Source organism: Herbaspirillum sp. Sphag64, assembly GCF_014192645.1.
GTDB lineage: Bacteria > Pseudomonadota > Gammaproteobacteria > Burkholderiales > Burkholderiaceae_D > Herbaspirillum.
In genome coordinates this window covers 113,684-157,552 of sequence record NZ_JACHYE010000010.1, presented here as the reverse complement: position 1 = coordinate 157,552, position 43,869 = coordinate 113,684, and the positions used below count along the sequence as shown (strand labels likewise).

General features: G+C 53.5%; 40 protein-coding genes (1 of these 40 running past the window's edge). 10 read left to right on the top strand and 30 right to left on the bottom strand.

Annotation, left to right across the window (positions count from 1 at the left end):
- Positions 1-427: 427 nt before the first annotated feature.
- The 5 genes from mnmE to rpmH form a co-directional block, all read right to left on the bottom strand.
- Entirely contained in the window at positions 428-1,834 is a 1,407-nt protein-coding gene (gene mnmE, locus FHW66_RS15960) for a tRNA uridine-5-carboxymethylaminomethyl(34) synthesis GTPase MnmE (RefSeq protein WP_183380807.1), read from the bottom strand.
- Positions 1,835-1,987: 153 nt separating this feature from the next.
- Positions 1,988-3,646: a membrane protein insertase YidC gene (gene yidC / locus FHW66_RS15955; protein ID WP_183380806.1), complete on the bottom strand. Its 1,659-nt coding sequence runs from the start codon at positions 3,644-3,646 to the stop codon at positions 1,988-1,990.
- 19 nt (positions 3,647-3,665) lie between these two features.
- The gene (gene yidD / locus FHW66_RS15950; protein ID WP_183380805.1) at positions 3,666-3,977 is read right to left on the bottom strand and encodes a membrane protein insertion efficiency factor YidD; all 312 of its coding nucleotides are present in this window, start codon (positions 3,975-3,977) and stop codon (positions 3,666-3,668) included.
- A 3-nt stretch (positions 3,978-3,980) separates the two neighbouring features.
- The gene (gene rnpA / locus FHW66_RS15945; protein WP_370543481.1) at positions 3,981-4,331 is read right to left on the bottom strand and encodes a ribonuclease P protein component; all 351 of its coding nucleotides are present in this window, start codon (positions 4,329-4,331) and stop codon (positions 3,981-3,983) included.
- Positions 4,332-4,421: 90 nt separating this feature from the next.
- A complete protein-coding gene (rpmH, locus tag FHW66_RS15940; protein ID WP_006461360.1) occupies positions 4,422-4,559 on the bottom strand; it encodes a 50S ribosomal protein L34 in 138 nt (45 codons plus the stop codon).
- An 886-nt stretch (positions 4,560-5,445) separates the two neighbouring features.
- On the opposite strand from rpmH, the gene FHW66_RS15935 reads away from it, so the two are divergent.
- The 4 genes from FHW66_RS15935 (at position 5,446) to FHW66_RS15920 (ending at position 10,909) form a co-directional block, all read left to right on the top strand.
- Positions 5,446-7,368: a PrkA family serine protein kinase gene (locus FHW66_RS15935; RefSeq protein ID WP_183380803.1), complete on the top strand. Its 1,923-nt coding sequence runs from the start codon at positions 5,446-5,448 to the stop codon at positions 7,366-7,368.
- 101 nt (positions 7,369-7,469) lie between these two features.
- Entirely contained in the window at positions 7,470-8,735 is a 1,266-nt protein-coding gene (locus FHW66_RS15930; protein WP_183380802.1) for a YeaH/YhbH family protein, read from the top strand.
- Positions 8,736-8,743: 8 nt separating this feature from the next.
- Positions 8,744-10,273 (top strand): SpoVR family protein, encoded by a 1,530-nt coding sequence (locus FHW66_RS15925; protein WP_183380815.1) that lies wholly within the window; start codon positions 8,744-8,746, stop codon positions 10,271-10,273.
- Positions 10,274-10,297: 24 nt separating this feature from the next.
- Positions 10,298-10,909, top strand: a complete 612-nt coding sequence (locus FHW66_RS15920) for an LON peptidase substrate-binding domain-containing protein (protein ID WP_183380801.1) — start codon at positions 10,298-10,300, stop codon at positions 10,907-10,909.
- 19 nt (positions 10,910-10,928) lie between these two features.
- Here FHW66_RS15920 and FHW66_RS15915 read toward each other — a convergent pair whose 3' ends face one another.
- From FHW66_RS15915 to metH, 3 genes are read right to left on the bottom strand one after another with little or no spacing between them, the layout of a single operon-like run.
- Positions 10,929-11,609, bottom strand: coding sequence for a MarC family protein (locus FHW66_RS15915; protein WP_183380800.1), 681 nt, complete (start codon positions 11,607-11,609; stop codon positions 10,929-10,931).
- A gap of 42 nt (positions 11,610-11,651) precedes the next feature.
- The gene (locus FHW66_RS15910; protein ID WP_183380799.1) at positions 11,652-11,927 is read right to left on the bottom strand and encodes a hypothetical protein; all 276 of its coding nucleotides are present in this window, start codon (positions 11,925-11,927) and stop codon (positions 11,652-11,654) included.
- A gap of 36 nt (positions 11,928-11,963) precedes the next feature.
- A complete protein-coding gene (metH, locus tag FHW66_RS15905; RefSeq protein ID WP_183380798.1) occupies positions 11,964-15,710 on the bottom strand; it encodes a methionine synthase in 3,747 nt (1,248 codons plus the stop codon).
- Between the two features lie 200 nt (positions 15,711-15,910).
- Between metH and FHW66_RS15900 the strand changes: the two genes are divergently transcribed.
- A complete protein-coding gene (locus FHW66_RS15900; protein WP_183380797.1) occupies positions 15,911-16,474 on the top strand; it encodes a 5'-methylthioadenosine nucleosidase in 564 nt (187 codons plus the stop codon).
- A gap of 108 nt (positions 16,475-16,582) precedes the next feature.
- Here the strand turns inward: FHW66_RS15900 and FHW66_RS15895 are convergent, their stop codons facing one another.
- The 9 genes from FHW66_RS15895 to hemE all read right to left on the bottom strand — a co-directional run bounded on the left by FHW66_RS15895 (position 16,583) and on the right by hemE (position 27,038).
- Complete coding sequence (locus FHW66_RS15895; RefSeq protein ID WP_183380796.1) at positions 16,583-17,203, bottom strand: hypothetical protein; 621 nt, start codon at positions 17,201-17,203, stop codon at positions 16,583-16,585.
- 124 nt (positions 17,204-17,327) lie between these two features.
- Positions 17,328-18,281 (bottom strand): methionyl-tRNA formyltransferase, encoded by a 954-nt coding sequence (gene fmt, locus FHW66_RS15890; protein ID WP_183380795.1) that lies wholly within the window; start codon positions 18,279-18,281, stop codon positions 17,328-17,330.
- Positions 18,282-18,319: 38 nt separating this feature from the next.
- Complete coding sequence (locus FHW66_RS15885; protein WP_183380794.1) at positions 18,320-19,093, bottom strand: SDR family oxidoreductase; 774 nt, start codon at positions 19,091-19,093, stop codon at positions 18,320-18,322.
- A gap of 94 nt (positions 19,094-19,187) precedes the next feature.
- Positions 19,188-19,892 carry a thiol:disulfide interchange protein DsbA/DsbL gene (locus FHW66_RS15880; protein ID WP_183380793.1) on the bottom strand — a complete coding sequence of 235 codons (705 nt, stop codon included), beginning with the start codon at positions 19,890-19,892 and terminating at the stop codon, positions 19,188-19,190.
- A 130-nt stretch (positions 19,893-20,022) separates the two neighbouring features.
- Positions 20,023-20,715, bottom strand: a complete 693-nt coding sequence (locus tag FHW66_RS15875) for an SPOR domain-containing protein (RefSeq protein ID WP_183380792.1) — start codon at positions 20,713-20,715, stop codon at positions 20,023-20,025.
- Positions 20,715-22,448: an arginine--tRNA ligase gene (argS, locus tag FHW66_RS15870; RefSeq protein WP_183380791.1), complete on the bottom strand. Its 1,734-nt coding sequence runs from the start codon at positions 22,446-22,448 to the stop codon at positions 20,715-20,717. The genes FHW66_RS15875 and argS overlap by 1 nt, the downstream gene beginning before the upstream one ends.
- Positions 22,449-22,575: 127 nt before the next feature.
- Entirely contained in the window at positions 22,576-23,103 is a 528-nt protein-coding gene (locus tag FHW66_RS15865) for a DUF6622 family protein (protein ID WP_370543480.1), read from the bottom strand.
- 93 nt (positions 23,104-23,196) lie between these two features.
- On the bottom strand, positions 23,197-25,233 hold the full coding sequence (locus FHW66_RS15860; RefSeq protein ID WP_183380789.1) for a primosomal protein N': 2,037 nt from the start codon (positions 25,231-25,233) through the stop codon (positions 23,197-23,199).
- A gap of 725 nt (positions 25,234-25,958) precedes the next feature.
- Positions 25,959-27,038, bottom strand: a complete 1,080-nt coding sequence (gene hemE / locus FHW66_RS15855) for a uroporphyrinogen decarboxylase (RefSeq protein WP_183380788.1) — start codon at positions 27,036-27,038, stop codon at positions 25,959-25,961.
- 387 nt (positions 27,039-27,425) lie between these two features.
- Here hemE and gltS point away from each other — a divergent pair, with 387 nt between their 5' ends.
- Positions 27,426-28,625 carry a sodium/glutamate symporter gene (gene gltS, locus FHW66_RS15850; RefSeq protein WP_183380787.1) on the top strand — a complete coding sequence of 400 codons (1,200 nt, stop codon included), beginning with the start codon at positions 27,426-27,428 and terminating at the stop codon, positions 28,623-28,625.
- Between the two features lie 77 nt (positions 28,626-28,702).
- Positions 28,703-29,470 carry a transporter substrate-binding domain-containing protein gene (locus FHW66_RS15845; protein ID WP_183380786.1) on the top strand — a complete coding sequence of 256 codons (768 nt, stop codon included), beginning with the start codon at positions 28,703-28,705 and terminating at the stop codon, positions 29,468-29,470.
- A gap of 27 nt (positions 29,471-29,497) precedes the next feature.
- Here FHW66_RS15845 and FHW66_RS15840 read toward each other — a convergent pair whose 3' ends face one another.
- From FHW66_RS15840 to FHW66_RS15785, 12 genes are all read right to left on the bottom strand, one after another.
- Positions 29,498-30,277 (bottom strand): SGNH/GDSL hydrolase family protein, encoded by a 780-nt coding sequence (locus FHW66_RS15840; protein WP_183380785.1) that lies wholly within the window; start codon positions 30,275-30,277, stop codon positions 29,498-29,500.
- On the bottom strand, positions 30,274-31,080 hold the full coding sequence (locus tag FHW66_RS15835) for a PPK2 family polyphosphate kinase (RefSeq protein WP_183380784.1): 807 nt from the start codon (positions 31,078-31,080) through the stop codon (positions 30,274-30,276). The genes FHW66_RS15840 and FHW66_RS15835 overlap by 4 nt, the downstream gene beginning before the upstream one ends.
- Before the next feature lie 35 nt (positions 31,081-31,115).
- Complete coding sequence (locus tag FHW66_RS15830; RefSeq protein WP_183380783.1) at positions 31,116-31,556, bottom strand: CoA-binding protein; 441 nt, start codon at positions 31,554-31,556, stop codon at positions 31,116-31,118.
- Positions 31,557-31,740: 184 nt separating this feature from the next.
- Positions 31,741-32,163, bottom strand: coding sequence for a F0F1 ATP synthase subunit epsilon (locus FHW66_RS15825; RefSeq protein WP_183380782.1), 423 nt, complete (start codon positions 32,161-32,163; stop codon positions 31,741-31,743).
- Between the two features lie 72 nt (positions 32,164-32,235).
- Entirely contained in the window at positions 32,236-33,636 is a 1,401-nt protein-coding gene (gene atpD, locus FHW66_RS15820; protein WP_183380781.1) for a F0F1 ATP synthase subunit beta, read from the bottom strand.
- A 56-nt stretch (positions 33,637-33,692) separates the two neighbouring features.
- Positions 33,693-34,562 carry a F0F1 ATP synthase subunit gamma gene (gene atpG / locus FHW66_RS15815; RefSeq protein ID WP_183380780.1) on the bottom strand — a complete coding sequence of 290 codons (870 nt, stop codon included), beginning with the start codon at positions 34,560-34,562 and terminating at the stop codon, positions 33,693-33,695.
- A gap of 30 nt (positions 34,563-34,592) precedes the next feature.
- Positions 34,593-36,134: a F0F1 ATP synthase subunit alpha gene (atpA, locus tag FHW66_RS15810; protein WP_183380779.1), complete on the bottom strand. Its 1,542-nt coding sequence runs from the start codon at positions 36,132-36,134 to the stop codon at positions 34,593-34,595.
- Between the two features lie 54 nt (positions 36,135-36,188).
- Positions 36,189-36,722 carry a F0F1 ATP synthase subunit delta gene (locus FHW66_RS15805; protein WP_183380778.1) on the bottom strand — a complete coding sequence of 178 codons (534 nt, stop codon included), beginning with the start codon at positions 36,720-36,722 and terminating at the stop codon, positions 36,189-36,191.
- Between the two features lies 1 nt (position 36,723).
- Complete coding sequence (locus FHW66_RS15800) at positions 36,724-37,194, bottom strand: F0F1 ATP synthase subunit B (protein WP_183380777.1); 471 nt, start codon at positions 37,192-37,194, stop codon at positions 36,724-36,726.
- A 75-nt stretch (positions 37,195-37,269) separates the two neighbouring features.
- Positions 37,270-37,515, bottom strand: a complete 246-nt coding sequence (gene atpE / locus FHW66_RS15795; RefSeq protein WP_006461334.1) for a F0F1 ATP synthase subunit C — start codon at positions 37,513-37,515, stop codon at positions 37,270-37,272.
- A gap of 71 nt (positions 37,516-37,586) precedes the next feature.
- A complete protein-coding gene (gene atpB / locus FHW66_RS15790) occupies positions 37,587-38,402 on the bottom strand; it encodes a F0F1 ATP synthase subunit A (protein ID WP_183380776.1) in 816 nt (271 codons plus the stop codon).
- The gene (locus FHW66_RS15785) at positions 38,399-38,743 is read right to left on the bottom strand and encodes an ATP synthase subunit I (protein WP_183380775.1); all 345 of its coding nucleotides are present in this window, start codon (positions 38,741-38,743) and stop codon (positions 38,399-38,401) included. The genes atpB and FHW66_RS15785 overlap by 4 nt, the downstream gene beginning before the upstream one ends.
- A 688-nt stretch (positions 38,744-39,431) precedes the next feature.
- Between FHW66_RS15785 and FHW66_RS21130 the strand changes: the two genes are divergently transcribed.
- Together FHW66_RS21130 and FHW66_RS15775 are read left to right on the top strand one after the other, a co-directional pair.
- Positions 39,432-40,985 carry a methyl-accepting chemotaxis protein gene (locus tag FHW66_RS21130; protein ID WP_183380774.1) on the top strand — a complete coding sequence of 518 codons (1,554 nt, stop codon included), beginning with the start codon at positions 39,432-39,434 and terminating at the stop codon, positions 40,983-40,985.
- A gap of 443 nt (positions 40,986-41,428) precedes the next feature.
- On the top strand, positions 41,429-42,394 hold the full coding sequence (locus FHW66_RS15775; protein ID WP_183380773.1) for a site-specific integrase: 966 nt from the start codon (positions 41,429-41,431) through the stop codon (positions 42,392-42,394).
- Positions 42,395-42,403: 9 nt separating this feature from the next.
- Here the strand turns inward: FHW66_RS15775 and FHW66_RS15770 are convergent, their stop codons facing one another.
- Positions 42,404-43,045, bottom strand: a complete 642-nt coding sequence (locus tag FHW66_RS15770) for a hypothetical protein (RefSeq protein ID WP_183380772.1) — start codon at positions 43,043-43,045, stop codon at positions 42,404-42,406.
- Between the two features lie 206 nt (positions 43,046-43,251).
- Here FHW66_RS15770 and FHW66_RS15765 point away from each other — a divergent pair, with 206 nt between their 5' ends.
- Positions 43,252-43,869: the 5' portion of an integrase gene (locus FHW66_RS15765; RefSeq protein WP_183380771.1), read on the top strand. The gene runs 201 nt beyond the window's last position; 618 of the gene's 819 nt are visible here — the first part of the coding sequence; its start codon is at positions 43,252-43,254; the stop codon falls past the right edge of the window.

Here is a 43,869-nt window from a genome sequence, read left to right as displayed (position 1 = left end):
CTGTTCTTCTGAAAAACGCTTCTTCATGTCTAATCTCCTTACAGGATGGGATTAGACTCTAATTTCGAATGCTACTCAAATGTGGGGAGACGTCGCATCCACCCAATGACAGTAGCAGAAGTGCCATCGCAGCTGCATAAGAGAAACGTCGCATGGTAGTCCTTCGGGTCAGTATTGAAAATGACGGGATCAATATTGGTTTTACCATGCCAGGTACTTCGCTATCAATATCCGGTGTAAGAGCCATAAAAAAACCCGCAAACCTTGCGGCTTGCGGGTTAATCCAATTATCAGGGGGGTGATGAATTGGAGGGGAGGGAGTAGTCAAGATAACGCTCACTACCTTGTCCGCCTATGGCTTTTACACCCTGTAACATCGGTTACAGAGTCAGCACCACGATTCATTCAAGTCCCATTTACTTCAATACTATTTTCCAATGCAAAAGCGCGAAAAAATCACACCCAATAAATCGTCTGGCGTAAATTTTCCCGTAATGCTGCTAAGCCGTTCCTGCGCCAGGCGTAACTCTTCAGCAAAGAGATCCAGTGACTGATCACTCACCTGATTGTCTACGGCAGCATGTGTTGCCGCGCTCTCCAGATAAGCACGTGCCGCCTTGAGTGCGATCAGATGACGTTCGCGTGCTAGGTAACGCGATTCCCCGGTTTGCTGCCAACCAGCAAGTCGCAACAGCTCGTCACGCAGCAGGTCAATACCGAGACGCTCACTGGCAGAGACATAAATGTGTGTGGCATCTTCCTGTTTGTCGACTGCCGGCTTGTGCCCGGAGCGATCAATCTTGTTCCAGAGTCGTATTACGGGAATGCCATCGGGAAAGCGGGTGGTGATTTGCTCATCTTCGATCGTCGGACCGTGATCAGCATCGAGCATATGAAGGATCACATCCGCCTTGGCAACTTCAGCCCAGGTACGCTGGATGCCGATGCGCTCAACTTCATCCGGGCCACTGCCATCATCACCCGATTCACGAATACCTGCGGTATCGATGATGTTCAGAGGGATCCCTTCAATCTGAATGGTTTCGGTGACCTTATCGCGCGTAGTGCCAGCAATCGGCGTCACAATCGCAACATCTGCACCAGCCAATACATTGAGCAGAGACGACTTGCCAACATTGGGCTTACCTGCCAGTACCACATTCAGCCCGTCGCGCAGCAGCGCGCCCTGCGATGCCTGGGTGAAGACCTCATCGAGGGTGGCACGAATGGAGGCCAACTGTCCACGTGCATCCGACTGTTCAAGAAAGTCGATTTCTTCTTCTGGGAAATCAAGTGTGGCTTCAACCAGCATGCGCAGATTGGTGACCTTATCGACCAGCTCATGCACGACTTTAGAAAACGCCCCAGACAAGGATTCCGAGGCCGACCTTGCGGCCGCCTCGGTGGAAGCTTCGATCAGATCTGCCACTGCTTCGGCCTGTGCCAAATCGAGCTTGTCATTGAGGAATGCACGCTGCGTAAATTCACCAGGCTCGGCCAGACGCAAGCCGATCTCTGCGCCAGCTTCGAGACATCGTGCCAGCAGCATCTGCATCACGACCGGCCCACCATGGCCTTGCAGCTCGACAACATCTTCGCCGGTATAGGAATGCGGCGCCTTAAAGTAAATTGCCAATCCCTGATCGATCACACTGGCATCAGCACGGCGAAACGGCAGGTAGCTTGCGTGACGTGGTGTGGTCGATGGCTCATCCTTGCCGCACACGGCTTGCATCACTGGCCACAGATTTTTGCCCGACAGACGAACCACGCCAATACCGCCGCGTCCGGGTGCGGTGGCAATGGCAACGATGGGAGCAGAATCAGCAATCATGAGACGAAGACATTTTCAAAGAAAAGACATGTAAAAGCGTGCCACGTCAATTGAGAGCGACACGGCCAGCCTGTCAGTACGACCAATCAACCGGACAAAAAAAAGCCCGTGAAAATCATGCCACGGGCTTTTGTCACAAACAAGCAAAGCGAATTATTTTGCCTTGCCCGTTTGCAGTTTGCGGGTGATGACCCATTGCTGTGTGATCGACAAGACGTTGTTGACCACCCAGTACAGCACCAGACCCGACGGAAAGAAAAAGAACATGAACGAGAATACGATTGGCATGAACATCATTACCTTGGCCTGAACCGGATCCGGTGGCGTTGGATTCAGCTTGGTCTGGATGAACATGGATACCGCCATCAGTACCGGCAGGATGTAGAACGGATCCGGTGCGGTCAGATCGTGAATCCAGCCCAGCCACGGTGCGCCGCGCATTTCAACGCTGGCCAGCAATACCCAGTACAGGGAAATGAACACCGGAATCTGGATCACGATCGGCAAACAGCCACCAAGCGGATTAATTTTTTCGGTCTTGTACAAGGCCATCATTTCACGGTTCATGGCTTGTGGGTCACCTTTGTGACGCTCACGAATCGCGGTCATCTTCGGTGTTACCGCCTTCATCTTGGCCATGCTGCGATAGCTGGCTGCAGACAACGGGAAGAAAATCGCCTTGATCAGCATCGTCAACAGGATGATGGTCCAACCCCAGTTACCGACGACGGCGTGGATATGGATCATCAGCCAGAAAATCGGCTTGGCGATGATGGTCAGCCAGCCATAATCCTTGACCAGTTCCAGACCTGGCGCAGTCTTTTCCAGAACGGAAGCCACTTGTGGGCCAGAGTACAGACGCGCGTCCATGGTGACGCTGGCACCCGGAGCAATACTGCCCATTGGCAAGATGTTGCCAACTGCGTACAGATTGTCTGCGACCTTCTTGGTGAAAATGTCGCGCTGCGCATTTTCAGGCGGGATGATAGCCGATACAAAATAATGCTGCACCAGTGCAATCCAGCCATTGTCCGACTTGCTAGCATGCTGCTCTTTGCCGGCTTCGATCTTGTCAAAGGTCAGCTTCTGGAATTTTTCGGCATCGGTATAGACTGCAGGACCGGTAAAGGTGCTGTAGAAATGCGACTCACCGCCTGGCTTGTTGCCATCACGCAGCAGTTGCAGATACAACGAAGGACTGATTGCAGCCGTGCTGTTGTTAGTCACAGTGTGCTTCAGATCGATCAGATAATCACCGCGCTTGAAGGTGTAGGTCTTGGTCAGCTTGACGCCATTTTCTTCTGCCACCAGAACCAGTTGCACTTCATTGCCATTCTCCAGCGTGCGAGGGCCGGGCTGTGCAGTAAAGATCGTTTTATGGTTGGGGAATGCACCACCAATCAGACCGGATTCCGCCAGATAAGTGTGGCCAGCGGTCGAATCAAAGAGCACCAGATTCTTGCTTGGATCCACTGTGTCAGCATGCTTGAGCAGTTCCAGGCGCTTGAGCTCACCACCGACGGTATCGATTTCTGCCTTCACCAGATCGGTTGTGATGGTGATGGTCTCGCCCTTGGTCGCAGGTACGCCAGCAACATCATTGGCACCAGCCGAAGGCGTTGATTGCGACGATTGCGGCAGTTGCGGCGCTGGCAATTTGGAAGGATCAGTGCCTGCAGCAGCAGACTCGACCTGCTGGGTTGCGCTAGGGAAAAACATCGACGGCTTGCCGTTATGGCGCATCCAGCTATCCCACAGCAACAGCAGGGAGAATGAGAACACAACCCACAGGACGGTACGTTTGATATCCATAAGAGTATTGACCAATAAATCAGGAATGGCTGCAACCGCCAGCGGCTGCAGTGGGGGAGGAAGAATCAGAAGATCGGGAAGACGATGCTGAGCCAGCATCCTCTGTCGCCTGCGTTGACAGCGGCGGTACCGGATCGATCCCGCCAGGATGCCAGGGATGACATTTACAAAGACGCCGGCCAGCCATCAGACTACCCTTCCATGCACCGTGAAGATGAATGGCTTGTGCCGCGTAATCAGAACAGCTGGGATAGAAACGACAGTTTTGCCCGAGAAACGGGCTCACTCCCAGCTTGTAGGCGCGTAACAGCAGGAGTAAAGGCGTTTTCATCACTTATTTCCTGGCAAACGCTGTAGCGTTGAGCAAAAAAGCGAACAGCTGAGACAGCTCTTCGCGTAACTGTACTTTTAATCGCGCGTTCGTTGCCGGCCCACTCTTGCTGTTGACCGACTTGGACAAGCGCACAATACAATCGACCTGAGGCAATGCCGCCTGCCGGAATAATTCACGCGTGACACGCTTGATCGTGTTGCGCGTGACAGCACGCGGTGCCATCTTCTTGGCAGCGACTACACCTAATCGGGCTTGCGGCAAGTTATTGTGTCGCGCGTACAGGACAAAATGCGCTGTACGATAGACCGGACGCAAACGAAAAACGGATGAAAACTCATCCGTTTTAACGATACGCTGATCGCGTGAGTAGGGGGCGGAAAGATTGCCTGTCACACGAGCAGCAGCATCAGCGCACTAGTCTGGTTCAACCCGGAAACCAGATCAAACTGCTGCCAGACGCTTGCGGCCCTTGGCGCGACGTGCGTTGATCACAGCGCGGCCACCACGGGTTGCCATGCGTGCGCGGAAACCGTGAGTACGCTTACGACGCACGACGGAAGGTTGGTAAGTACGTTTCATGTTGGGCTCGCTTACTTAATGTGAATCTAAATGTGAATCGGCAAAATAAATCTGAATCTCCGCGGAATCTCTGCTTCCTGCGCTGCCCGGTATCTTTGTTCTGTCGCTACACGACAGACTGCTTGACACACAGGCTTTGAGAGCCGAAACCACTAGGCCACTGCACGAACGCAATTCAACGGATGGTGAACCCTGAATTAGACTGCATTTTTCACTTGTTTGTCAATGACTTATCGTGGATTTGACGCGATAGTTGTGGCAGATAGCGTACTGCAGGGAATCATTTGCCCAGTAATAAGCAAACTGCCAGGCTCAAATGAGGATTTCGAACATTTAACGATGGCATTGCGACATGCATCATGAGCAACATGCAATGACAGCAATGTTGCAATGTGACCACATGCAAAAAAGCAACATCAGATCCGCGCCTGATTTCAGAGAGCTTCGCCGTCAAGCGTAGCAATCCCCGGCATCAAACTTGCTGGCATCTCCATCACGCGCAACACCTGATGTCATGCCGCGTCAACCGGAACCCGGATTCAGACATTGAAGGGATAGCGCATCACATCGCACATTATGCAATCGTCCGTTAGGGGTTTTTCTGTGTCGAAAATCGTGTGCTTCGTCAATCAATGATTTTGATCATCGAACAGCGAAAACAAACAAACATTGCGGCGTATTCACTTTACGAAAAAGGAATAGAATAAAAACAAGCACTCAATTTTCCGGGTCCACCAACATCACGAACGGGCGCTGAGCAAATCGCACCGTCATGACCGTCGGCAGGACGTTGAAAAGACACAGTACTCAGGCATCAGCGGTCGATAATTCTAAGAACATAACGCACGTATTCAATTTGTTGTCTCATTGAAGTTACGGAGGTGGTATGGATATCTACAGCAGCTTTGCGAGTCGCTTTGACAAAACCAGAGAAGAAGAATTTTCGCTTGAAGAGTACCTGAGTCTTTGCAAGAACGATCCGGCTGTGTACGCGTCAGCAGCAGAACGCATGCTGATGGCAATTGGTGAGCCTGAGAAAGTCGACACCCGTGAGGATCCGCGATTATCACGGCTGTTCGCTAACAAGGTCATCAAGATTTACCCCGCTTTTAAAGAGTTCTACGGTGCCGAGGAAGTCATCGAGCAAGTCGTTGCCTACTTCCGTCATGCGGCGCAAGGCCTGGAAGAAAAGAAACAGATCCTTTATCTGCTGGGACCTGTCGGTGGTGGCAAGTCTTCCATCGCCGAGCGTCTCAAGCAACTCATGGAACGCGTGCCTTTCTATTCGATCAAGGGTTCGCCGGTCAACGAGTCGCCACTAGGTCTGTTTGATGTCGAAGAAGACGGTCAGATTCTGGAAGAGCAATACGGCATCCCTCGACGCTACCTGAAATCCATCCTCAGCCCTTGGGCCGTCAAGCGCCTGCACGAATTCAACGGTGATATCCGCCAGTTCCGTGTCGTTAAGCGATATCCCTCGATCCTGCGTCAGATCGCCATCTCCAAGACGGAACCAGGCGATGAAAACAATCAGGATATTTCGACGCTGGTCGGCAAGGTCGACATCCGTAAGCTGGAGCAATACTCGCAAGATGATGCAGATGCCTACAGCTACTCGGGCGGCTTGTGCCTGTCCAACCAGGGGCTGCTGGAATTTGTGGAAATGTTTAAGGCCCCGATCAAGGTACTGCATCCGCTGCTGACTGCAACGCAGGAAGGGAATTTCAAGGGCACGGAGGGTTTTGGTGCGATTCCGTTTGACGGCGTCATTCTGGCGCACTCAAATGAGTCAGAATGGAAAGCCTTCCGCAACAACAAGAACAATGAAGCACTGCTTGATCGGATCTATATCGTCAAGGTGCCTTATTGCCTGCGCGTCTCGGAAGAAATTCATATCTACGAGAAGCTGATCCGGACGTCTTCGCTAGCCAATGCCATCTGCGCACCGGGAACACTGAAAATGATGGCACAGTTCGCCATACTGACGCGCCTTGGTGAACCAGAAAATTCAAGCCTGCTTTCCAAAATGCAGGTCTACGATGGCGAAAACCTGAAAGATACCGATCCCAAGGCCAAGTCGTATCAGGAATATCGCGACTATGCCGGTGTTGATGAAGGAATGACAGGGATTTCAACCCGCTTTGCGTTCAAGATCCTGTCACGCGTTTTCAACTTCGACACAACAGAAGTCGCAGCCAATCCGGTGCATCTGATGTATGTGCTTGAACAGCAGATCGAGCGTGAGCAGTTCCCGCCTGAGCAGGAGCAAAAGTATCTATCCTTCGTCAAGGATACGCTGGCATCGCGCTATGCTGAATTCATTGGCAAGGAAATTCAGACTGCCTATCTCGAATCTTACTCAGAGTACGGACAAAACGTTTTTGACCGCTATGTAACCTACGCAGACTTCTGGATTCAGGACCAGGAGTTCCGCGATCACGATACCGGCGAAAGTTTTGATCGGGCAGCACTGAATGCTGAGTTGGAAAAAATTGAGAAGCCGGCAGGTATCAGCAATCCGAAGGACTTCCGTAACGAGATCGTCAACTTTGTTCTGCGCGCGCGGGTCAATAACGGTGGCAAGAATCCGCTGTGGACTAGCTACGAAAAACTGCGTGTGGTGATCGAAAAGAAGATGTTCTCCAATACCGAGGACCTGCTGCCGGTGATTTCTTTCAATGCCAAGGGCTCGACAGAAGAAATGCAAAAGCACGAAGACTTCGTCAATCGTATGGTCAGCAAGGGCTACACACCGAAACAGGTGCGCTTGCTGTGTGAATGGTATTTGCGCGTGCGCAAATCCTCGTAAGTCCTGTTGATACCTGGGATGCGGGTTGCCGATGACATTACACCTGAACTGATGTCATCCCGAGGCAACCCGTCCGCTGTACCACTGGCAGGAGAATGGACTTGTTGCATCAGATCATCGACCGTAGGCTAGCTGGCAAAAATAAAAGCATCGCCAATCGGGAACGCTTCTTGCGCCGTTTCCGCAGCGATATCCGTCGTTCCGTTACCGAGGCAGTGCGCGATCGCAGTATCAAGGATATCGAAAGCGCCAAGAGCATCACTATCCCGCGCAAGGATATTTCCGAACCGATTTTCCATCATGGTCGCGGTGGCAAGCGGGAAATTGTGCATCCTGGGAATCAGGATTATCTGCAGGGCGACCGTATTCCCCGTCGTAGCGGCGGCTCAGGTGATGGTGGCAGTAATGCCAGCAATGAGGGCGAAGGACAGGATGACTTCGTGTTTGAACTGTCGCGCGAAGAATTCATGCAATATTTCTTCGAAGACCTGGAGTTGCCGCGCCTGATTCAGACCAACCTGATGACGATTCCGAACTGGAAGAACATGCGCGCCGGCTATTCGGTCGACGGCTCTCCCAACAATATCGACATCGTACGCTCCTTGCGCAGCTCACTCGGGCGGCGAATTGCACTGGGTGCACCATTGCAGGCAAAGCTGCGTGAACTGGAAGAAGCGCTGGCCTTGCTCAAAGAAGAGCCGACCGACAAGCAGTCCGAAATTCGTGTCCTGGAAGAAGAAATTCATCACCTCAAGGCGCGCATCTGGCGCATCCCCTTCATTGATCCCTTTGATCTGCGTTACGTCAATCGAGTCCGCCAGCCACAACCATCGAGCCGCGCCGTGATGTTTTGCGTCATGGATGTATCGGGGTCCATGGATGAACAGCGCAAGGACTTGTCCAAGCGCTTCTTCATCCTGCTGTATCTGTTCCTGACCCGCAACTACGAACATATCGAGGTCGTCTTCATCCGCCACCACACGCGTGCGGACGAGGTCGATGAGGATACCTTCTTCCATTCGCAGGAAAGTGGCGGCACGGTGGTTTCCAGTGCACTGGAGTTGATGCAGAAAATCATCGTAGAGCGCTATCCGGCGGGTGAATGGAATATCTATGGTGCGCAGGCCTCCGATGGTGACAACTGGAACGATGATTCGCCTAAGTGCCGTGCCATTCTGGAGCAAAGCATTCTGCCATTGTGCCGCTACTTCGCCTACATTCAGGTGGCTGAACCGGAACAGAACCTGTGGACCGAATACACCCAGCTGCTCCTGGAGCATCCGCATTTTGCAATGAAGAAGGTGGCGACGGCGACCGAGATCTACCCGGTTTTCCGTGAACTATTTGAAAAGCAGGTGACGGCATGAACAAGCGCATGAATGCCCCCTTGAAGCACGATCCACTACCCTGCCCCTCTGACTGGAGCTTTGAACTGATCGAGCGCTACAACGAAGAAATTGCCAAGGTAGCGCAAAGTTACAAGCTCGATATTTATCCGATCCAGCTGGAAATCATTTCTGCCGAACAGATGATGGATGCTTATGCCTCTTCCGGCATGCCGGTCAACTATAGGCACTGGTCATTCGGCAAACATTTTTTGGCCACGGAACGTGATTACAAACGTGGGCAGATGGGGCTGGCATATGAGATCGTGATCAACTCCAACCCTTGCATTGCCTACCTGATGGAAGAGAACACCATGACCATGCAGGCGCTGGTCGTCGCGCATGCTGCCTATGGTCACAACTCCTTCTTCAAGGGCAATTACCTGTTCCAGCTCTGGACCGATGCCAGCGCCATCATTGATTATCTGGTCTACGCCAAGGCCTATATTGCCGAATGCGAGGAACGCTACGGCTTCGATCGCGTGGAAGAGCTGCTCGACTCCTGCCATGCTTTGATGAATTATGGGGTTGACCGCTACAAGCGACCGCAGCGCATGTCGCTGGCGCAGGAGCAGACGCAACGACGTGAGCGAGAAGCTTACATGCAGTCACAGGTCAACGAATTGTGGCGCACTCTGCCGGCAAAAAAGGAAACGACAACCTCAGAGAAGGAGGAGCGCTTCCCTCCTGAACCACAAGAGAATCTGCTGTATTTCGCCGAAAAAAATGCCCCCTTGCTGGAGCCTTGGGAACGCGAAGTCATCCGCATCGTGCGCAAGGTCGGGCAATATTTCTATCCGCAACGACAAACCCAGGTGATGAATGAAGGCTGGGCGACGTTCTGGCATTACACGCTGCTCAACACCATGTACGATCAGGGCAAGCTGACGGACGGCTTCATGATGGAGTTTCTGCACTCGCACAGCAACGTTGTGTTTCAGCCGCCCATCACCAAGCCCTACTACAACGGTATCAATCCTTACGCGCTGGGTTTCTCAATGATGAGCGATATTCGCCGCATCTGCGAAAATCCCACCGATGAAGATCGCGAGTGGTTTCCCGGCATGGCCGGTAGTGACTGGTTGGAAACATTGCATTACGTGATGCGCAATTTCAAGGATGAGAGTTTTGTGGCGCAGTATCTCTCTCCCAAACTGATGCGCGACATGCGTATGTTCGCCGTGCTCGACGACGACAACCGCAGTGAACTGGAAGTCTCTGCGATTCATAACCAGAGTGGCTACCAGTATGTGCGGCAAGCCTTGTCCAGACAATACGACATCAACCACCGGGAGCCCAATATCCAGGTCTGGTCGGTCAATACGCGGGGCAACCGCAGCCTGACATTGCGCCACTTCCGCAGCGATGGACGTTCGCTGAGCGAGAGCACCAATGAAGTGCTGCGCCATATGGCCCGGCTGTGGCAATTCGATGTCTATCTGGAAAGCGTGGATGATAGTGGCTACGTTGTTCAGCGTTACGAATGTGTCAGCGAAAATCGCTATACATTGCGTACCTGAGAGGGCTAGCCGAGGTCGGCACAGATGAATTCGATTCCCTTGTTCCCACTCAGTGCCGCACTGTTTCCGGATGGCCGCCTGCCCTTGCAGATTTTTGAAGTGCGCTATCTGGACATGGTTAGAAAATGCATTGCCCAAGGGAGTGCGTTCGGCGTGGTGGCACTGACCAACGGTCATGAAGTACGCAAACCCGGACATCAGGAGCACTTCGTTGCCGTCGGTACGCTGGCACAAATTCAGACCTGGTCAGCGCCTGCGCCCGGTTTGTTGCAGATTTCCTGTATGGGCACGACACGTTTTCGAGTGCTTAGCAAAGAACAGCTCAAGCATGGCTTGTGGGTCGCACAGGTGGAACCGCTGGAAAACGATCAGCGCATCCCGGTGCCGGAAGAATTGAGAAATACCGTTGCCATGCTGATGAATCTACTGAGCTCTCTGAAAAACGAAGCAGTAGCAGAAGCCGATATTCCGGTTGCTTCGCCGTATCGACTCGATGACTGTGGCTGGGTTGCCAATCGCTGGAGTGAAATACTGCCGATGAACGTTGAGCAGAAACAACGCTTGCTGGCGCTCGATAACCCGGTTCTACGGCTGGAACTGGTGCAGGATTTACTCAGTGAGCGCGGCTTGGTATGAGCCACAAAAGCCGCTTGCTCTACTGAGCAATCAATCCGGTTTCTACCAACAGCCCGGTCAATCCTGACCAGAAAATCTGAATCCCGATACACAGCAGAATAAATGCCGACAACCGCAGCACCACCATGGTGCCAAGCCGCCCAAGCAAACTCACGATCTTGTGTGCCGAGCGGTAGCAAAGATAAATCACCAGCGCGGTTACCCCTGCTCCCAGGGCTGCGCTGCCAATCGACATGACCCAGTCGACCAATCTAGCCGGTGTATTGGCACCGAGGGTAATCGATGCCGCAATCGTGCCGGGGCCTACCGTCAACGGGAAACTGATCGGATAAAAGCTACGTGCCTTCAATTCTTCGTCGGCAGATTCGTCCACCACCTGTACGACTTGCCGTGGAATCGCCGCATCCTGATCATTGTCACCCAGCAAGCGCCAGCCCGAAACAGCAACCAGAATTCCGCCGCCAATCCGTACGATCGGCAGCGAAATACCAAAGAAGGCAAGCACATGTGAACCGATGAAAATCGCTCCCAACAACATGAACCAGCAATTGATCGCGACCTGTCGCGCGACGCGCTTCTCGATGCTACGTGGCACATCGCCAAGCAAATTGGCAAACACCGGAGCAATACCGAACGGGTTGAGAATCGGCAGCAACGTTACCGGTATCAAGAACGCGGCTTTGAGAAAAATGATCAGCATGGTCTCCGGCTCCTGTAATAACAAGCTTTCAGGGAAATGGTATCAACGCAAACGATATCCATTTTTTTCCTTCTTTTGAGTAATTTGCTGCAGCAATCTGAAACCAGCGTCCTGATCACTCACGACCGTCACACGACCACCTCCGTTTGCCTGCGGCTTGCCAGTCCAGGATTGGCGCACGATCCAGTCTCCCAACAAGTCCTGCACCAGCTCCGCGACGAAGTCTGAGACGATATCCTCCCGCTCACTGGTAAAGCACAGGCGCATCGGCCCATTGACGGGCAACATGTGAGTGACGTTGTCAGCAGAATCGATCATGGCAGCAGCAATAGAATGTGGAATATAAATCGACGGTCAAGACAGATTCGGCGCCAGCCAGCGCTCTACATCTTCTTTGGAAACGCCACGTCGCTGTGCCATGTCGACGACCTGATCATCACCGATCTTGCCAACCACAAAGTACTTTGATTCAGGGTGCGCAAAATAGAAACCCGATACCGACGCACCTGGGAACATCGCATACGATTCCGTAACCACCATGCCAATCTCATCACATTGCATTACCTTGAAGGCCTCACCCTTGACGGTATGCTCCGGGCAAGCCGGATAACCCGCCGCAGGACGGATGCCGACGTATTTTTCCTTGATCAGCTCCTCTGCCGTGAATGCTTCCTGCGGCGCATAGCCCCACAAATCAGTACGTACACGTTCATGCAGATATTCGGCAAAGGCTTCCGCCAATCGATCCGCCAGCGCCTTGAGCATGATCGAGGAATAATCGTCATGCGCGTCTTCAAAGCGCTTCTCATATTTTTCGATGCCGAGACCGGTCGTCACCGCGAACATACCAATGTAATCAGCAATGCCTGAATGCTTGGGCGCAATGAAATCGGCCAGGCACTGATTCGGACGTGCGACACCGTCAATGATCGGCTTCTCGGTCTGCTGACGCACACCGTAGTAGGTCAATGCCACGGTGCTGCGCGTGTCATCAGTATAGATCTCGATATCATCATCATTGACGGTATTGGCCGGCAACAGGGATACCACACCGTTGGCGGTGAGCCAGCGACCGTCGATAATCTTCTTGAGCATCGCCTGCGCTTCGGCAAAGACCTTTGTCGCTGCTTCACCCACCACTTCGTCGGTCAGGATCGCTGGATACGGTCCGGCCAGATCCCAGGTCTGGAAGAATGGTCCCCAGTCGATATACTTTGCAAGGGTCCCGAGATCGACATTTTTGAATACACGACGACCGATGAACTTGGGCTTGAGCGGCGCAAATTCCAGCTGCATCTTGTTATCCCGCGCCGCCGCCAGGCTCACCAATGGTGCCGCCTTCTTGTTGGCATGCTGCTCACGGATACGTTCATAGTCAGTCGCCATGTCGGCAATGTACTGGTCCTTGCTTTCTGGCGTGAGTAGCGACTGCGCGACCGACACGGCACGTGAGGCATCCGGCACATAAACCACCGGACCTTCATAGTTAGGCGCAATTTTCACTGCAGTATGCGCGCGTGAGGTGGTTGCTCCGCCGATCAGCAAAGGCATCTTGAGTCCGCTGAAGTAGCTGTCGCGCTGCATTTCCTTGGCGACATAAGCCATTTCTTCCAGGGATGGGGTAATCAGACCTGACAGGCCGATGATGTCGGCTTTTTCTTCCTTGGCTTTGGCCAGGATCTGCGAGCAAGGTACCATCACGCCCATATTCACGACTTCGAAGTTATTGCACTGGAGGACCACGGACACAATGTTCTTGCCGATGTCATGCACGTCACCCTTGACGGTGGCAATCACGATCTTGCCCTTGGGCTTGGCCACCTCACCGGTTTCCAGTTCCAACAAGCGCTTTTCTTCTTCAATAAACGGTACCAGATGGGCCACCGCCTGCTTCATCACACGGGCCGATTTCACCACCTGTGGCAAGAACATCTTGCCCTGACCAAACAGGTCACCAACGATATTCATTCCATCCATGAGCGGACCTTCGATCACATGGATCGGCCGGCCACCACTGTTGAGCAGATTCTGACGGGCTTCTTCGGTGTCTTCGACAATCCACTGCGTAATGCCATGCACCAGTGCATGCGCCAGACGTTTTTCGACTGGATCATTACGCCACTCCAGTGTGGCTTCTTCCTTTTTGTCACCCGCCTTCAGGGTGGCGGCAATTTCAATCATGCGCTCGGTCGCATCTGGACGGCGGTTCAGAACAACATCTTCGACCCGCTCGCGCAACTCTGCCGGCAGGTCATCATAGACCCCGATCATGCCTGCATTGACGATCCCCATGGTCATACCGGCCTTGATGGCGTGATACAGGAATACGGTGTGAATCGCTTCACGTGCCGGATCATTGCCACGGAAGCTGAAGCTCACATTGGACACACCGCCGCTGATCTTGGCATAGGGCAGATGTTGATGAATCCAGCGCGTCGCCTCGATGAAGTCGACCGCATAATTGTTGTGCTCTTCGATCCCGGTGGCGACCGCAAAAATGTTCGGATCAAAAATGATGTCTTCTGGTGGAAAGCCGATCTGATCCACCAGCAGACGATAGGCCCGTTCGCAGATTTCAATCTTGCGCTCAAAGGTATCAGCCTGCCCCACTTCGTCAAACGCCATGACGATCACAGCAGCACCATAACGACGGCACAGACGCGCCTCATGCAGGAATTTTTCCTCACCTTCCTTCATCGAGATGGAATTGACGATGGACTTGCCCTGCACGCACTTCAAACCGGCCTCGATCACAGACCACTTGGAGGAGTCGATCATGATCGGCACCCGCGCAATGTCTGGCTCGGAAGCGATCAGATTGAGGAAGCGCGTCATCGCTGCGACCGAGTCGAGCATCGCTTCATCCATGTTGATGTCGATGACCTGCGCTCCATTTTCGACCTGCTGACGCGCCACCGCCAGGGCTTCGTCATACTGCTCGTTGAGGATCATGCGCGCAAACGCTTTTGAGCCTGTCACGTTAGTGCGCTCGCCAACGTTGACGTAGAGCGAATCCTGATTGATGACGAACGGCTCCAGCCCGGACAGCAGCATCTCATGCTTGCCCTCAGGCACCTGGCGTGGCGCGATCGTGGCGACGGTATCGGCAATCGCCTTGATATGCGCGGGCGTAGTACCGCAGCAACCACCAGCGACATTGACGAAGCCACTCTCGGCAAAATCCTTGAGCAGCGAGGAAGTGACGTCCGGTGTTTCATCAAAACCGGTATCGCTCATGGGATTGGGCAAGCCAGCATTCGGGTAGATGCACACGAAGGTGTCGGCAATCTTGGACAGCTCTTCAGCATACGGGCGCATCAGAGCAGCGCCCAGTGCGCAGTTCAGACCCACCGTTAGCGGCCGCACATGACGAATCGAATTCCAGAAAGCGGAGACAGTCTGCCCCGACAGAATACGACCGGAGGCATCAGTGACGGTACCAGAAATCATGATCGGTAGCCTGGTGCCCGATTCTTCAAAAAATACATCAATCGCAAACAAGGCCGCCTTGCAATTGAGGGTGTCGAAAATGGTTTCCACCAGCAGCACGTCAGCACCGCCTTCGACCAGCGCCCGGGTCTGCTCCAGGTAAGCGCTCACTAATTGATCAAAGGTAACATTGCGCGCAGCCGGGTCATTGACGTCTGGCGAGATGGAGGCGGTCTTGGGTGTCGGTCCGAGCGCTCCAGCCACAAAACGCGGCTTGTCCGGCGTTGAATATTTATCGCAGGCAGCACGCGCCAGACGCGCAGACTGGACGTTCATCTCATAGACCAGATGCGCCATATGGTAGTCATCCTGCGCGACACTGGTAGCACCGAAGGTATTGGTCTCGATCAGATCCGCGCCGGCAGCCAGGTACTGCTCATGAATCTCTTGAATGATGTGCGGCTGCGTCAGGCTTAACAACTCGTTATTGCCTTTGACGAACAATTCCTTGCCAGGCACGTTGAACTCAGCGAAGCGCTCGCCACGATAATCATCCTCGGTCAGCTTGTATTGCTGAATCATGGTTCCCATCGCGCCATCGAGAATCAGGATGCGTTGCGACATCAGGTCGCGTAACTGCAATTCGGTAGAGGACAGCTCGTTTGGCTTCATGGCACGGTCTGGATGAATATTGGAGATGATTTGCGGGTGTGAAATAATGCAAAAACCCGGACGAAAGACGGTCCGGGCTCACATAGGCAAAATGTGTCGAAATTATACGTGAAAGTACCGAAATATCCTTGATCCAAGGGCGACCAAGCGTTGTTTAAGCGGCGTTCCGCTGAACTCTTCCGACTTCTCCGTAATTCTCCATGACCACAAAAATTCTGATTCTCACCGCACTCGCCTCCGAACTCAACGCCAACCAGGCGCCACATGGCGTACAGGTCATCTATACCGGCGTGGGCAAGATCAATGCGGCCAGCACCACAACTGCGGCTATCTTGCAGCATCAACCTCAATTGATCATCAATTTCGGCACTGCGGGCAAAACCAACCCGGCACGCCATGGCCTGCTGGAGATTGCCGAAGTGATCCAGCGTGACATGCTGGCGATGCCGCTGGCGGCGCGCGGCGTCACTCCATTATCGGAGGAGCCGGCCAGTTATCACTCTGGCCATGGCGACGCGCGCTGCGGGACCGGTGACAGTTTTGTCACTGCGGTTGACGATTGGCTGGTGCAACAAGGTGTTGATGTTGTTGATATGGAACTGTTTGCCATCGCCCATGCCTGCCATCGCTATCACGTCCCATGGCGCGCCTTCAAATACATCACGGATGCGGCCGACGAAGAGGCCGCCGAGCATTGGAACGACAATGTGCACCGTGGTGCAGAATTGTTTTGGTCACAGTTGGCACAATTAGGCACGGACTGAGTAAGGATTCGAAGGCAATAGGGCTTTGCCTTTCGTACATGTCTTTCTCACTGCCTGGCTCACGTTGCATGAATCGGGCAGGATTGATCTGAAACGGTGAGCGGCAGATTAATGTTTGATCCAAACTCGTCGCTTGACTTGGCTAAGGTAAAAGTCCCAATCGGCATTGAGTAAGTTCACGAGGTCTCGATTAACCTTTGTCACTTTGCTGGCGTGATAACCAACGCCAAGCGCCCGAGCCAAAAACTCAAAGGCAAAGGGTGTTTCGGGAACTGACATGACCATTTCCAGCAAGGCGATGCCACGCTTGGGAATCGCCGGATCTTCGTAAATATCCTGTTGCCCTCTGCCGTAAAGTTTCAAGATATCTTCTGCCTGACTTTTTGCAGGCTGGTCTCTATCTTCTTTCCACGTGATCACGTTAGCGACTGAGGAAACAGCGAATCCAAGACTGCTCCACCTCATTGCACGCGTAGTATTTTCATTCATGCTTGCCAAGCTGCTTAATTTCACATTGTTTCTGATTTTCTCGGTGAATAGGTCATCCGCCGCACATGCAAGTAAATATCCCTGCTCGTTGAACAAACGAAAATCACTCTCTGCACGCCTTGATACTTTCTCGACATCAACCCTGTTCGCGCCAAGTGAGCTCTCAAGCTCCGTCTCCCAAGACTCTGGACTTGGCGGTGAATCAGATGATGGAGAACAATTGTTAGAATCAGGAATCATTCGGGTCTTTAATAAGGTGGTTGTAAACAAAACCGACTTTAGAATCCCGTCGCTATTGCCGCTTCCAAAAAACGCCTCTGGCGCAGACTCACCGGAATAGCCCCAAAGTGGTGAATTTCCCGAATTAGCGGAAAACGTGGTCAGCCAGCGTAAAGCCCTTGAGAAACTCGGCAACAGGTAAGCGCTTGCCACCCGGCTTTTGCAACTCGGTAATCTGTAGCACGCCACTGCCGCAGGCAACCTGAACACCATCCGCTGCATTGGCCACCAGTACCTTTCCAGGCAAGGCCGTAACGGTCTTGTTGAGCGCATGTGCTTGCCACAATTTGACCGTGACACCGTCAACTTGTGCGCTCGCACCAGGAAACGGATTGAATGCGCGAATCTTGCGTGACAGCACCTCAGCAGGCAGATTGAAATCCAGCGCGGCCTCCTCTTTCGCCACCTTGGCAGCGTAGTTGGCCCCTTCCTCTGGCTGTGGAGTGGCAGACAACTGGCCTCGCTCCAGTGTGAGCAACGCTTCCACAATCATCTTGCCGCCCAAGACTGCGAGTTTGTCGTGCAGGCTGGCGGTGGTGTCGCTTGGGGCAATTGGCAAGGCGTCCATGAGCAGCATGGGACCGGTATCCAGGCCCTCCTCCATCTGCATGATAGTGACACCGGTTTCACTATCACCGGCCTCGATAGATCGATGGATCGGTGCCGCACCGCGCCAGCGTGGCAGCAGGGATGCGTGGATGTTGATACATCCCAGACGGGGAATATCGAGCACGCTGCGCGGCAGAATCAGACCGTAGGCGGCTACAATCATGACATCGTGCGGCGTGCTGTGCAGCAGCGCATGTGCCTCGCTGGCGACTTCTGGATATTTGCCATCCAGACGCAGTGACACCGGCTGCGCGACAGGGGTCCCGTGCGCCAGCGCGCATTGCTTGACCGGTGAAGCTTGCAGCTGCATGCCGCGCCCCGCCGGGCGGTCTGGCTGCGTCAGAACCAAGGTGATTTCATGCCCGGCGTCATACAGTGCATTGAGTGCGACGGCCGCAAATTCAGGTGTTCCGGCATAGATGATTTTCATGGCTGCAAAGAAAAGAGAGTCAATAAATGGCGCCGCAATCAGTGCGCTCGTTTTTTGTGTGGCGCCTTGGAAAACGCAAAGTCATAGACGCAATTGGGCAGGCAGCGAAGCAACTTGGCAACGACACCCATTTGCCAGGGAATCACGCGATAGCTGCTCCCGCGGGCAATCGTAGCCAGCGCACGCACAGCAAATTTCTCGACCGGCATCAGGAAAGGCATGCGGTAGTGATTAATCTGCGTCATTGGCGTATCAATATAGCCAGGAGCAATTGTGACGACCTTGATACCGCTGCTACGCAGCTCCACCCGCAAGGATTCACAGTAGCTGATCACAGCCGCCTTGGAAGCACTGTAAGCACCAGCACCTGGCAAACCGCGTATGCCAGCGACGCTGCCGATACCGACCAGACGACATTGATCTGCATGAGGCTGTGATTTCATGGTCGCAAGAAAGGGAGCGAAGGTGGCAACGGTAGCACTCACATTGGTGGCAATAATCCGTTCAAAGATGGGTAAATCCTCGACATACTCGGTCAGTGTCCCCTGCGAAATACCAGCGTTGGCAATCACCACATCAGCGCCACCAGTCTCCGCAATGAACGCTTCTGCCGCCTTCCACAAGGCCGCATGATCAGTCACGTCAAGCGCAAATACATGATGCCGTTCAGGGTTGTGCAACGTGCTGCGCAATTGTTCTAGAACCTCGCGACGCCGCGCTACCAACCCAAGTACCGCCCCCTGGCGCGCATAGGCCCGTGCCAGTGCGGCACCGATTCCGCTGGATGCTCCGGTGATAAAGACACGTTGCATGCGCTCTCCCTCGCTGCTGAAAATGAAACGGTCCGTTCTCTGGCGAGCGACGGACCGTGTCGGATGCAATCAACCGATGATTGCTGGCTGCTGCTTATTTCTTTTTGGTGACTTTGTCTGCACCAGCTGCCTTCTCTGCAGCAACCTTGGCAACCAGATGATCCAGCACCTGCAACGTAGCAGCCTGCTGCATCGACTCCGGCTGACCGGCCATTGCGGCACCAGCGATCGCCGGAGAGGTGATGAAGCGACCATCTACAGCCAGAGTTGGCACGCCATCAATTTTGTAGGCTTCCTGCAGCTGCGCAGCACGACGCACCTTGGTCTGGATACTGAACGAATTGTAGATATCAAGGAATTTCTGCTTGTCGATCCCCTGCTTGTCGATATACGCAAGAATGGTCTTGTCGGTATCGATGCGTTGGCCGTCCACATGAATTGCCTGGAAAATCTTGGCATTCAATTCTGCTGTCTTGCCGAGGGCATCCAACGTATAGAAGAGTTTTTGCTGTGGGATGAACGAGTCACGGAAGGCCACGGGCACCTGCTTGAACACAATCTTGTCGCCCTGCTTCTTGACCCATGCTTCCAGTGCTGGATTAAAAGCAGCGCAATGCGGGCAGTTGTACCAGAAGAACTCGGTGATCTCGACCTTCTTGCCCGAGTCGGTCGGTTGAGCTTGCTCCAAGACACGGTAATCAGTACCGTTTTGTGGATTCGATGGCGAGGCAGAGGAGCTGACCGAAACAGCCAGCAGGCTCAGGCTGACAGCAGCCAGAGCAATACGAAACAAACGCATAGACTTTGATCCCTTCCGGATGAGGAAAATGGTGAACATCCCAGCCCGGACAGCGATCTGACTCAGCTTCAGGACGTCCACCGGACGACAGTAACGATTAATAACAATAATGCTTGATCACGATGAATAACTATTTCGGTATGCGGATGACTGCTGCATCGACGCCGTTATCTGACAGCTTGCTACGCATCCGGTTCACTGTTTCCGTTTGCCCGATCGGACCAATTCTCACCCGATACAGGTTGCCATTGTCGGAAGGGCGCTCGCTGACCTGCGCCTCAAAACCAAGCAAGGCCAGCTTGGCGCGTGCGCTCTCGGCATCAGCCTGCTCACGGAAGGCGCCGGTCTGCAGGAAATAGCTCCATTTGTCGTCTGACGACGAACTGCTGACACTATCCTTCGCGCCCTGATCCTTGCTGGCACTAGCTTGTTTGTCCTTGGCAGCACTGCCGGCATTGCTGGCATTATTGCTGTCGACAGCCTTGACTGGCGGAGTGACATCCGGCTTTTTCTGCTCAGCCACAGGCATGTCCTGCTGATTGCTAGCGCCATTGTCAGTACTTTTCGCCGGACTGCTGTCCTTGTTACCGTACAGTGGCTTATTGGGATCCGTCGTTTGGCCCGGCGACAATTCCGGACGATCCTGACGCGTGACCTTATTGACAAACGGAATCGGCGACTTGGTAATCATCAGCGCCACGACCACGGCAATGGTCAGACCGATGATCAGGCCCAGGACCAGACCAAGGAAGGTGCCACCGGCCTGCTTATGGATCTTGTTCAAGAGGGGATTGTGTCGTTTCAAGGCAATTTTCCTGTGCATTACATTCGGGACGGTGCGGAGACGCCAATCAGCGCCAGACCATTGCGCAATACCTGACGCGTTGCACTCATGAGTGCCAGACGCGACATTTTGGTGGCAACATCATCAACCAGCACGCGCTCGGCATTGTAGTAGCTGTGCAGTTCACCCGCCAGATCGCGCAGGTAGAAAGCGATCTGATGCGGCGCCAACTCTTGCATGGCATACGCCAGCGCTTCCGGATATTCTGCCAGCTTGGCCAGTAAACTGACTTCGCGTGGTGCTGTCAGCGGGCTCAGATCCTGCACCTGGTTGAGCGTAGCTTCGTTCCCACCCCACTGCGCCAGCACCGAGCAAATACGCGCATGGGCATACTGGACGTAGTAGACAGGGTTTTCGTCACTACGGGTCAGCGCCACATCGACGTCAAACACAAATTCGCTGTCCGCCTTGCGCGAAATCAGGAAGAACCGCACCGCATCACGGCCGCGCGTCAGGTCAACCGCGTCACCCTCGGCGGCATCGCCGTTGGACCACTCGATCAGATCACGCAACGTCACGTAAGAACCGGCGCGCTTGGAAATCTTGACCTCCTCGCCGTTCTTCATCACTGTGACCATCTTGTGCAGCACATAGTCTGGGTAACCCTGTGGAATCCCCACACCAGCGGCCTGCAAGCCGGCGCGTACACGTGCAATCGTGCCGTGGTGATCACTGCCCTGCACATTGATGACCTTGCCGAAGCCTCGTTGCCATTTGGTGATGTGATACGCGACATCCGGCACGAAGTAGGTATAGGTACCATCGGTTTTCTTCATGACGCGATCTTTGTCGTCGCCATAGTCCGTGGTCCGTAGCCAGAGTGCGCCATCTTGCTCATACGTTTTGCCGGCGGCGATCAATGCAGCAACGGCAGCGGCAACCTTGCCCTCGGTGTAGAGCGAGGATTCCAGATAGTAATTGTCGAACTTGACGCCAAAAGCCTGTAAATCGAGATCCTGCTCACGGCGCAGGTAAGCTACCGCAAAGCGCCGGATCGATTCGATATCCTCAACGTCACCGCTGGCTGTGGCGGGTTCACCATCGCTGGCGGCAACCGTCTTGCGATCAAGGAAGTCACGGGCAATATCGCCGATATAGTCGCCGTTATAGGCTGATTCAGGCCAGCCGGCATCACCGGGCTTGAAGCCTTTGGCGCGGGCTTGCACCGACGTTGCCAAAGTCGCGATCTGGACACCGGCATCGTTGTAGTAAAACTCACGGGTGACGTCAAAACCTTGCGATTGCAGCAATGCCGACATGGCGTCGCCAAGCGCGCCCTGACGACCGTGACCGACGTGCAATGGACCGGTTGGATTGGCCGAGACAAATTCCACCAAAACTTTCTTGCCGGCACCTGCCTGACTCTTGCCAAAATCGCCCCCCTCGGCCAGCACGGCCTTGACGACCGCCTGTTTCGCAGCCGCAGCCACGCGCAGATTGATGAATCCTGGACCGGCAATCTCGGCCGAGGAGATCAAGTCTTCCCGGCCGGGTTGCGCCAGTATGCCTTCTACCAGCGTCTGGGCTAGCTCACGAGGATTTTTCTTCAAGGGCTTGGCCAATTGCATGGCCAGGTTACAGGCAATGTCACCGTGCGATGGATCGCGCGGACGCTCCAGCGTAATCGTGGGCGTCAAATCAGTGCCAGTCAGCAGCGGCGCAATAGCGGCCTGCAGTAATTCGGAAATACGTTGTTTTTGTTGGGCAAGCATGGGGAGCAGTGTCTGAGATAAAGCAAACCAGATTATACCGGCTTGCTGGGCACAAACACTGCAACACCTGCTGCAGCGCGATGCAGTTTGCGAGCTTACGCTGGTTTAGTACTGCAAAAACGGGGGACTAGCCGATCAGCGAGGTCATCGGACGCTGTGCCAATCGATAAAGATGCAATATTTGCAATACACGACCGATCGATGTTCCTGCGAACAATCCGTAGACCATTGCCAGCAATAATGGCAGCGCCCCTGCCTGAAACAGCATCGGATGCATGACAGCAAGCACCCCGGCACTGTATTTAATGACAAAAATCGCCATCATCAACAGCAGTGGCAAGATACTGCCACGCAAGCGAACCCGACCAGCCTGGCTGACCTCCACCGTACGGGCAGTGCGCTGCCAGGCCAGTAACGCCGACAGCAAGGCGGCGCCGGCAGCCACACTCATGGCATCAATATTGTTCTCAAACAGGCTCAGCAAGCCGTGCAATGACAGCATCAGCATGATGACTGGAATGACAATCACCTTGCGCAGCGAGACATCACGATGAGCCAGCGCACTGATACCGCGCGAAAAAAGAAATACCAGCAAGACCCAAACCCATAACGGCGTATGCGAAATGATCGAAAGCAACATCATTGGCTCCTCCATGAAGATGGTCGCATGATGCGCCGGCGCCAATAACTTGCCCACTGCTTTGCGACGAAATGCAGGATAGAGGGTGCCAAATGCAGTTGCAACGCCTCAGATATCGACCGGATCCACTTCCAGCGACCACTTGACGCGTGTCCTGAGCGCACGCAGATGCGCCATCCACTCACGCAGGAAGGCCTGCAAGGCTGGCCGCGAAGCGCACTCCACCAGCAACTGTGCCCGCTCGACATTGGCCACCCGGGTCATCGTCATAGGAATGGGATCATTGATGGTAATGCCCGGATGCGCAAGACAAGTCGCCGCCTCCTGCAAAAATGCCAAGGCTGTCTCCAGCACGCTGGCCTCGGCCCGCAGCAAGGCCTGATAAAGGAAAGGTGGCAAGCCTGCCTGCTGACGCTCCTCCAGCAATTGCGCGGCAAATCCGTCGTAGTCGTGGCGCGCTACCGCTGCATACAGCGGATGATGCGGATAACGGCTCTGAATCAAGACTTCACTGGGGCTTCCACCTTCCTTTTGCCCTGCACGACCGGCGCGACCCGCGACCTGCATGAGTTGTGCAAACAAGCGTTCACTGGCGCGGTAGTCCTGTGAAAACAGGGCGGTATCCGGATTCATCACACCGACCAGCGTCAACCGTTTGAAATCGTGGCCTTTGGCGACCATCTGGGTGCCGATCAGAATATCCACTTCGCCCCGGTGTACGCTATCGAATGCATGCTGGGCACTACCCTTGAGCCGGGTCGAATCAGCATCAATACGCAGCACGCGGGCCTCCGGGAAGATCGCCTGCAACCCTTCTTCGACCCGCTGTGTACCGCGCCCCAGCGGTTGTAAATCAATGTTGCCGCAAGTCGGGCATGCTTTGGGAATATAGAGTTCCAGACTGCAATGGTGGCAACGCAGACGCCTCTCCGGTTTGTGCAACACCATGAACGAAGTGCAGCGCATGCAGTTGCTGATCCAGCCGCAGGCATCGCAATGTAGTACCGGCGCATAGCCTCGCCGGTTCAAAAACAGAAGCGACTGTTCACCGCGCTCCAGCCGTAACTTGAGTGCAGCGACCAGAGTGGAAGTCAGTCCATCGTTGGGGCGATCACGCTCCATGTCGATCATGCGCACGGCTGGCAGCACGGCATCACGCACTGCGCGCTCACGCAACTGCAGCTTGCGATAACGGCCACTTTGGGCATGCTGCCAGCTTTCCAGTGAAGGCGTAGCCGAACCCAGCACCACGGGAATACTCAGCTGATGCGCCCGCCACACAGCCAGATCGCGGGCCGAATAGCGCAACCCCTCCTGTTGCTTATAGGAAGGATCATGCTCTTCGTCAATCACAATCAGTTTCAGGTGCGGCATGGAGGACAAAATTGCCAGCCGGGTCCCCAACACGATGCGTGCACTACCCTGATGCGCCGCAATCCAGTTCAGGGTGCGCTCACCTTCTGCCAGACCGCTATGCAAACTGACCACCTGCACGCCGGGAAAACGCGTACGGATGTTCGACTCCAATTGCGGCGTCAGATTAATTTCCGGCACCAGCACCAGAATCTGCGCCACTTCGCCGAGCGCCTCATGGCGCGCCAGTATCCGCGCTGCCGCCTGTAGATAAACTTCGGTCTTACCACTACCGGTCACACCGTAGAGCAACATCGGTGCAAAACCCTGCGCCTCAGCAATGGCATTGGCTGCCTGCTCCTGTTCCGGCTTGAGCTGTGGCGTGTTGACCGGATTGCCATTGTGTTGAAGTGTCAACTTGGACAACTTCTTGAGGGCCCGGTCCAGCGCCGTCGTAGTCAGCGCGCGCAGGTTTCGCGGCAACCCGGGTAGCGCCACCTCCCCCATCGGTCGCTGGTAATAGTCCGCCGCGAAAGCGCACAAAGCCAGCCATTGGGAAGACAGCGGCCCCAGTTGGGAACGCACTGCAAGCACGTTCTTAAGTTTGTCCTGCGGCACTTCGCTGGTATCGCTCAGACCAACGATCACGCCAGCGACATCACGACGACCAAAAGGCACGATCACCAATTGACCTCTCTGTGGGAGCGCCTGCCCCGGCTCGCCCAGCCAACGATAATCGAAGGTCCTGTCAAGCGGGGTATCGAGAGCGATCTGAAGTATGCGTTGTTCCACGAACTTAATGTGATTCCTGAAAAGATGACCTAACTACCGGTTTCGTAACTACTTTTTGACCTATCCACAAAACCTGTGGATAACTTTGTGGGCAACTCTGACTTGACAGCGGGGAGAGCAGACTGGAAGCGGCTTCCAATAAATTGCTCAAATCAAAAGCAGAAATTTAACCCTTTAAAATCAATGACTTGAAAAAGCATCAGAAAGCACTGAAAAAAAAGTTTATTTTTTATTTTCGGTCTTTACAAAAATAAATATGTGCATAACTCGCTCTTGTCCGCACCGAAAATGCGCTGACTGAAAACAGAAGCACCACTTTCTGTCAATCAACATACCGAGAAAAATGACAATAAAACTTTTCTCTAAAGTTTCGACGTAATTCAAGTAAAGCTTGAAAAAATCACCTAAGTCGCGGTTTCGTAAGTGCTTTTTCAGCTATCCACAAAAGCTGTGGATAACTTTGTGGGCAAGTCCCTCTTGACAGGCTGGAAGCCGCCACTCCGTGCGGCTTTCGACAAATTGCACAAAACCCATGCACAAAAAATCACATTTAAAATCAATGACTTGCAAATCAGCGAGAGAAGATACATTCCGAATATGGATATAAATTATTCTGTTTTCAGACAGCCCTCGCTTTGTGCATAAGTAATGCCACTAACCATTAAGGAAGAGCGCGGTGACATTGATTTCTGCTGATTTTGGGGCATGACGTTCAGACGTGCCCCTTAAACGCGCATTTGTCGGCTGTACTGATGCACCACTTCCACCAGGGTACTGACTGCCTCTGGCGGCGTGAACTGGGAAATGCCGTGTCCGAGATTGAATACGTGACCTGCACCCGCCTCCGGTTTGCCAAATGAGGTCAGCAATTTGCGCACTTCCGCCTCAATTTGTTGCTTTCCAGCAAAAAGAACATTGGGATCGAGATTCCCCTGCAATGCCACCTTATTGCCAACACGAGCACGCGCTTGCCCCAGATTGACCGTCCAATCCAGACCAACAGCATCGGCACCAATATCTGCAATCTGCTCCAGCCAGAGTCCACCGCCTTTGGTGAAAACGATTGCAGGAATACGCTGACCGTCCTTTTCCCGCTGAAGCTGACTGACTACCTCGGCCATGTAACGCAGCGAGAACTCCTGATAAATTCCGTCAGCCAGTGCTCCGCCCCAGGTATCGAAAATCATGACCGCCTGTGCACCGGCATCGATCTGCGCATTCAGATAAGCAGCAACAGCTGCTGCGTTGGTTCGCAAAATATGATGCATCAGGTCCGGCCGGTCATACAGCATCGCCTTGACCGTACGAAAATCATCCGAACCACCGCCCTCAACCATGTAACAGGCCAAGGTCCAGGGACTGCCAGAAAAACCGATCAGTGGTACGCGTCCAGCCAGTTCGGTACGGATCTGCGTAACCGCATCGAAGACGTATTGCAAGCTACCTTCTGGTGGCACCTGCAGGGCCAGTACAGCCTGCTCATCCCGCAGCGGGCGCTCAAACTTCGGACCTTCTCCCTCGGCGAAGTACAACCCAAGCCCCATCGCATCGGGTACGGTCAGAATGTCTGAAAAAAGAATGGCTGCATCGAGCTCATACCTGTCCAGGGGTTGCAGCGTCACCTCGGTCGCAAAGTCGGGGTTCTTGGCCAAACCGAGGAACGAACCAGCACGGGCGCGGGTCGCACGATATTCAGGCAGATAGCGCCCCGCCTGGCGCATGAGCCACATTGGCGTGTAGTCGGTAGGCTGGCGTAACAAAGCACGCAGGAAAGTATCGTTCTGGAGCGGAGCAAATTGAGGCATGAGCAAATCGTGCAGTCAGGGAACAGTCGGGTTAGCCGCTTCGGCAAATGAGTATTATCGCATTCAAACATCCGCTTCCGGCATGCACTGACATCAGCGCCAACCAGATTAGATGCATCTGAATCCATCGAAGTAGAGCATTATCTGCTGCCCTCCCTTCAAACCCTATTGCGCCATATCAATAGTCAGTCATGGGCAGGCACATAACGACGTGATTGACGCTCACTCAAGCGCACCACACGACAAATAGCAAATTAGAGTTTGGCGCACTTCCAGGTTGGAATCCCTGTAGTTTGGCACAACCGGCAATCCAGGAATTTGCGCCGCGCACGAGGCCGAAACTAGGCTACTCGCCGATTGAGCAACATTTCTTCCCGAATAAACCAAATGCTCACATTGAATACGCTCGAAACGCTGGTTGCAGCATCACTGGTCTTGCTCACAGGACGCAAGCTGGTTACAACTTTATCTTTTCTCAAAACCTACAGTATTCCAGAGCCGGTCGCGGGCGGCCTAGTGGTCGCCATATTGTTGTTTGCCCTGAGTCATTTTTCATCGATGCAGATACGATTTGATAACACGCTACAGGCACCGTTGATGTTAAGTTTCTTTGCCACCATCGGTTTAAAGGCCAACCTTGCGAGCCTCCGGAAAGGCGGTCGGACACTGGCAATATTTTTGGGCGTCGTATTAGGCTTGCTGATGTTGCAAAACACGATCGGTATCAGTATGGCAAAGCTGATGGGTCTCGATCCACTGGTCGGATTGCTGGGCGGCTCGATCTCTCTATCTGGCGGACACGGCACAGGCGCAGCATGGGGTCGTGTATTTGCAGAACGTCATGGCCTGCCGGCAGCGACTGAAATAGCAATCGCCTGCGCTACATTCGGTTTGATTGCGGGCGGCTTGATTGGCGGACCGGTCGCAGGATTTCTGGTCAAACGCCTTGCAACGTCCCCTCCCACCACTTCACATAGCGATGGCGATGGCTTTGCACAACCCAAAGCAGTACAACTGATTACCGCATCGGCGATGATCGAGGCACTTGCCCTGATCGCCATCAGCTTATCGGTCGGACAAGTGATTGCTGATCAATTGACTGGAACGCCGGTGGAACTGCCTACCTTTGTCTGCGTCCTGTTTGTCGGTGTGATCATCAGCAACGCGCTATCGCTCATGGTCGGCTACAAGATTTTTGCACGTGCAATTGACGTGCTGGGCAACGTCAGCTTGTCCCTGTTTCTTGCCATGGCACTGATGAGTCTGCGCCTGGGTGAGCTGGCATCGATTGCCTTGCCTGTCTTGTTGATCCTGGCGGTGCAAACAATCGTCATGGCCTTATATGCCATTCTGGTGACTTTTCGTGTCATGGGATCAAATTACGATGCGGCGGTACTTGCTGCTGGTCATTGTGGCTTTGCGCTGGGGGCGACCCCTACCGCCATTGCGAACATGCAGGCGGTCTCCGAACGCTTCGGCGTATCCGCGACTGCATTTCTGGTCGTGCCGATGGTAAGTGCCTTCTTCATCGACATCGCTAACGCGCTTGTGATTAAATTATTCCTCGCTTTACCCCTGTATGGCTGAGAATGCCTCCGTCACTGTCTTTGTGTTACCGACGTACATTCCAGTTACCCGCTCCCCCTAGGTACAAGAGAGGAATAATGAAGAAAATCTTATTGGCAATGACCTTGCTGTGCGCCATATTGCTGGGCCAGTCAGCGCATGCTCAAAGCAGACTGGATAATATTTTCAAAAATGGAAATCTGCGGGTCTGTATGACCGGAGACTACAAACCATTCACTTACTTGAAGACAGATGGCAGCTTTGAGGGAATGGACGTCGATCTGGCGCAGGCACTGGCGACGGCCATGGGTGTGCAACTGCAATTGGTCAAGACGACCTGGAGCGCGCTGATGAGTGATTTCCAGGCGAAATGCGACATCGCCATGGGTGGTGTCTCAGTCAGTCTGGAACGGCTGAAACAGGCATCCTTTGCAGCCCCGCACATGGTTGACGGCAAGGCTGCCATCGCCCGCTGTAGCGATGTCGAGCGCTTTCAATCACTCACCATGATTGATCAGCCAACGACCCGCGCCATCGTCAACCCCGGGGGGACCAATGAGCGTTTTGCCCGGGCCAATTTCAAGTTGGCGAATCTGACTGTCTATCCGGACAATGTAACGATCTTCCAACAGATCATCGACGGCAAAGCCGACATCATGGTCACGGATGCCAGTGAAACCTTGTGGCAGTCCAAACAGCATCCACAATTATGCTCAATCCACCCTGATCATCCATTGCAGTTTTCGGAAAAGGCAATCATGCTGCCGCGCGGCGATGTGATCTTCAAGGAATATATCGATACCTGGATGCATACGTTCAAATCAACCGGCGACTACGACAAGCTGTTCAATAAATGGCTGCACTAAGGACTGCACGGCCAAGACAACTCTGCATCAACCGCGTAAAACAGAGCTGTCCATGATCGCATCAGCAAGTTGCTTGGCCCATTGATAGACGCCCTCAGCCGACGGATGATAGCCGTCGGCTGCCATCCATTCCGGACTGGCAATCGGCATCATGGGCACGTAGATGGTCTCCTTGCGGCAGCTTGCAATTTGCTTTGTCACCATGTTCAGAGCTGCTGCCTTCAAACCAAGCACATGGCGCAATGGCTGCGGCAATGCTGGAAACGCCTGTAGAGGCGGAACTCCGCAGACAATCGTCAGAACGGGATGCCAGCGCTGAATACACAAGTTCAGCAAGTCTTCCAGATCCTTGCGATAGCGCTGCACACGATGGAACGCCGTGCTGTCATTCACACCGAAAGCGATCAATAACACATGCACCGGCCGGCTGATATCGTCCGCTGAGTGTTTGATCTCTAGTGATAACAGTGCATCGATCGTCTCACGGACTGTCGCACCATTTTGACCAAACGCACGCCACGCTACCGGGCGCTGCGTGGACACCGCAAGTGCATCAGCTAGTTGGCCAGTGATGGATTCCTCCTGATGCTGCACACCGACACCGGCCACCGGAGACTCTCCGATGGCCAGTACTTCCAGCGGTGTAGATACGACAGATAAACTGACATGCGGATAAATCACGCCATAGGGATTCCCGCTTGCCGGCGGCATCCTTGGTGTTCGCTGGCGGGTACGCTTTCCCTGCACCCTCAACCAAGGCCACAACAGCAGAGCCAACAGTTCAGGCAGCCAGGCAAGGAAGCTCATTTGATCCGAATACCTGTCAACTCAGGCTTGGCAGGAGGATAACTGAGCTGCATGGCTTGCAGTGTTTCCAGCACGATCGTGGCAACGGTCAGATTACGATGCGTTTTCGAATTGGCCGGGATGATGTACCACGGTGCATGCGCCGTATTGGTGGCCTCAATCGCAGCATGATAGGCTTGCCGGTAGCTGTCCCAGCGCTCCCGCTCCTTGATATCCTGGTCATCGAACTTCCAGTGCTTCACAGGATCATCCACGCGCTCCTGCAAACGCTCGCGTTGAGTCTCCTTCGAGATATGCAGAAAGAATTTGATCACGACCGTGCCCGTCTCAGTAAGCAGCCGTTCAAAGTCATTGATCTGTGCGTAGCGACGCTGACATTCCACACCATCGATCCAGTCATGGACACGTGAAATCAGGACATCTTCATAGTGACTGCGATTGAAGACGACCAGTTCGCCCTGTCGCGGCACCTGCTGATGAATCCGCCACAGATAGTCGTGCTGCAGTTCCTGCTGGCTGGGTGACTTGAAGCTGATCACGCGCATGCCCTGCGGATTGACCTTGCCGAAAACACTGCTGACGGTACCATCCTTGCCACTGGTATCCATCCCCTGCAACACCACCAGCAGCTTGCGACGATTCGCGGCAAACAAGATGGCCTGCTGCTCGCCAATTTTCTCGGCAAGTCTGAGTATCTCTACTTTGTCGACCAGCTTGTCTCCACTTGAGAGCGGTTTGACAGCGGCGCTCTCATCGTTGAGCTCCAGCTTTTTAGGCGCGAGAAACTGTTCGCTGGTGTGCATGGGCAGGATCCTGTTCTTTGAAAGTTCTGGCGACGTCACCACAAAACAGCGTGGCTATTCCCGAGTGCATGTTCGACCTTGATGCAACGATCCATGATGACAATCAGACCAGCTTCACGCGCCACCGCTGCGGCCTCTTCATTGATAATGCCCTGCTGCATCCAGACTGCAGTCGCAGCGATCGAAATGGCCTCGTCGACTACGGGTGGAATATCTTGCGCGCGACGGAAGCAATTAACGATATCGATTTTGTCACCGCTGGCAGCAAGCATCTGTGCGGCCTCTGTCAGGCTAGCAAAGCAGATTTCATTGAGTATCTTCTGCCCAGCATATTGCGGATTAACCGCGACTATTCGATAGCCTTGTCGCTGCATGTAAGCGCTGACATCGTGACTAGGGCGATCAGGCCGCTTGGAAATACCAACTACAGCGATCACAGGTTTGCGTATGCCTTTGCGATCCGAACTATGTGCCATGTTGGCGTTCCTTTTTCAACACTCAATCAACTTCATGCCCAAGACAAAATACAGAGCGATCAAAGCAAACAAGATAATTCAACAAGAACGATGCAGCAAATAAAAAAGGCAGCCTACGCTGCCTTTTTCATCTCAACATCTGCACGTTGGGTACTGCAAATCCATCTGCAGTTCCAACAAGCGATCAACGCTTTTGACGCAGTTTCTGGATCGCCGCCAATTGCGCAACAGCAGTTGCCAGTTCTGCTTGTGCTGCAGCGTAATCGATGGCGGAATCACGATTGTTCAGTGCTTCTTCGGCCAGTTTCTTGGCTTCAGTTGCCTTGGCTTCATCGAGATCAGCACCACGGATAGCTGTGTCAGCCAACACGGTCACTGCATCCGGTTGCACTTCCAGCAAACCACCAGCGACGAAAACAAACTCGTCCTGCGCCTGGCCTGGCACCTTGATACGCACGGCGCCCGGCTTGATACGCGTGATCAAGGGAGTGTGACGAGGATAGATCCCCAACTCACCCGCTTCACCAGGCAACGCGACGAATTCTGCTTCACCGGAGAAGATTGCTTCTTCGGCGGAGACCACGTCAACGTGAATTGTATTTGCCATATCGTTTCCTATCCGCTCGGCAATCCCGAGACTTGTTCAGACCGGGACTGCTTTGCGAGAATCAAGAGGATCTTAGTTGATCTTCTTGGCTTTTTCGATTGCTTCTTCGATCGTGCCAACCATGTAGAACGCTTGTTCTGGCAGGTGATCGAGTTCGCCGCTAGCGATCATCTTGAAGCCCTTGATCGTGTCTTTCAGCGAGACGTACTTACCTGGCGAGCCGGTAAACACTTCAGCAACGTGGAATGGTTGCGACAGGAAACGTTGCATCTTACGTGCACGTGCAACGATCAACTTGTCTTCTGGAGCCAGTTCGTCCATGCCCAGAATCGCGATGATGTCGCGCAATTCCTTGTAGCGTTGCAGGGTACCTTGAACTGCGCGCGCTGTTTCGTAGTGTTCCTGCCCCACAACTTGTGGATCCAGCTGACGCGATGTCGAGTCCAGTGGATCAACTGCAGGATAGATACCCAGCGAAGCGATATCACGCGACAGAACGACGGTCGAATCCAAGTGAGCAAACGTAGTTGCTGGCGATGGATCGGTCAAGTCATCGGCTGGAACGTAGACGGCCTGGATCGAGGTAATCGAACCAGTCTTGGTCGAAGTAATACGCTCTTGCAGACGGCCCATTTCTTCAGCCAGTGTCGGTTGGTAACCCACAGCCGAAGGCATACGACCCAGCAGCGCGGATACTTCGGTACCGGCCAGTGTGTAACGGTAGATGTTGTCGACGAAGAACAGGACGTCCTTGCCTTCATCACGGAAACCTTCAGCGATGGTCAGACCGGTCAACGCGACACGCAGACGGTTGCCTGGTGGCTCATTCATCTGACCGTAGACCATGGCGACCTTGGAGTTTTCCGGGTTTTCCAGATCCACAACTTTGGCATCAGCCATTTCGTGATAAAAGTCGTTACCTTCACGGGTACGCTCACCAACACCGGCAAACACGGACAAACCGCTGTGTGCCTTGGCGATGTTGTTGATCAGTTCCATCATGTTCACGGTCTTGCCCACACCTGCACCGCCGAACAAACCGACTTTACCACCCTTGGCGAACGGGCAAACCAGGTCAATCACTTTGATACCGGTTTCCAGCAGTTCTTGCGATGGCGACAGCTCGTCGTAGGCTGGAGCCTTACGGTGAATCGTTGCAGTTTGCTCGTGGCTCACCGGACCGCATTCATCGATCGGGTTACCCAGCACGTCCATGATACGGCCCAGTGTTGCCTTGCCGACTGGCACGGAAATACCCTTGCCAGTATTCTTGATTGTCATACCACGACGCAGACCATCCGAAGTACCCAGTGCAATGGTACGAACAACGCCATCACCCAGCTGTTGTTGCACTTCCAGCGTCAGTTCCGAGCCTTCCATCTTCAAGGCGTCGTAAATCTTAGGCATCGCGTCACGGGGAAACTCCACGTCCACCACAGCGCCGATACACTGAACGATTTTGCCATCAGCCATTTTCGTTCCTTCAATATATAAAATTAAAACTTGTTACGCATCTCTGCATGAAGTCTTTAGACCGCTGCCGCACCGGCGACGATTTCGGACAGTTCCTTGGTAATCGCGGCCTGACGAGTCTTGTTGTAGACCAACTTCAACTCGCCGATCACGTTACCGGCGTTATCGCTTGCTGCCTTCATCGCCACCATACGGGCCGACTGCTCGGACGCCATATTTTCGGCCACGGCCTGATAGATCAGGGCTTCCACGTAACGCACGAGCAACTCATCGACGACGCTCTGAACATCAGGTTCGTAGATATAGTCCCACGAGTGCGCACCTTCATCTGCCACCAGCTTGTCGCTCGACAACGGCAACAATTGTTGCAGCGTCGGCTCTTGCTTCATCGTGTTGATGAACTTGGTGTAGACCAGATAAACCGCATCCAGCTTACCTTCTTGGTAGGCATCGAGCAGCACCTTGACAGGGCCGATCAGCTTATCCAGATGTGGTGTATCACCGAGTTGGGTGACGTGCGCCACAACCTTGGCACCGACACGGTTCAGGAAACCAAAACCCTTGTTGCCGATCGCGACAGCTTCCACTGCATTGCCTTGCGCTTCCAGTTCACGAATCTTGGCAGTGGCCAGGCGCAAGGAGTTGGTATTCATACCGCCGCACAAACCCTTGTCGGTTGTGACGACGATGAAACCCACCTTCTTGGCGCTATCCTGCTTGACCATGAATGGATGCGTGTACTCCGGATTGGCGCGCGACAGATTGGAAGCGATATTACGAATCTTGTCACTGTAGGGACGTGCCGCATGCATCCGGTCCTGCGCCTTGCGCATTTTGGATGCAGCGACCATTTCCATCGCCTTGGTGATCTTCTTCGTATTTTCTACGCTCTTGATCTTGCCGCGTATCTCTTTACCTGTAGCCATGAGATTGACTCCTTATAGCTTCAGTTGAGATTAGTATGCGCCGGATTTTTTGAAGTCCGCAATCGCAGCAGCCAATGCCGCTTCAGCTTCTTTATCCAGTTGCTTGGTGTCTTCGATCTTTTGCAGCAGTGCAGCGTGGCTGGTCTTCAGGAAGCTGTGAACACCAGCTTCGAATGCCAATACCTTCTTCACTTCGACGTCATCCAGGTAGCCCTTGTTGACCGCAAACAGAGTCACGGCCATCAGCGAAATCGACAGCGGCGCGTACTGTGCCTGCTTCAGCAATTCGGTAACGCGTGCACCACGGTCGAGCTGCTTGCGGGTTGCTTCGTCCAGATCGGAAGCAAACTGTGCAAACGCCGCCAGTTCACGATACTGTGCCAGGTCGGTACGAATACCACCGGACAGGCTCTTGATGACCTTGGTTTGCGCAGCACCACCAACGCGCGACACCGAGATACCGGCGTTGATCGCAGGACGGATACCAGCGTTGAACAGCGAAGTTTCCAGGAAAATCTGACCGTCGGTAATCGAAATCACGTTGGTTGGAACGAAAGCAGAAACGTCACCAGCCTGGGTTTCAATGATTGGCAATGCAGTCAGCGAACCAGTCTTACCCTTGACCTCACCGTTGGTGAATTTCTCAACGTAATCCGGGTTCACGCGTGCAGCGCGCTCCAGCAGACGGCTGTGCAGGTAGAACACGTCGCCAGGATACGCTTCACGGCCTGGTGGACGACGCAGCAACAGCGAAACCTGACGGTACGCAACAGCTTGCTTGGACAGATCATCATAGACGATCAGTGCATCTTGACCACGGTCACGGAAGTATTCGCCCATGGCGCAACCGGAGTAGGCCGACACATATTGCATCGCTGCCGATTCCGAAGCCGAAGCTGCAACGACGATGGTGTATTCCATCGCGCCGTGCGTTTCGAGTGCGCGCACGATGTTCTTGATCGACGAAGCCTTTTGGCCGATCGCGACATAGATACATGTGACGTTTTGGCCCTTTTGATTGATGATTGCATCAATCGCTACAGCGGTCTTACCGGTTTGACGGTCACCAATGATCAGCTCACGTTGACCGCGGCCGACAGGGACCATTGCGTCGATCGACTTGATACCGGTTTGCAGTGGCTCGGACACCGATTGACGTGCAATAACGCCTGGCGCGATCTTTTCGATCGGCGCTGTCAGCTTGGCGTTGACAGGACCCTTGCCATCGATAGGCTGACCCAGTGCATTGACCACACGGCCACGCAATTCAGGACCGATTGGCACTTCCAGAATACGACCAGTGCACTTGACAGTGTCACCTTCGGAAATGTGTTCGTATTCGCCCAGAATAACTGCACCAACCGAATCACGCTCCAGGTTCAGTGCCAGACCAAAGGTATTGCCAGGGAATTCCAGCATCTCACCTTGCATCACGTCAGACAGACCATGGATACGGCAGATACCGTCGGACACGGAAATTACCGTGCCTTGATTACGAATCTCAGCGGTATCGCCAAGGCCTTGAATCCGGCTCTTGATCAGCTCGCTGATTTCAGATGCGTTGAGTTGCATACTAACTCCTAAAAATTTTTCTTTCGCTTAAGCTCACGCTTGGGCTCTGCGCTATTACGCAGCCAGAGCGACATGTAACTGCTGCAGCTTGGCACGTACCGAGGTATCGAACACTTCGTCACCGACCACCACGCGTACGCCGCCGATCAGGGCTTCATCCACCTTCACGGAAGGAGTCAGCTTGCGACCGAATTTCTTTTCCAGTGTCGCCACCAGGTCTTTGAGCTGCGCATCAGTCAACGCAAAAGCGCTGGTGATTTCCGCATCGGCAGCACCTTCCTGTGCGTTTTTAAGCACATGGAACTGGGCAGCGATTTCGGGCAACAGCGTCAGCCTGCCGTTGTCTACCAGCGTGTTGACGAAGTTTTGCGCCTCGACACTCAGTGGCGTCTTCAGAACCGACACAAAGGTGGCAGCAACCTGCTGATCCGACAATGCCGGATTCTGCGCAAGCGCCTTCACATCCGGATGAGCTGCAGCTTGCGCCATCTCAGAAACGAGATCGGACCAAGCCGACAAACTGCCGGCTTTGGCCACACGAAACAGCGCTTCAGCGTAAGGGCGAGCAATCGTTGCGAGTTCGGCCATATTACAGCTCTGTCTTCAGTTGGTTCAGCAAGTCAGCATGTGCTGCTGCATTGACTTCACGCTTGAGAATCTGCTCGGCACCTTTGACAGCCAGAGTTGCAACTTCGCCACGCAAGTCTTCACGTGCCTTGGTTACTTGCTGCTCGGCTTCTGCCTTGGCGTTGGCGATGATGCGTGCAGCCTCTTCCGAAGCGGTCTTCTTGGCCTCTTCGATGATCAGCTGTGCGCGTTTTTCAGCGTCACCAATACGTTTTTGACCTTCGTCGCGTGCGCCAGCCAGTTCAGCCTGTACGCGCTTTTCGGCGGCAGCCAGATCAGCCTTGCCGCGATCTGCAGCAGCCAATCCATCCGCAATCTTCTTCGCGCGCTCGTCGAGCGCCTTGATCAACGGCGGCCATACGAATTTCATCGTAAAAGCCGCGAGGATGAAGAAGACCACGAACTGCGCAAACAATGTTGCATTTAAGTTCACGGTAATTTCCTTCTCAGAATAACGTGTGCCGAATCAATAATCCGGCAAAAATGAGAATCGGCTAAGCCGTCTGAATTACTTCGCGATGAACGGATTTGCAAATGCGAACAACATAGCGATACCAACGCCGATCAGGAACGCTGCATCGATCAGACCTGCCAACAGGAACATCTTGGTTTGCAGTGTGTTCATCAGTTCTGGCTGACGTGCAGATGCTTCGAGGTACTTACCGCCCATGATTGCGATACCGATACAAGCACCGATAGCACCCAGGCCAATGATCAAACCGCAAGCCAAAGCAACGAAAGAGACATCAGTCATGACAATTCCTTAGAAAGTTAAAGTTAATACAAAAATCAAAAAACAAACGCTAAAACGGTACAACTGCCGAATTAATGCGCTTCATGCGCCTGGCCGATATACACCAGTGTCAACATCATGAAAATGAATGCTTGCAGCAACACAATCAGGATGTGGAAAATTGCCCAGATGGAACCTGCGATGACGTGGCCAACAAAACCAAACGCCGTCGCTGCCGAACCCAGCAATGCGATGAGCAGGAACAGCAGTTCGCCAGCATACATGTTACCGAACAACCGCATGCCCAACGACACGGTCTTGGCCGCAAATTCAATGATATTGAGCAGCAGGTTGAATGGTGCCAGCCAGATGCCGAAAGGTGCAGCGAACAATTCGTGAATGAAGCCACCCAGACCCTTGATCTTGACGCTATAGAACAACATCAATGCCAATACGCCCAAAGCAATGCCAAGCGTACCGTTGAGGTCAGCCGTTGGCACGATACGGTGGTGCATTTCTTCCATGCCAAACACGCGCAGAATGCCCGACACCAAGTCCACAGGCAGGAAGTCCAGCGAGTTCATCAGCGCGACCCAGACAAACACGGTCAATGCCAGCGGTGCGATGAAACTACGATCGCCGTGAACGATGGCTTTGGACTGGTCCTCCACCATTTCAACAATCATTTCAACAAAGGCTTGAAAACGGCCAGGAACACCCGACGTAGCCTTACGGGCTGCAAGGTACATTAAAAAACAGCCAACCACGCCACAAAATACCGACCAGAAGATGGTATCGAGGTTGAACACCGAGAAATCAACAATCTTGGTTTGGTGCTGCGAAGAAAAGTGGCCCAGATGGTGGACGATGTATTCCGAAGGAGTAGGTGCGTGCGCAGCAGCGGTCATGGTCGATGTCTAAACAGTAAAATTAAATAACTTTTAAGCACCACGATGAAGCTCAACATAAATGCGAGCCAGTTAACACCGTGATACAACCAAACAACTGCGCCCATGAGCGCAAGAGTCGTAGCAATCTTGATAGATTCCCCGAAGAAAAACGTCATCGGGTTAGCCCCACCGGGCTTGCGAGCACTGGTATAAAGACGCCAGGCAAAGAAACCATTGGGAACGACACAACAAAGCCCCCCCAACAGCGCCGACCATAGCGCGGATACGCCGCCCAACAAACCAGCTGTGCATGCAGCGACGACCATGGCCACAAGCTGCATTAGGATGATACGCAGCATATATATCCAATATCGTGCAGGCCGCACTCAATATGAGCAGACGGCGGTTTAGAAGCCCGGCGATTATAATTGTTAAGGACTGTATTCGTCAAACGCTTAACGCGCGATCACGGCCTTATATCGGCAAGTTGCATGCTAAATGTGTGCTTTAGCCGACACGCCAAAATGGGGCGAACAGCGACGCCCCTCCCTCGTCCCATTACCTATGAACAACGCAAGCAAAAGCGTTACCACAGCACATTTGCTGACAATACACTGACCAAATCAAATTGATCATCAGTATAACAACACGAGCCACAAGTATCGAATGGACACTTGCCATAGTGAAAAGCGCTCGCTGCCTGCTATCGATAAGTAAATCAGAACGGAGAAGCAGGTACAAAGCAACCCAACCGATCAATGAGATGGCATATTATTTGCTAAAATTGTTCCCGCTCATCAACAAAAAGTCGCACATCACCCATGTCACGCGACACCAATTAACGGAGCAGCCACCGCCGCCATCCGCACCGGTGACATTTGAGCAAGAGCCAACGCCGCGTTTGTTTATAAGCCCGACGGCACGCTCACAATCGCAAGACCATAAAAAGCGACCCAATAGCCTGGCATCACGCCGGGAGATCGTTCGCTTATTTTGGTTTGACAAACACTCCTGTCACTTATTTACCTTTGATCCAGGCAACGCATTATGCATTTCTTCAAACAATCCCTCGCAGCAAAGCTCTGGGCAGCAGTGGCATCCTTCTTCATCCTGCTGGCTGCAGCAATGACCTTCGTTAACCTGCGTGGCGATGCACTATGGAGCCGCAGTCAACAAACCCTCAGTGCACAAATTGTCCGCGTTACACTCGCGACCCAATGGGTGGGCATGGCACAATCAAATACCGCACGCGATCTAGCTATTCTGGTGAGTAACGATAAGGGAATAGACAATTACTTCACACCCATCATCAAGGCCACGAGTCAACAAATTTCAGAAGTACAGAAAAAGCTCGCAGCCCAGGAAAACTCCCCTGCTGAGCGAGTCCTTTTGGACAAAATCACGGCATCACGCAGGCAGGTATTAGCCGCGCGTATTCGAGCGGTGGAGCGCAAGCTGGCCGGAGATGAGGTCAACGCACTTGCAGAGACCCACGACACGTTTGAACCTGCCGTCAAAGACTACCTGAGCAATTTACAGGCATTTGCAGACCTGCAAACCCAGATATTCGCCCAAGCGCAGCTTGAGATCGAGCGTAAGCGTGGCGACAACATCGTGCTCGCACGCTGGATTCTCGGCTTTTTGATGGCCTTGCTGGCGGTCGGCGCAACCCTGCTGATTCGAACCATCAAAGCACCTTTACGCGCGGCCATCACGGTTGCCGAGCACATCGCCAAAGGTGATCTTAGTCACGTTGTGACCACCCGGCGCAACGACGAATTTGGCGACATGATGCGCGCCTTGCAACATATGCAACAACAGCTGCAGCATTTGGTCGCCGATGTGCGCCAAGGCACTAATAATATAGCGCTGGTCAGCCAAGAAATCGCCACCGGCAATCAAGACCTCAGTAATCGTACGGAGCGTTCTGCCGCCAGCCTGGAAGAAACTGCCTCCAGCCTTGAGCACCTGACCAGTACCGTACAGGGCTCCACGGATGCTGCCCGGCGCGCCAGCGAGCTCGCTGATTCAGCATCAGCAGTCGCGCAACGTGGCGGTACCGCAGTGGCGCAAGTGATCTATACCATGGGAGAAATCAATAGCAGCAGCCAACAGATCGCCGACATCATTGGCGTAATCGATGGAATTGCCTTCCAAACCAACATTCTCGCGCTCAATGCGGCCGTCGAGGCCGCGCGTGCCGGCGAACAAGGCCGAGGCTTCGCAGTGGTCGCCAGCGAGGTTCGCAATCTGGCACGACGCTCCGCAGAGGCTGCCAAGGAGATCAAGACGCTGATCAGCACCAGCGTGAGCAAGGTCGAAGATGGGACCCGCCAGGTCAGTGATGCCGGTAACACCATGAAGGATATTGTCAGCGCGGTCAAACACGTCTCGGACCTCATCAACGAAATCTCGGCTGCAGCAATTTCACAATCGAGTGAACTGCTACAGGTCAACGCCGCAATCAATCAACTGGATGAACTGACTCAGCAGAATGCTGCTTTGGTCGAGCAAAGTGCGGCTACGGCAGCGAACATGGAAGATCAGGCCAAACACCTGGCGCAAATGGTGGCAAGCTTTACGTTGAGTCAAGCCGCATGAGCATCAGGAATACTCAAAGGTCGATGCCGCGAATGCGTCAACCGTAGACCTACGATTTTCGAGCAGGGCCAAAGAGGTTTCCTTGGCCGTGCCATGAGGACGTCGGGGAATCTAGGGAAACATTGTTTTGGATGACTTGAAAAACAAAACACCCGATGCTGTGCATCAAGCGTTTGTTTAACAAACAGACTTGCCGGCGATCTGTATCAGTAGCGGATACATCACTCAATCCGTCTCAATCTCGGCAAGTCATTGATTTTCAAGTCTTCATGGCGCGGCTGGCTGGAATCGAACCAGCGACCCTTGGCTTCGGAGGCCAATACTTTCGGCCTTGCATCCCTTACGGGACGCGGCGTTGTATCCACTGAGCTACGGTTTTGGCACAATTTTGGCACAGTCAGCACAAACCGGGATAACCCAGACAGCGATTCGGAGAGAATCGCATGGCAACAATCAGCAAACGCGGAAGCATGTGGCGGTGTCAGGTCCGCAAGCAAGGCTACCCCACCCAAACCAAGAGCTTCGAACAACGATCATCGGCCATTGCTTGGGCCAACGAGGTCGAGGCCCAGATGCACCGGGGAACCTACATCGGCAGCACCAGCAGCCAATCCACTACGGTACAGGAAATACTGTCCCAGTACCTCAAAGATGAATCCAGAAAGAAGGCTTACCCGGCTGCGGATATCTCCCGGTCCAAGCCTCTCCTTGCAGCCTTGGGCGGCTACCATGTTCATAACCTGAGTCATGCTGACCTAGCCAGATACAAGGCAACGCGTCTAGCCACCGTATCACCCCAGACTGTTACCCATGAGCTGAACCTGTTACACCGGGCCTACGTGCTTGCGGTCAATGAGTGGGGAGTCATCCTGCCGAACGGCATACCGAAGACCTCCCGCCCCCGCCTACCACCCGGAAGAGGAACCCGGATCAGCCCCGAAGACATAGAGCGCATAGTTAATGTTACGGAGTCGCCACAACTGAAGCTGATTGTTCCCTTGGCGGTAGAGACTGCAATGCGGCGGTCTGAACTACTGGCAATACGCTGGGAAAACGTTAACCTGAGCCGGTGCTCTATATATCTCCCCAGAACGAAGAACGGGATGTCTCGCACTGTACCACTATCGTCTAAGGCACTTGCCGTGATAGGGGAGCTAAAGCAGGCCAAGGAAGGGCCACTGTTCACGCTTGCGGCTTCGTCGGTCAGTCAGGCATTTGACCGGGCCGTAAGTCGGGCTGGCCTCAAAGGGGTGCGGTTCCATGACCTCAGGCATGAGGCCACGAGCCGACTGTTCGAAAAGGGACTGCATGTAATCGAGGTGGCCCGCATCACCGGACATAAGACATTAGCGATGCTGGACCGGTACACCCATCTGGACGTGTCGCAGTTGGTGCGGAAATTGGAATAACCTATCGAGTTAAACCTCGTCCCAGCACAGCTTGCCGTTGTCCACCCAGAGCTTGCAAAGAACTTCGCATGGCTGACTCTCGGCACTACGAGCACGTAGAGTAACAACACCACCTGTAAGGGGAAGTGTTGGGGCAAGCTGCCCCATATAATTGCCACTTGGCGGTGCGCTTAGCTGAATTGATGGAGTACCTTGAACATTAACCGAGATAGGCTCCCCGTAAGCAGCCAAACTGATATAACGCTGCTCCCCGGGGTTTAGACTAAATGGGCCATCTACGTGCCATGTCTTAAGCTCCCGACCGTTATCATGCGTCTCAAACTCTAGCTTGCAATTGGTTAAATAAACTCCTCCCGTGTTCCTTACCCCGATATAGACAGTTTTCATCACGTTGTAGACGTTGTGATTCTCAGTTTCCACGTAGGGGCCATCTTGACCAACAATAATTCGCAGCATCGGTCCGTAGTTGCGATGGTTTCGCAAAAAGCCGAGCACTGCCATTGAGAGAAAGAACAACATCATCAAGACTAGTGCAATCGTAATAAAAACTAACCGAGGCCCCCATATTCTAGGATCGCCAAACATAGATACCCAAGTGAGACCTGCGCCCGAAGCAAGACTTAAGAAAATCCACATTAAATTCGACCACATCTCTATGCCTATTTGAATTACGTATCTTATTTAACCATGTCTATAACCGCATCGGTTTAATTGTGGTCCAGTTTGAATGTGTGATACTGAACGTCTTCACCTCGCATGCGTTGTACAAGCATTGGTGTCGCCCCATAAGGGCCGAGAGGCGCAACCTAGTACGAGGACCTGACCCAACTTTTTCCACAACACCAAGGAGAGTTGCGATGGGTTTTATTCAAGTGCGCGTCAACAGTAAAGGGAAGACATCGTATCAGGCCCGTGTCTGCCTCAAGGACCATCCTCATCAGTCTATGACGTTTCCTACGCAGGAGACGGCCCGCGAATGGATTAATTCAATCGAAGCACCGCTAGTGAAGGAGCGTGCAGCAAGGGCTATCATCGAAGCCCATAGGCAGTTCGGACTGCAACCACTCAGAGAGTTCTTTGAACGCTACCTGCGGGACGTTACTCCGACTAAAAAATCCCATGAGAGTGAGAAGTACCGGCTCGGTAAGATCCTGCGTAGCGACATAGTGAACTACCCTATCAAGAGCCTGAGTCCAGTTATTGTCGCTGAATGGCGGGACTGTAGATTGAAAGAGGTAGCGCCTGACACAGTGACACGAGAACTGCACATGATGTCGCGCATCATCAATCTTGCCCGACGAGAGTGGGGACTCGATCTTTTACAAAACCCATTTGCTCAAATCACCAAACCCAAATGTTCTCGCGGTAGGGTCAGGCGACTGAAAGAATATGAAGAGCGCGCCCTGCTGGATGCTGCCAACGCCGCAAGAGGTGGATTTCTACGGACTATCATTCCCTTCGCAGTCGAAACTGCC

Bases quoted from the DNA above. Each gene is read 5' to 3' on its own strand.
- argS (WP_183380791.1), bottom strand. From the start codon at position 22,448: ATGCTTGCCCAACAAAAACAACGTATTTCCGAATTACTGCAGGCCGCT.
- FHW66_RS15920 (WP_183380801.1), top strand. From the start codon at position 10,298: ATGAATTCGATTCCCTTGTTCCCACTCAGTGCCGCACTGTTTCCGGAT.
- FHW66_RS15885 (WP_183380794.1), bottom strand. From the start codon at position 19,093: ATGCAACGTGTCTTTATCACCGGAGCATCCAGCGGAATCGGTGCCGCA.
- FHW66_RS21130 (WP_183380774.1), top strand. From the start codon at position 39,432: ATGCATTTCTTCAAACAATCCCTCGCAGCAAAGCTCTGGGCAGCAGTG.
- FHW66_RS15915 (WP_183380800.1), bottom strand. From the start codon at position 11,609: ATGCTGATCATTTTTCTCAAAGCCGCGTTCTTGATACCGGTAACGTTG.
- FHW66_RS15830 (WP_183380783.1), bottom strand. From the start codon at position 31,556: ATGGCACATAGTTCGGATCGCAAAGGCATACGCAAACCTGTGATCGCT.
- yidC (WP_183380806.1), bottom strand. From the start codon at position 3,646: ATGGATATCAAACGTACCGTCCTGTGGGTTGTGTTCTCATTCTCCCTG.
- FHW66_RS15935 (WP_183380803.1), top strand. From the start codon at position 5,446: ATGGATATCTACAGCAGCTTTGCGAGTCGCTTTGACAAAACCAGAGAA.
- atpD (WP_183380781.1), bottom strand. From the start codon at position 33,636: ATGGCTGATGGCAAAATCGTTCAGTGTATCGGCGCTGTGGTGGACGTG.
- FHW66_RS15895 (WP_183380796.1), bottom strand. From the start codon at position 17,203: ATGATTCCTGATTCTAACAATTGTTCTCCATCATCTGATTCACCGCCA.
- gltS (WP_183380787.1), top strand. From the start codon at position 27,426: ATGCTCACATTGAATACGCTCGAAACGCTGGTTGCAGCATCACTGGTC.
- FHW66_RS15910 (WP_183380799.1), bottom strand. From the start codon at position 11,927: ATGATCGATTCTGCTGACAACGTCACTCACATGTTGCCCGTCAATGGG.
- FHW66_RS15775 (WP_183380773.1), top strand. From the start codon at position 41,429: ATGGCAACAATCAGCAAACGCGGAAGCATGTGGCGGTGTCAGGTCCGC.
- metH (WP_183380798.1), bottom strand. From the start codon at position 15,710: ATGAAGCCAAACGAGCTGTCCTCTACCGAATTGCAGTTACGCGACCTG.
- atpE (WP_006461334.1), bottom strand. From the start codon at position 37,515: ATGACTGATGTCTCTTTCGTTGCTTTGGCTTGCGGTTTGATCATTGGC.
- FHW66_RS15880 (WP_183380793.1), bottom strand. From the start codon at position 19,892: ATGCGTTTGTTTCGTATTGCTCTGGCTGCTGTCAGCCTGAGCCTGCTG.
- atpG (WP_183380780.1), bottom strand. From the start codon at position 34,562: ATGGCTACAGGTAAAGAGATACGCGGCAAGATCAAGAGCGTAGAAAAT.
- FHW66_RS15875 (WP_183380792.1), bottom strand. From the start codon at position 20,715: ATGCACAGGAAAATTGCCTTGAAACGACACAATCCCCTCTTGAACAAG.
- FHW66_RS15925 (WP_183380815.1), top strand. From the start codon at position 8,744: ATGAATGCCCCCTTGAAGCACGATCCACTACCCTGCCCCTCTGACTGG.
- mnmE (WP_183380807.1), bottom strand. From the start codon at position 1,834: ATGATTGCTGATTCTGCTCCCATCGTTGCCATTGCCACCGCACCCGGA.
- yidD (WP_183380805.1), bottom strand. From the start codon at position 3,977: ATGAAAACGCCTTTACTCCTGCTGTTACGCGCCTACAAGCTGGGAGTG.
- FHW66_RS15825 (WP_183380782.1), bottom strand. From the start codon at position 32,163: ATGGCAAATACAATTCACGTTGACGTGGTCTCCGCCGAAGAAGCAATC.
- FHW66_RS15805 (WP_183380778.1), bottom strand. From the start codon at position 36,722: ATGGCCGAACTCGCAACGATTGCTCGCCCTTACGCTGAAGCGCTGTTT.
- FHW66_RS15840 (WP_183380785.1), bottom strand. From the start codon at position 30,277: ATGAGCTTCCTTGCCTGGCTGCCTGAACTGTTGGCTCTGCTGTTGTGG.
- fmt (WP_183380795.1), bottom strand. From the start codon at position 18,281: ATGAAAATCATCTATGCCGGAACACCTGAATTTGCGGCCGTCGCACTC.
- hemE (WP_183380788.1), bottom strand. From the start codon at position 27,038: ATGCCTCAATTTGCTCCGCTCCAGAACGATACTTTCCTGCGTGCTTTG.
- atpB (WP_183380776.1), bottom strand. From the start codon at position 38,402: ATGACCGCTGCTGCGCACGCACCTACTCCTTCGGAATACATCGTCCAC.
- atpA (WP_183380779.1), bottom strand. From the start codon at position 36,134: ATGCAACTCAACGCATCTGAAATCAGCGAGCTGATCAAGAGCCGGATT.
- FHW66_RS15770 (WP_183380772.1), bottom strand. From the start codon at position 43,045: ATGTGGTCGAATTTAATGTGGATTTTCTTAAGTCTTGCTTCGGGCGCA.
- FHW66_RS15845 (WP_183380786.1), top strand. From the start codon at position 28,703: ATGAAGAAAATCTTATTGGCAATGACCTTGCTGTGCGCCATATTGCTG.
- FHW66_RS15900 (WP_183380797.1), top strand. From the start codon at position 15,911: ATGACCACAAAAATTCTGATTCTCACCGCACTCGCCTCCGAACTCAAC.
- rpmH (WP_006461360.1), bottom strand. From the start codon at position 4,559: ATGAAACGTACTTACCAACCTTCCGTCGTGCGTCGTAAGCGTACTCAC.
- FHW66_RS15835 (WP_183380784.1), bottom strand. From the start codon at position 31,080: ATGCACACCAGCGAACAGTTTCTCGCGCCTAAAAAGCTGGAGCTCAAC.
- FHW66_RS15865 (WP_370543480.1), bottom strand. From the start codon at position 23,103: ATGGAGGAGCCAATGATGTTGCTTTCGATCATTTCGCATACGCCGTTA.
- FHW66_RS15785 (WP_183380775.1), bottom strand. From the start codon at position 38,743: ATGCTGCGTATCATCCTAATGCAGCTTGTGGCCATGGTCGTCGCTGCA.